This window comes from Candidatus Acidulodesulfobacterium acidiphilum (assembly GCA_008534395.1).
Taxonomy (GTDB): domain Bacteria; phylum SZUA-79; class SZUA-79; order Acidulodesulfobacterales; family Acidulodesulfobacteraceae; genus Acidulodesulfobacterium_A; species Acidulodesulfobacterium_A acidiphilum.
Genome location: SHMQ01000010.1, coordinates 1 through 57,671, shown reverse-complemented (window position 1 = coordinate 57,671; position 57,671 = coordinate 1). Strand labels below are relative to the sequence as shown.

Annotated in this window: 48 protein-coding genes, 1 tRNA gene and 1 CRISPR repeat array (1 of these 50 running past the window's edge); of the genes, 7 read left to right on the top strand and 42 right to left on the bottom strand. The window is 32.3% G+C overall.

Annotation, left to right across the window (positions count from 1 at the left end; genetic code table 11):
- The 5 genes from EVJ48_04765 to EVJ48_04745 form a co-directional block, all read right to left on the bottom strand.
- Positions 1-206 carry the beginning of a hypothetical protein gene (locus EVJ48_04765; GenBank protein ID RZV39508.1) on the bottom strand. The gene continues 937 nt to the left of window position 1, outside the view, so 206 of the gene's 1,143 nt are visible here — the first part of the coding sequence; the start codon lies at positions 204-206; the stop codon falls past the left edge of the window.
- A 171-nt stretch (positions 207-377) separates the two neighbouring features.
- Positions 378-1,442, bottom strand: a complete 1,065-nt coding sequence (locus EVJ48_04760; GenBank protein RZV39507.1) for a hypothetical protein — start codon at positions 1,440-1,442, stop codon at positions 378-380.
- A 22-nt stretch (positions 1,443-1,464) separates the two neighbouring features.
- Complete coding sequence (locus EVJ48_04755; protein ID RZV39506.1) at positions 1,465-1,824, bottom strand: hypothetical protein; 360 nt, start codon at positions 1,822-1,824, stop codon at positions 1,465-1,467.
- 31 nt (positions 1,825-1,855) lie between these two features.
- Positions 1,856-2,353, bottom strand: coding sequence for a hypothetical protein (locus tag EVJ48_04750; protein RZV39505.1), 498 nt, complete (start codon positions 2,351-2,353; stop codon positions 1,856-1,858).
- Positions 2,353-2,655 (bottom strand): nucleotidyltransferase domain-containing protein, encoded by a 303-nt coding sequence (locus EVJ48_04745; GenBank protein RZV39504.1) that lies wholly within the window; start codon positions 2,653-2,655, stop codon positions 2,353-2,355. Before EVJ48_04745 ends, EVJ48_04750 begins: the two co-directional genes overlap by 1 nt.
- Before the next feature lie 251 nt (positions 2,656-2,906).
- Here EVJ48_04745 and EVJ48_04740 point away from each other — a divergent pair, with 251 nt between their 5' ends.
- From EVJ48_04740 to lexA, 4 genes are all read left to right on the top strand, one after another.
- A complete protein-coding gene (locus EVJ48_04740) occupies positions 2,907-3,941 on the top strand; it encodes a CRISPR system precrRNA processing endoribonuclease RAMP protein Cas6 (GenBank protein ID RZV39503.1) in 1,035 nt (344 codons plus the stop codon).
- 133 nt (positions 3,942-4,074) lie between these two features.
- Entirely contained in the window at positions 4,075-4,902 is an 828-nt protein-coding gene (locus tag EVJ48_04735) for a hypothetical protein (protein ID RZV39502.1), read from the top strand.
- On the top strand, positions 4,892-5,749 hold the full coding sequence (locus EVJ48_04730; GenBank protein ID RZV39501.1) for a site-specific DNA-methyltransferase: 858 nt from the start codon (positions 4,892-4,894) through the stop codon (positions 5,747-5,749). Before EVJ48_04735 ends, EVJ48_04730 begins: the two co-directional genes overlap by 11 nt.
- 58 nt (positions 5,750-5,807) lie before the next feature.
- Positions 5,808-6,530, top strand: coding sequence for a transcriptional repressor LexA (gene lexA / locus EVJ48_04725; GenBank protein RZV39500.1), 723 nt, complete (start codon positions 5,808-5,810; stop codon positions 6,528-6,530).
- Positions 6,531-6,540: 10 nt separating this feature from the next.
- Here lexA and EVJ48_04720 read toward each other — a convergent pair whose 3' ends face one another.
- The 30 genes from EVJ48_04720 to EVJ48_04575 form a co-directional block, all read right to left on the bottom strand.
- On the bottom strand, positions 6,541-7,287 hold the full coding sequence (locus EVJ48_04720) for a Bax inhibitor-1/YccA family protein (GenBank protein RZV39499.1): 747 nt from the start codon (positions 7,285-7,287) through the stop codon (positions 6,541-6,543).
- Positions 7,288-7,460: 173 nt separating this feature from the next.
- Positions 7,461-8,768: a hypothetical protein gene (locus EVJ48_04715; protein RZV39498.1), complete on the bottom strand. Its 1,308-nt coding sequence runs from the start codon at positions 8,766-8,768 to the stop codon at positions 7,461-7,463.
- Between the two features lie 9 nt (positions 8,769-8,777).
- Positions 8,778-11,876 (bottom strand): hypothetical protein, encoded by a 3,099-nt coding sequence (locus EVJ48_04710; GenBank protein RZV39497.1) that lies wholly within the window; start codon positions 11,874-11,876, stop codon positions 8,778-8,780.
- A gap of 21 nt (positions 11,877-11,897) precedes the next feature.
- Complete coding sequence (locus tag EVJ48_04705) at positions 11,898-12,842, bottom strand: hypothetical protein (GenBank protein RZV39496.1); 945 nt, start codon at positions 12,840-12,842, stop codon at positions 11,898-11,900.
- 36 nt (positions 12,843-12,878) lie between these two features.
- Positions 12,879-15,089: a hypothetical protein gene (locus tag EVJ48_04700; GenBank protein RZV39495.1), complete on the bottom strand. Its 2,211-nt coding sequence runs from the start codon at positions 15,087-15,089 to the stop codon at positions 12,879-12,881.
- 101 nt (positions 15,090-15,190) lie between these two features.
- On the bottom strand, positions 15,191-16,645 hold the full coding sequence (locus EVJ48_04695; protein ID RZV39494.1) for an ATP-binding protein: 1,455 nt from the start codon (positions 16,643-16,645) through the stop codon (positions 15,191-15,193).
- A gap of 37 nt (positions 16,646-16,682) precedes the next feature.
- Positions 16,683-19,739 (bottom strand): hypothetical protein, encoded by a 3,057-nt coding sequence (locus EVJ48_04690; protein RZV39493.1) that lies wholly within the window; start codon positions 19,737-19,739, stop codon positions 16,683-16,685.
- Positions 19,740-19,773: 34 nt separating this feature from the next.
- Complete coding sequence (cas2, locus tag EVJ48_04685; GenBank protein ID RZV39492.1) at positions 19,774-20,052, bottom strand: CRISPR-associated endonuclease Cas2; 279 nt, start codon at positions 20,050-20,052, stop codon at positions 19,774-19,776.
- Between the two features lie 40 nt (positions 20,053-20,092).
- Positions 20,093-20,320 carry a hypothetical protein gene (locus EVJ48_04680; protein RZV39491.1) on the bottom strand — a complete coding sequence of 76 codons (228 nt, stop codon included), beginning with the start codon at positions 20,318-20,320 and terminating at the stop codon, positions 20,093-20,095.
- Positions 20,321-20,331: 11 nt separating this feature from the next.
- A complete protein-coding gene (gene cas1 / locus EVJ48_04675) occupies positions 20,332-21,147 on the bottom strand; it encodes a CRISPR-associated endonuclease Cas1 (GenBank protein RZV39490.1) in 816 nt (271 codons plus the stop codon).
- Between the two features lie 57 nt (positions 21,148-21,204).
- The gene (locus tag EVJ48_04670; protein RZV39489.1) at positions 21,205-21,537 is read right to left on the bottom strand and encodes a YbjQ family protein; all 333 of its coding nucleotides are present in this window, start codon (positions 21,535-21,537) and stop codon (positions 21,205-21,207) included.
- 21 nt (positions 21,538-21,558) lie between these two features.
- Positions 21,559-21,873, bottom strand: coding sequence for a hypothetical protein (locus EVJ48_04665; GenBank protein RZV39488.1), 315 nt, complete (start codon positions 21,871-21,873; stop codon positions 21,559-21,561).
- A gap of 163 nt (positions 21,874-22,036) precedes the next feature.
- The gene (locus EVJ48_04660; GenBank protein RZV39487.1) at positions 22,037-23,182 is read right to left on the bottom strand and encodes a TIGR02584 family CRISPR-associated protein; all 1,146 of its coding nucleotides are present in this window, start codon (positions 23,180-23,182) and stop codon (positions 22,037-22,039) included.
- A gap of 188 nt (positions 23,183-23,370) precedes the next feature.
- Positions 23,371-23,772: a hypothetical protein gene (locus EVJ48_04655; GenBank protein ID RZV39486.1), complete on the bottom strand. Its 402-nt coding sequence runs from the start codon at positions 23,770-23,772 to the stop codon at positions 23,371-23,373.
- A 17-nt stretch (positions 23,773-23,789) separates the two neighbouring features.
- Positions 23,790-24,437, bottom strand: a complete 648-nt coding sequence (locus tag EVJ48_04650) for a hypothetical protein (GenBank protein RZV39485.1) — start codon at positions 24,435-24,437, stop codon at positions 23,790-23,792.
- 373 nt (positions 24,438-24,810) lie between these two features.
- Complete coding sequence (locus EVJ48_04645) at positions 24,811-25,482, bottom strand: hypothetical protein (GenBank protein RZV39484.1); 672 nt, start codon at positions 25,480-25,482, stop codon at positions 24,811-24,813.
- Entirely contained in the window at positions 25,479-25,790 is a 312-nt protein-coding gene (locus EVJ48_04640) for a hypothetical protein (protein RZV39483.1), read from the bottom strand. The genes EVJ48_04645 and EVJ48_04640 overlap by 4 nt, the downstream gene beginning before the upstream one ends.
- A gap of 172 nt (positions 25,791-25,962) precedes the next feature.
- Positions 25,963-31,711: a CRISPR direct-repeat array (repeat unit 36 nt; unit sequence GTCGCAATCCCTTATAAATCAGGGAAATATTCTTAC).
- A gap of 264 nt (positions 31,712-31,975) precedes the next feature.
- Entirely contained in the window at positions 31,976-33,385 is a 1,410-nt protein-coding gene (locus EVJ48_04635) for a DUF1887 family protein (GenBank protein RZV39482.1), read from the bottom strand.
- Between the two features lie 6 nt (positions 33,386-33,391).
- Positions 33,392-34,480, bottom strand: coding sequence for a type III-A CRISPR-associated RAMP protein Csm5 (gene csm5, locus EVJ48_04630; protein RZV39481.1), 1,089 nt, complete (start codon positions 34,478-34,480; stop codon positions 33,392-33,394).
- A 30-nt stretch (positions 34,481-34,510) separates the two neighbouring features.
- Complete coding sequence (locus EVJ48_04625; protein ID RZV39480.1) at positions 34,511-35,485, bottom strand: hypothetical protein; 975 nt, start codon at positions 35,483-35,485, stop codon at positions 34,511-34,513.
- Positions 35,486-35,493: 8 nt separating this feature from the next.
- On the bottom strand, positions 35,494-36,195 hold the full coding sequence (csm3, locus tag EVJ48_04620; GenBank protein RZV39479.1) for a type III-A CRISPR-associated RAMP protein Csm3: 702 nt from the start codon (positions 36,193-36,195) through the stop codon (positions 35,494-35,496).
- 43 nt (positions 36,196-36,238) lie between these two features.
- Complete coding sequence (gene csm2, locus EVJ48_04615) at positions 36,239-36,739, bottom strand: type III-A CRISPR-associated protein Csm2 (GenBank protein ID RZV39478.1); 501 nt, start codon at positions 36,737-36,739, stop codon at positions 36,239-36,241.
- A gap of 2 nt (positions 36,740-36,741) precedes the next feature.
- Positions 36,742-39,426: a type III-A CRISPR-associated protein Cas10/Csm1 gene (cas10, locus tag EVJ48_04610; protein ID RZV39477.1), complete on the bottom strand. Its 2,685-nt coding sequence runs from the start codon at positions 39,424-39,426 to the stop codon at positions 36,742-36,744.
- 257 nt (positions 39,427-39,683) lie between these two features.
- Positions 39,684-40,094, bottom strand: a complete 411-nt coding sequence (locus EVJ48_04605; GenBank protein ID RZV39476.1) for a hypothetical protein — start codon at positions 40,092-40,094, stop codon at positions 39,684-39,686.
- A gap of 97 nt (positions 40,095-40,191) precedes the next feature.
- A complete protein-coding gene (locus EVJ48_04600) occupies positions 40,192-41,112 on the bottom strand; it encodes a DUF3137 domain-containing protein (protein ID RZV39475.1) in 921 nt (306 codons plus the stop codon).
- A gap of 67 nt (positions 41,113-41,179) precedes the next feature.
- A complete protein-coding gene (locus EVJ48_04595) occupies positions 41,180-41,749 on the bottom strand; it encodes a LemA family protein (GenBank protein RZV39474.1) in 570 nt (189 codons plus the stop codon).
- Positions 41,750-41,909: 160 nt separating this feature from the next.
- A complete protein-coding gene (coaBC, locus tag EVJ48_04590) occupies positions 41,910-43,187 on the bottom strand; it encodes a bifunctional phosphopantothenoylcysteine decarboxylase/phosphopantothenate--cysteine ligase CoaBC (protein RZV39473.1) in 1,278 nt (425 codons plus the stop codon).
- Positions 43,188-43,274: 87 nt separating this feature from the next.
- Positions 43,275-43,919 (bottom strand): MBL fold metallo-hydrolase, encoded by a 645-nt coding sequence (locus tag EVJ48_04585; GenBank protein ID RZV39472.1) that lies wholly within the window; start codon positions 43,917-43,919, stop codon positions 43,275-43,277.
- A gap of 76 nt (positions 43,920-43,995) precedes the next feature.
- Positions 43,996-45,471: a phosphoglucomutase/phosphomannomutase family protein gene (locus EVJ48_04580; GenBank protein ID RZV39471.1), complete on the bottom strand. Its 1,476-nt coding sequence runs from the start codon at positions 45,469-45,471 to the stop codon at positions 43,996-43,998.
- 269 nt (positions 45,472-45,740) lie between these two features.
- Positions 45,741-48,260: a nucleotidyltransferase gene (locus EVJ48_04575; protein RZV39470.1), complete on the bottom strand. Its 2,520-nt coding sequence runs from the start codon at positions 48,258-48,260 to the stop codon at positions 45,741-45,743.
- Between the two features lie 131 nt (positions 48,261-48,391).
- Between EVJ48_04575 and EVJ48_04570 the strand changes: the two genes are divergently transcribed.
- Entirely contained in the window at positions 48,392-48,973 is a 582-nt protein-coding gene (locus EVJ48_04570) for a phosphatase PAP2 family protein (protein RZV39469.1), read from the top strand.
- Positions 48,974-48,992: 19 nt separating this feature from the next.
- Here the strand turns inward: EVJ48_04570 and EVJ48_04565 are convergent, their stop codons facing one another.
- The 5 genes from EVJ48_04565 to gap form a co-directional block, all read right to left on the bottom strand.
- Positions 48,993-49,577: a hypothetical protein gene (locus EVJ48_04565; protein ID RZV39468.1), complete on the bottom strand. Its 585-nt coding sequence runs from the start codon at positions 49,575-49,577 to the stop codon at positions 48,993-48,995.
- Between the two features lie 94 nt (positions 49,578-49,671).
- Positions 49,672-52,242, bottom strand: a complete 2,571-nt coding sequence (locus EVJ48_04560) for a leucine--tRNA ligase (GenBank protein RZV39467.1) — start codon at positions 52,240-52,242, stop codon at positions 49,672-49,674.
- A 44-nt stretch (positions 52,243-52,286) separates the two neighbouring features.
- Positions 52,287-52,748 (bottom strand): signal peptidase II, encoded by a 462-nt coding sequence (lspA, locus tag EVJ48_04555; protein ID RZV39466.1) that lies wholly within the window; start codon positions 52,746-52,748, stop codon positions 52,287-52,289.
- Positions 52,749-52,766: 18 nt separating this feature from the next.
- A complete protein-coding gene (locus EVJ48_04550; GenBank protein RZV39465.1) occupies positions 52,767-53,987 on the bottom strand; it encodes a phosphoglycerate kinase in 1,221 nt (406 codons plus the stop codon).
- A 55-nt stretch (positions 53,988-54,042) separates the two neighbouring features.
- On the bottom strand, positions 54,043-55,056 hold the full coding sequence (gap, locus tag EVJ48_04545) for a type I glyceraldehyde-3-phosphate dehydrogenase (protein ID RZV39464.1): 1,014 nt from the start codon (positions 55,054-55,056) through the stop codon (positions 54,043-54,045).
- 270 nt (positions 55,057-55,326) lie between these two features.
- Here gap and EVJ48_04540 point away from each other — a divergent pair, with 270 nt between their 5' ends.
- Both EVJ48_04540 and EVJ48_04535 read left to right on the top strand, forming a co-directional pair.
- The gene (locus tag EVJ48_04540; GenBank protein RZV39463.1) at positions 55,327-55,992 is read left to right on the top strand and encodes an MBL fold metallo-hydrolase; all 666 of its coding nucleotides are present in this window, start codon (positions 55,327-55,329) and stop codon (positions 55,990-55,992) included.
- Positions 55,993-56,010: 18 nt separating this feature from the next.
- Positions 56,011-56,979 carry an HD domain-containing protein gene (locus EVJ48_04535; GenBank protein ID RZV39462.1) on the top strand — a complete coding sequence of 323 codons (969 nt, stop codon included), beginning with the start codon at positions 56,011-56,013 and terminating at the stop codon, positions 56,977-56,979.
- A gap of 70 nt (positions 56,980-57,049) precedes the next feature.
- Here EVJ48_04535 and EVJ48_04530 read toward each other — a convergent pair.
- Both EVJ48_04530 and secG read right to left on the bottom strand, forming a co-directional pair.
- A tRNA-Leu gene (locus EVJ48_04530) sits at positions 57,050-57,135 on the bottom strand.
- A gap of 29 nt (positions 57,136-57,164) precedes the next feature.
- Positions 57,165-57,491: a preprotein translocase subunit SecG gene (secG, locus tag EVJ48_04525; protein ID RZV39461.1), complete on the bottom strand. Its 327-nt coding sequence runs from the start codon at positions 57,489-57,491 to the stop codon at positions 57,165-57,167.
- Between the last annotated feature and the right edge of the window lie 180 nt (positions 57,492-57,671).

Genomic DNA, 57,671 nt, shown 5'->3' with positions numbered 1-57,671 from the left:
ACGCAGGGATTAAATTTTATATTGTTGTTTCCGCCGTCCGCGGAAACAAAAGATACAGCGGTAGCAGTATAAGGCCTTAAAATCTTTACCTCGTCTTTAATTTTTACCGCAAAACTCCTCAGCTGTTTTACTACCGGTTCTTCGGTAGCTTTATAAGCCGTTTCTATCTGAGACCTTATTAAATCCAAATTGTCGTCGGAAAGCATGTGGATATAAGATATTTTATATAAGTATATTTTTTATTAATTTATAATTTTAATGCATTATTGTACATATTAATTTCTTTTAGACTATATTTCTTTTCGATATAAAATATAACAATATAATTTTATCATAAATCGAAAATATTTTAATAAGTAATTTTTAGATAAATACTTTTAAAAATCGGGCTCGTTTTCTATAGTCGCGTCTATTTCTTTAATATTCGGTATATTATTTGTATCTATGTAGATTATTTTGGTTTTATATTCCAGCGTAGATACCGCCCCCGCTACGCTTATAGGTTTTTGTCCGCCGGTAATATCTATAGCTATTTCATGTTCCTTGATCCTTTTCTGCGACGAACAAGTCTCATTCTCTTCCTTAGCAGTTTCTATAATTTTCGAAATTATTCTTTTAAACGTTTCATGAACTTTTTCAAAATCATTGAAATCTACCGCAATATTATCGATAATTTTTTCATCAGATAGAATATTTAAATTTTTTTCGTCTATTTTTATTTTTTCTTTATTCTTATAGTCAAAAACATATATATCGAATTTATCTTTGAAAAAAAATAATAGAATTTGAACAAAAAATTTTAATTCGCGTGCCGACCCTTTTGCTATATTGGGTTTTTCATCTGATTTATCGTTATTGCCGCTTTCATTTTGCTTTTTTTTAGGATTTACCGCCGTATCGGCGGAGCCTAACAGCCATAATTGTTCGATCCCGCCCTTCTCGTTATCTATTTTTAAATTCCTTAAAATAGAAACTAAAGGCGGCTGCCAATTTTTAAAATTTGCGTAATTTTCATGTTTAGCTTCGTTATCTTCTGAATTTAAAATTTTATTGATTGTATTTTTATTTATAGATATTTTTTTATCTTCATACTTAATGTTAATTACATCGTTATTTGTATCTACAGATAATATTTCTACCCTTGCCTTAGAAACAGGCAGTATTAAAGCTTTAAAACTGCGCTCAACGAGATCTCTTTCCGTGGGAATAGATATTTTTGAAAATCTTTTTCTGGCAATATTCGTTAAAATAAGAAAGATGAATAATAAACCGACACTAAGCAAAAATTTAAATACAATATTGTTCCATATTAAATTTAAAAAATCATCGTAGTATATAGATATTGCGCCTATTAATACAAGGGAAGCAGAAATATAAAGCGCCAAACTAAACCAAGCTTGCAAATTATTTTTAATTTTTTTAAAAATATTATTTTTTTTCATAGGTTAAAAATTTATTAATATATTAATGTTTAGCTACTACTACTTCATACATTTCGTTTTTATACTTTACTTCGTGAAAACTATGAACTACTATATGAAATGCTACTAAATACACAGGAATAGCGGTAGCACCGGTTAAAACAACGCAATCGTTAAAACCTCCGGCTGCAGTAATATCTCCATTTTTCTCGTTTTCGGAATTTCGCCTTTCGTCTTTGTTTTTATATTCTTCTTTCCGCCTTTTTATATATTCGGTAATATTTTTACCTATAATATCTAAATTTTCCTGATTAACCGTGAAAGATTTGCGTCCACCAAAACTATCAATTTCCACTCCTTTATATATTTCTTCGCTATTTAAAGACAAGTCTAATTCAAGCATATATAAAAACTCCTTATTTACAAACTCTATATTAATCCAGTTTTATATTATTCTCAATATAAAATATAATTTTATCATAAATAGAAAATATTTTAGGAACTAATTTTTCGTAAACCGTATTAATATTCATAACTAATTCATTTTCTTCCGAAGAATATTCATGCGATAAAATGTTCCGTGATTTTCTAAGTTCATCCCAATCATTTGCGCTTTCTATAATCTCTAACTTTTCCAACCTGTCGATTAAATCGCGAAACGGTTTGTTATCAAAATTTTCTTTTAAATTTTTTAATATTGAAGTAAATAGTCTTTCTCCCATTACATCTTGTAATTTCGAATATCTGAATATAAGTTGATCTATGTGTTCCTTGTCATCCTCCGATAAAGACCGATAATCAGCTAACGTCAGAGGCATAAAATTTTCCATTTTCGATAAAGCATGTTTTATTTTAACTATATGCCTGTCGCATTCTTCTATGTAATTTAAAAGTTTTAAGCGGTTTACGTCTAATTCATGTCCATCGTCCATTATTTAAGCAGCACCCCCTGCGTTCTAGCTATTTTATATATAGGCAAATTTTCGTCGGAATCAATATTTTTTATTATCACGTCAATTTTTCGCTCGCCTATTTTTTTTTCAAGCTCGACTAAAAATTTTATTTTATTTTCAAAAATATCTTTATTTTTATCAGTTTCTATAAATATATCGATATCTCCGCCTTTTTTAGCGTCGTCAACCCTTGAGCCGAATATATATGCATTTGAGCTTGCGCCGAAAAATTTTACGGCTGTTTCCTTAATCGCTTTAATTTCATATTCCGTCAATCTCATAATTTATGTTCCGTATAAGAATAATTTACTTTCTTGTTATCTTAAATCTTAATCAAAACAAATAAACTTTATCGTTTTTCAAAATATTTTACTTTATTTACTGATTAATTTTTAGATTATATATTTTAGATTATATATTAATGAAAATAGCTATTGCAATAAATAAATTATATAAAATTTAAAATATTTTTCATCTTTAAACAATGTTGTTTTAAGTTTTAAAAAATCTTTTAATATGCTATATTACTTTTATGGTTAAAGTTAGTAATAATTTATCGGATATAAAAAAAATCTTTAAAGATTTCAAGGCCGCAAAAATTAACTTTGAAATCAAAGCCGAAAACGACGTTTTTCTCCCCGAATATAAAGGTTCTACTTTCAGAAGCGTATTCGGACATATTTTCAAAGACGTTATGTGCATATCGCATACGGGCGAATGCAACAGCTGCAGTTTTGATAAAGTTTGCATGTTTAAAAAAGTATTCGATTCTCCTCCGCCGTCTAATTCGCTGAAATTACGCAATTATTCAGCCGTTCCCCATCCGTATGTAATAGAACCGCCTCTGGACCAAAAAAATTTTTACAAAAAAAACGAAATAATAAAATTTTCGTTAATACTGATAGGACAGGCAATTTCCTTATTCCCATATTTTGCGTATTCTTTCGGACTTGCGGGGAAAAAAGGCATAGGCAAACAGAAAAAAGGCAAGTTTGTAATCACTAAAATAATAAACGATAAAGACGGCGAATTGTTATATTATTATAAAAACGACGAGCTTAAACCTTTGAACGATTTTTATGCAATCGATGATTTCATTCAAGAAAATAATAACGAAAATTTTTCCGTTAATTTAAAATTTATAACGCCGACCAGAATTATTTTCAACGAAAAGCTTGTTTCGGAACCGGAATTTCATATGTATATCAGAAACACTTTAAGAAGAATAACTAATTTAAATTTTTTCCACTGCATTAACCGTAACATCGACGATACGGATAAATCTATCCTAAATAACGAACCACAACCGGAATTAGAATTAGATTTCAATTATTATATAGAAAAATCAATGCCTATAAATTGCAAAAAATCATTAAAATGGTATTCTCTTGACAGATATTCCAATAGGCAGAAAACTCACATGAAATTAAGCGGTTTCATAGGCGATTTATCTTTCGAAAAAGTCCCGTTTGAATATTTATGGATTATAAGGCTGGGCGAATTGACGCATATCGGAAAAAACACGACTTTCGGACACGGTAAATACTCCATAACGTCTATCTTATAAATTCTTATATTATACATTATATTATTTAGAGCATTTATATGTAATAAACTTATATTTTATTATCTTAGTTGACATGTTCGCCTAATGTTCGATATAATTATTCTATAATCTAAAAATAAAGTTGCTTTTTTATATGAATAATAAAAAATCCAAGAAAGATATTGTAGCTGAAATATTTAATATTTGTAAAAAGAAAAATAATTTCATTTTCGATAACGATTTAATAAAAAAAATCCTAAAAAAATATAATTTAAATACAAATCCTTATGATATCACTAAACTTGATAATACTTCAAAATATCCGGAGATTTTATTAAAGGAGGATTATTTTATAGCGCATATAGGACAAGGAAAACATTGTTTCATTAAAGGTTTAAATAAAGTATTCCATGAGTTCGAACCTATAAAAGAAGATGAAGTTATCAAGTGGCCTTATCGTCCCAGTATTTTAAACGATTTCTCAATTTCAGAAAGCAGCGCATTATCGCTTTGTTTCAATCACAGGATAATTCATGATTTTCTATATCAGGATATAGCAGCTAATCCTAAAATATATACGAGCGAAAGAAAAAGAGGCGTATCATTTAATTATTTCATTGGTAAAAATTTAAAAATGAATTTTGAAAATCTTCAGATAGAAATAGATTTAACGATGGAAAATTATGGATTCGTTACAATATTTGAAGGCAAAAATACTGTAGATTCAATTAATTGGATTAAAAATTTTAATATTTTTCAATTATATAATCCTTATAGATATTATCATAATTTAAAATTAACAAACAAACTTGATATAAAGAAACTTACCGCATGTTATTTACTGAGGCTTAAAACTTCAAATGGTTCAAAAGTAAGGCTATACAACTATGTATTTGAAGATCCCGAAGATATAAATTCAATTATGCTTATTCAAAAAAATGAATATGTACTTGAAAAGAGGAGGATAATTTATGATTATTGATTTTTTAGATAATATTTTTAATGAAGATGTCATTAATATGATGAAAAAAATACCCGATAATTCTATAGATATGATTTATAGCGATCCAGATTATAATGTAGGAATTAAATATAATAATAATATATATACTAAAAAATTTGAAAATTATATCGAATGGTATATAGAACTTGCAAAAGAATCTTATAGGATATTAAAAGATACCGGCAATATGTTTTTTATAAACTATCCAAAACAAAACTCTTTTTTATGGATTAAATATTTAGATAAAGCCTGCTACGACGTTCATGAATATGTATGGATTTACAATACAAACATTGGGCATTCGCCAAAAAGATTTACCACGGCACACAGAACTATATTGCATTGCACAAAAACTAAAAATAATCAATGGTTTAAAAATTCGGTAGCCGAAGAATATTTAAATCCAAACGATAAAAGGATTAAACAAAATATATTAAACGGCTCAAAGGGCAGAATGCCTTATTCGTGGTTATATTATGATTTAGTAAAAAACGTATCTAAATATAAAACAATGCATTCATGCCAGATACCTATCGGATTAACGGAAAAAATTTTAAAAGCTTCTACTAAAGAAAACGATATAGTTTTAATTCATTTTGGTGGTTCCGGCAACGAAATACTGTTAACCAAACAACTGAACAGGCATTATATCTCGGCAGAAATTGATAAAATTTATTACGATATGATATTGGAAAGAATAAAAAATAACGGCTATATACCTCAAGAATATAGGCTTAAATATAAAAAAGAAAAAATTAATAAAAATTGCTCGGATAACGTTTCTTCAAAATATTATGACGACATATTTAATATTAATTTATCTTAATGCTTAATTAAAATTTATTTTATAAATTCATTAACTATAAACTATAAACAATATTTTTATGATGATAAGCAAAAGACAAAAAAATATTATCGACTTTATAATAGATTACGAAAGTAAAAAGGGTTATGCCCCATCTTATGATGAGATATGCCAGGGAATCGGCATATCTTCTAAATCCACAGTTTCTAAACATATAAAAGCTTTAAAAGGCCGTGGTTTAATAGATACAATTCAGGGTAAAAAGCGATCTCTATTTCTAACGGAAAAATATATTAAAGCTAAAACTAATTTAAATAATCATTGCACAAACGATATAAAAAATAAACGATATGAATTGTTATCTATGCCTATAGAGGTTTCTTTTGAAGAAGATACTTTATATAAAAAGGATAATACTAATTTTATACAGCTATACGGATATATTCAGGCAGGTTATCCGGTAGAAGCCGTTCAAATGAAAGAAACTATTACCATACCGAATTGGCTTGTCTCTAAACATTCTGGAGAGTTATTCGCTCTTAGGGTCAAAGGCGATTCAATGATTGAAGATATGATTGCAGACAAAGATATTATTATTTTAAAAAAAACCGAAGAAGTTCCCAACGGCAAGATAGTGGCGGCCATAGTTGAAGGATATGAAGCTACTCTAAAAAGATATTACAAGCTAAATGACGGCACTGTTAAACTTATACCTGCAAACCCTGCATTCAAACCTATCGTCCTAAAAGAAAATAGCGTTAAAATAATAGGAGAACTCATAGGCCTTGTTAGAAAATATTAATGCCTAATTTTTACCTTCTTCTGCCTCCGCCGCCGAATAATGTAAGCAGCATAAGGAATAAGTTTATGAAATCTAGATAAAGGGTAAGAGCACCCATAACGGTTTCTTTTCTTGTATCAAACGAACCGCTTAAGTATATCTGTTTAAGTTTCTGCATGTCGTAAGCAGTAAGACCTAAGAAAATTACCACTCCAAGAATAGATACGACATACATAAGGGTTGAACTGTGAAGGAAAAAATTTACCACCATAGCTATTATTATCGCAAAAAGCCCTATCATCATAAAGTTACCCATTTCCGTAAGGTCCCTTTTAGTCGTGTAGCCTAAAAACGCAAGAAGCCCAAACGACACTGCGGTAAGAAAAAATACTACCTCTATAGACTGATTCGTATATACTAAAAAAATGAAAGAAAAAGTTACTCCGGTAAGAGCGGAATAAAATAAAAATATAGCCTCGCTAATATCCGCCGGCAATTTATTGATTCCGAAAGACAAGCCTAAAACCGCCGCCAATTGAATTCCCATTAAGACATAAAACAACATAACGTGCGTATAAAGATAGCCCACCAAAGGTTTATCCATCGCCACGAAATAAGATATAAAACCCGTAAGCATAAGACCTATCGTCATCCATGTAAAAACTCCCCTGAAAAAATCCGACAGACCCTCCTGCGTAGCAGCCCTTCCGCGCGTAATATCGTAATCGTAACTTCTTGGCCCCTGTCCAATGCCAAAATTATTATTTCCAAACGGCATAACTTTTATCTCCTTTTTATTATAAATATTTTAATTTAAAACATTTTAAGCAAAATTATATTGTAATATTATAAATCAATTTTTAACCTGAAGTCAAATTGCGGAAATCGGTAATGCTGAAATCGGTAAATTAAATCTGATTGCAACTTTAAAAAAATAAATATCCTATGTTCCTATATTGCATCCTCTAAAATTTTTAAACCACGTGTATAATTTATTTTTTTAAAAATAGAGCTTAATTCTTTAATATCCATATTTTTCTCTTCAAATTTTTGTTTAATTAAATTCTTAATATTTAAGTGTTGACCTTTTAAGCTTCTATCTTTATTTTTATAAAAAAAAATTTCTATATTTGCATATTCCCTTATAATGCTAACTTCGTTATACAATGCTCCTTTTTCTACATTGAAATTCAAAGGATAACCGTTTAAAATTTCTTGGTTTAATCCTTTGTCGTTTAAATTGTTTCCGCTTTTATTTACGAAAAAATTTCCAATGGTAACGGGAGGATATTTATCGTTACCGAATAAAAAAATATAAGGCTTATTATATGTCCTATAATATTCTCTATAAAACTTATCGTCTAATTGACTTATGCCTACATTTACAGGCTCTCCAATATTTCCGCTATATTTAATATTATTTACGACGCAGCCCATTAAACGTAATTTTTCTTTTATTAAGTTTATCGATATCTCATGGCTATATCCAGTATCGTAGCCGAATGGCAATATATTTTTAGAAATAAAGGTATCGTAAATTTTATCATTCATCATTAGAATTTCGTAATTTTTTATGCCGAGCGTAAAAATAGAAAATTTATTTTTTGTATTTTTATCGATATAAATTATTAAAAAACCTGGGAAAAATACAGGTGCTGAATTTTCGGTTAATTTAATATCTATCGCCTCGTCCGGTATATTAAATTTTTTTTTATTTCCTATGACTGATTTAAAATTAGCGTTAATAGACAATTGCTCCGAATTATCAATTAAAAGCTTCTGTTTTATATTTACAGGGAGTAAATCAATATCTACAGGTTGTATTTTATAAAAATCGGCCGGCATTAATTGTCCGGTAATACCGCAAAAATAAAAAGATCTAGTCGTTTTTGCAAGCATTGCGCCTTCGTTTATTGCCATTTTTCCTAAATCCGTCAACAATAAACATTCTTTTTTATTTAAAGCATTAATGTTTTCCGTTATTAATCCTGTGCCTAAAAAATTTTCAATTACTTTTTTAAGTTTTACGGAGGATATGCCTACAAGCTTTGAAATATCAGAGATACAACCGACATTTTTTTCGACCAATTTTAAAATAACCAATTCAAGACCGCCTAATTCCTCTCTGTTACGTTCTATCAATTCAGCTTCTATTTCTAATACAGGATAATAAGATTCTTTGGCAAAAATTATTTTATGCCCTTCGTTTATCAAGTTTAACGTATCGTTATAATAACTTACAAATGTTTTGTTAATCATATGTATGACCTATTTTATGTTATTTAATATATCGTTTACATCGATAAGCATATTCTGTTTTTTACAAAACTCTTTTAAAAAATTCATCGATTCCCTAAATTTTACTTCCATAGGATCAATTTTGTATTTATTTTGCTTTACTGAAGAAAGCATATTAATATCTCCTACCATAAATAATTGCTGCTTTACTCTTGTCATAGCCACGTTTAACCTGCGCCAATCTTTTAAAAAACCTATTGCATTTCGCTCATTAGACCTTACGAAAGAAAAAATTATAATATCTCTTTCCTGACCTTGAAAACTATCTACCGTAGCAACGATATCGTCCAGTTCCTTTATTTGTTTTATATTGTTTTTATTTATTTCCGCCTTAATAGCTTTTTTGATTTCATTAACATGATTTTTATAAGGCGATATTATGCCTAAATCAAATTCGTCGTCATCGGCGTTTGCATCCTGAATCATTTTTATAATATAAAGAATTATTTTAGTTTCCAATTTATTTCCGGTTACGCTTAACATATCGTCCTCTCCTTTAGAGGACGACTCGTATTTTATATTGCCCGGAACATTTGAAGTATCGAAAAAAATTAACGACGACTTATATAAATCCTTAAACGGTTTTCTTTTTGAAGTAGATTCGTGGGAAAAATATTTATTTTCATAAAATGCTTCCGAGATAAAATCCGCCACAATTTTTGGACACCTAAATTGCGTATCCAACATTACTTTCCTGCTTTCTGGAGAATTATTCCACAATACTTCAAAAAAGCTTTTTTCTAGCAAGTCTATCGTGTATTTATCGTCATCGCCTATACGCGATACAACTTCGTCTTTTAATGCATTATCTATTACCGGAGGCAATTGTTTATGGTCTCCTACTAAAATTGCTTTTGGAGCTCTTGAAAGCGGAACTATGACGTTTTGTATCTGTATTTGCCCGGATTCGTCGACAATCGTTACGTCGAAATTTACGTTACTGAAGCTTTTTGTAGTGTTTATTCCTATACATGTAGCGCCGACTACGTCGACCAAAGACAATAACATATTGTACATCGATTGCTGTCTTATATTTTGCAATTCATTTTTCCAGCCTTTAATTATTTCATAAACCATTAAATAATTGTCTATTTGTCCTTTAATAAGCAAAATATCTTCTTCGATGTTTCCTGATATATCTGAAGGAAATTTATATAGATTTAACGATTCTAAGTGTATAGGATATTTTATTTCATTATAATTATGTAATTTATTAGTTATATCTTGGATTCTTTTTTCTAAATCAAATTTAATTTTATTTTGATCTTCTAAATATTTTTCATTAAAAGATTTTGCTTTATCATATTTTTCAAGTTTTTTAACATAGTTTTTTTCATTAAATTGATAATAAGTTTTTTTTGCGCTTAAAAATGCTTTATTAAAAAAACCAAAAGTTTTTTTAAATAAATTTTCTTCAATGTTTTTTTCTTTTAAGTTCGATATTTTATCGTTATTTTCAATAATTTTTTTATTATTTTCTAATTTTTTAGATGAAAAATTTTTTATTTCTACATAATAATTTTCAAGTTTATTTTTTATTTTATCTATTTTAATTTTTAAATTGCTTATGCTGTTATTTAATTCTGAAAATTCTTTTTGACATTTTAAATAATCAGGTAATACTTCGCTTATTTTTTTTAAATAATTTATTACATTGGTTATTTCGTCTATTGAAATTTGAACTTGATTTGATATCTTTTCTTGTATGTTTACTGCGTAATTGTCTATTAATAAATCTTTTACATCTTCGCTAATTTTAGCTTCATTTCCTATTCTGACGCATTCTATCGATTTATCTTTTTTTAATCTGGCAAGTACGTTATCGACGGCTTTATTATTTTGAGAAGACACTAAGACTCTCATGCCGTAATCGCTGAAAAATTTAACCCATTGAGCTATAACGGTCGTTTTTCCCGTGCCTGGAGGACCTAACACCAAAGAATAATCGGGAGTGTTAATTCCGTTTATAACAGCTTTTGCCTGCGACGGGTTAAGCCCCATTTTTATTAAGACATTATCGTTTTTATAATCCATTATATTTTTTAACGGAATATAAGAATATTGATTGCTAATTACCTTAGATATCCATTTATTTGCCGAAAGATTCTTTTTCAAACTATCCAAAACCGACAGCCTGACATTTTTCAACGTCGGCAAGGCAGATAAATACAGATTACCGTTAGGCGGAATCTCTTCTAAGCTTATCTGTCTGTCAATTATGCCGATAAGTTCAAAAATATTATTTTTATTTGTAATTTCGTAAACTTCTATGGATATATCTTCATTATTGTCCTTAACGCCTTTTAATTCTATTCTTAAAAAAGAGGGCTTAATTTCTTTTATGCGTTTAAAATCGCTTTCTCCTAATTCGAAAGAGAAATATTGTTTTAAAGACGTGATATGGGGCGTAGGTTTAACCTTTACATAGGAAAATGGAGGTATTGAGGAAGCGGCATTTTTTTCTACCTCATATTCTGCTTCTACGAATTGACTAACATTTTCTAAATAATGAGTCTCGCTTTCGCTTATCTCTTCTGCTTCGTCTGTTTCTTCACCAACATTATCGCTTTCATTAATATTTCCCTTTCGCGCATTATGAGATTCGGCTAATTTGATTAAAGATAAGCAATAATCCGAACTATTCCAAAAATTTTTATTTTCAAATCGCGTTCTATAATTATCGCCGGTAACCAATAAAATGCCTTTATGCCTTAATCTAAAACCATATTTGATTATATTGGCTTTTTTCTTAGGTGAGGCAAACTTTATACCATTATTAGATAAATATAATCTTAAAGGCTTACCTTCGTTATTATTTATTACGCCTTGAATAAGATATAAACCATAAATTATTTTTACGGAAAAATTCTCTTTTATGCTATTTTCGAATTTACTAATACTTATAAAACACGAACCGCTTTTTTGCAAATCATTTAAAGCTTCATAAAATTCAGGTTGGCGAGTCGGCCATTCACTTATTTTTGCGTGTTTGGTGTTATAAATAAAAACTATAGGGTTATTAAAATCGTCAATTTTATTACCCCAAAAATCATAATCGATGTTATTCATAGTTTAAACTAAAAATAAAAATTAATAATCTTTTAAATATTTGTTGATTTTATTTTTTACATTAAAAATAAAAAAATAATAAAGTTCTTTGCCTGAAGGTCTTTCTGACGGATTAAACGACAAGCATTTTCTTATTGCATTATTCAAATCGATATTAATATTTTCAATATCTTTTATTTTTTCTTCGGAAAATTTTTTCTTTTTTTTATGGTATTCCAAAAATAAGCCAAGTAAATTTATCTCGGGCATTGATTTCCAATTTGTCAAAGCGTCGTTTGGATACAATCTTATTCCTTTAATATCAAAAAAAATACAAATAATTTTTGCTAAAGAAAAAATATCGGTCTTATCGGTTAAATTAAAATCTCTTTTACAAAACTGCTCCGGAGATTGGAATTCAGGCGTACCTTCTTCTTCACTGTTTCTTTTTTGATTTGCCAGACCGAAATCTATTATCATAATCTTTCGGAACTCTTTTTTATCATTAAACTGAATTATTATATTTTCCGGCTTCATGTCCCTATGGATTATTTTTGAATTATACATAAGCATTATCGCTTCAAAAATTTTTTCCGTAATAATCAATCTTCTTTTAAATTCATTTAAATCTAATTCTTCATTTTTATTAAATAAAGGAAATTTATCTAAATATTTTTTAAGCGTAATACCTTCGCACCAGTCTATTAACAAATAAGCAAATTCTTGATTTTCAAAAATAAATCTTGCCTTGGGAAAAATTTCGGGTATATCGAGAGACATATTTAATGCAACAATTTCTTTTTTAATTGCAATTAAAGTATTTAAAGAAAGGTCAAAAACCTTAAGGGAATAAAAAAGATGCGTATTTAAATCTTTAACCTTATATAAACTTCTCCCTGTACATGCGTTCATAGGATATATTTCATCTAAAATCAAAAACTTTATACTTTTATCAAATTTAATTTCGTTTTTTACTTTTAAAAGCATTTTAATTATTAAATTATGAAATTATAATTAAAAATTTTATTTAATTTTGGATACTAAGTCAACAAGTTCTTCTCCTAACGGTCTTTCGGCAGGATCCATAGACAACATTCTTTTTATGTTATCTAACCAACTTTCATCGAGACCCATTTTTTTTATGTAATCGGGCCACGCATTTTTCTTTTTTAAAAATTTATTGAGGTCTATATATGAATCGAAAGGAATGGAATTATCTTCGCTTAAAATATAACAGACTATCTTTCCAAAACTATAGACATCGGCGGAAGTCGTTACAATATCGCCTGGCGTATTAACTTCCCTTGCCTGAAATTTAATATCTATAGACCTTCTATTTTCAGGAGCTATAGTAGGCAAATATTCAAGATGGCACAATTCAAAATTAGTAAGATATGGCAATATTTCACCTTTAGCCCCTGCTTCTTTAATAATTATATTTTGAGGCGTGATAGCTCTATGGATAATATTTTCTCTGTGAAGCTCTAATAAAATTTGGGATAATTTTTTTAAAACTGCAATCTTTTGAATCCTTTCCGGCTTTGTTTGTAGCCAGTCGACAAGAGTTATGCCGCCTATATCTTCCAAAATAACATAAAAATAACTTTCTTCATAAAATTTATCTATATAATTTTGTAAACCGTCTACATTTCTTAAGTCCTGAAGCGCAGAAAGTTCTCTTTCTAATCTTTTTCTTTCTTCTTCTTCATTCCCTTTAGCCATTGTAGTCAATTTATATTCTTTAACTAATATTTTTTTATTTTTATTTTCTACGTAATGGCCTTTGTAAATTTTTAAATATTGATAAATGTCTTCCCCTGACATCAAATCAAATTTAAACCTGCCGATTGTTTTAAAATCAGTTTCATTATTAACCGTTTTTTCTTCAAATATCGCATTATTTAAAGTTTCGCTCAATAAATTTATTTCTTCTTTGGTTAATTTATTTTTATCTTTAATTTTAGAATCATTAAAATTTTTCTTCAACATTTCAGGAATATCTATAATTTTTGTTATAATTACCTCTCCATACTTTATCGGTATAGGACGCGATACTTGATCAATTATACACTCGACGTTTAAATCGCTATTCGTAAAAATAAATAAACCATTTTTTATGAAATTGTTGGCAACATTATTTAAGCAAATTTTTCCGGCAGTTTTTTTTATGTTATCGGCAAATATGTTAATTATCTCGATTATATTTTTAGCTTTATTATTTCCTTTATTTTTATGTAATTCACCGTTATTATCCATATATTCGGAAAACTCCAGATATTTATCCATATCCATTGTTATTTTTCCTGTATAATTTTTTAATTCTAATAAATATATACCTAATGGACTTATTAAAATTCCGTCAAACCTTCTGATTTTACCATTTTTGTTTATCATAGGATTTGACCCGACTATTTTAAAGCCGTCAAAATTTTTATCTTTAAATAAAACGTCGGCTATGTCGGACAAACCTTTCTTTTCATGTTCATATTCTTCTTGTTTTCCCACAAATGGATTATAAGGCCATTCCTGTTTTATATAACCCAGTCTATTTTCGTAAGGAAACACTATAAAAGCCCAGTCTTTTTCAGATGCAATATCTCTCCCTAAATCTTTCCAGTCTTTTTCGGTTTTTTTTGAATTTAAAATTTTAACGTCTATTTTCTTTAACTTTTCATAATCTATTCCGTCCGTCGATAATATAAAAAATGAATCGCTATTTTGCTCTAAATTAATTACTTGACTGTTTGGCGATATACTTTCATTAAATCCTATAACTTCTATAGGTTGGCTTTCTATCGGTATAACATTTTTTATTTGATCATCTTTATAAGAATTTGGATTTATCTGGTACAAACGAGGATTACCTACCCAGGCAAATTCGACTACATTTTCGATTTTCCTTATTATAACTACTACGGCATATAATTTAAGGTTTTCATATTTAGCTTTATCTATTAAATGTTTGTTTAATTTTAATATTATTTCATTAAGCGAAGTATTTAAAAAATCTATTTTTTCAGTATTATTTTCTTCATAACTAAAATTTTTTAATATTTCTACTATATAATCTGCGGATTTAACCGGATCGGAAGAACCCGATACTCCGTCTGCAAGCACTGCTACATTGCCTGAATCGTGAATCCATACTTTATCGGCGCTGTTCGTATAATAATGTGCAGTACTATCAGGAACAAAAGCTTTAAAAAAAAGATATTTTAAATTATCATTATTCATATCTCACCCAATTTTTAGATTTTTTTTAACGAAAAAAAATATAAGATGCTTGAAATGGACTTATCGCTGGTCAAAAGAGATTTTAAGCTTCATATAGATTTTCATAATAAATTTCTCAAACTATAAACTTTTATTTTTTCTTTTTCCAATTTTATTTTTATTTCCTCATTTACGTCGACCAAAGAAAACAAGGCGAAATATTCCGCTCTTATATTCCGTTCCCATTTGACGAAAGAGGCTTTTTCCTTAAATTTTTTAACGTCAATACTGTTAAAACCGTTGCCGTTAAGTTTACACTCTCCAAAAATAATTTTTTTCTCTTCTTCGTTATAAGCTACAATGTCAATTTCGATATTTTCTTTTTTTGTCCAGAATCCTCCTATTTTCGTAAACTGAAAAGGCAGAGGATTATTTCCGACATCGCTATTTTTTTCTATCAATATGCTTTTTATTAATTCTTCAAATTTAAATCCCATAAAAGTATTTAAATCGGCATATATTTTATCCAGAAGGATTTTTTCTTCTCCTATTTCTATAAGGCTTTGATTTTTATATATATACCTGAACCAAAAACTTACGGCATTATCTATAATACGGTACCTGCCTATTTTGGCTTCAACTTTATATTCCGTTACCGGTAATTTTCTTTCTATAATTTTATATAAAGAGGTAAGTTCCTCAAGATATTTTCCTATACTGTTTATATTAATTCCGCAATAGTCTGCGATACGAACCATTTGCGTGTTGCCGGAAGCAATGGACTGTAATATTGAAAAATAAACTCCGTAATTTTTCCCAAATTCTTCAATAAAAATCTCCCTGCCTTCATTTTGCAACGGCGCATTGCGTTCGCAGAATAATTTTTTAATAACTTCCGCCTTGGATTTTGGAAATAATTTATACCTATCGAGTAAAAAATAATATTTTGGCACGCCCCCGAATAAAGAATAATAAAACAAAAGATTTGAAGGGGTTTTAACGTTATAATCTTCAAGCATTTCTACAAGCGCCGACGGTTTTAAAGGTTCTATATATAATTTGGCAGTAGTTCTTCCCGCCAGCGGTTCGTTTTCTCCTGCAAAAATTCTTTGCATTGACGAAAAAACAGAACCTATAAAAATAAATGCTCCTTTTATATCGTTTTTTTTAGAATCCCAGTAATTTTGCAATACAGAAAAAACCGACGGTTCCACGCTTTCGAAATTTTGAAACTCATCGAAAATTATTATTAAACGATTTTCTTTCATATAACTAAAAAGAAAATTAAAAAAGTCTTCAAACGTTATAAATGCTGTATTTTTTAGAAAAGGAATTTTTAAAGACAAAATATCTCTATATTCCTGCAACAATACGACGGGCTTCTTTTTAGAAACAAAAAAATATACTATGTCGTCTTTTTTTTGCGCAAATTTTACTATAAGTTCCGTTTTGCCGATTCGTCTTCGTCCGGTAATAACGACCATATGGGAAAATTCCGCCGACAGGTCGTAAATTTCTTTAAGTTTATCTAATTCATATTTTCTATCGTAAAATTTCATAGTACAAAATTGTATCATACTATTTTGTACGATTCAATAAAAAATTACTACTAACTTACATTTCTATAATAAATTTTATATCGCTTCCTTCGTATTCTTTTCTTAACGTTCCATATCTTGTGTTTATACTGTCGGATTTTGCAAGCGAAAACAATTCCTCCAATTTTTCCTTGGATTTATTATAACCTTCGGTAACGACGCAAAGCTCTTTTTTTTGCTTTAAAAACTCCATAATAGCTTCTTCTATATCATTCTTGTCGCCTATGAAATCCATTATTTCTCTTTTGTCTTCTATTGCGATATTTTCTTTATCAACGATATTTTCTAATTCCGAATTCACATTTTTATTTTGCTTCTCGCCGTCTATTAAAAATAAACTGCTGTTTATAATACGGTTTACCGATTCTTCTATATCAATATCTTTAGATTTTTCAACGTCGTTTACATTTTTTAAATGCAATAAAATGTTTGGGTATTCCCCTTTCGCGAGTTCAAATTTACAGTTGCATCCTACCTGAGACGTTATATAAGAAAGCCATTCCCTAATTTTATAACAAGAAATAGCATATTTGCTGCCCTTTACTTTATTTATATATTTTAAAGTTATTTTTTGGTCGTAATTTGCGCAAAGACTCATGAAATAATTTACCATATCTTTGCCGTCCGGGGTATGCCCTATGGAGTATAAAATGCTTAATCTTTCCGTATGAGTCAAATATTTCGTAATTCTGGCTTTATCGTAAAGATATTTTAAAACCTGACATTTGTCTAATAAAATTTTAAAATCGTTTTTTTCGTTTTCGTTTAAGTTTACTGCGGTTTGATTAGAATTTTGGTTTCCGGAATTTATAATATTATTTACGGCGGCTTGAGGTATTCTTATTATTTCTTCGATTAAGAATTTAAACTGATTAAAAATTTTATTGCCGTCGTCGTCAACGAAATAAGTTTCTTTGCCCGTATATAAATTTATACCGAGTGGCAGTTTTATTAAACTTCCCATAGTATTAGAATTTAATTTGTTTTCTTTGGGAAATATTTCTACATTGATATGCGGCCTGAATTTATGTTCGTTTACCAAAAAATTAACGAATTTTCTACCGCTTTTTGCCTGCAGCGGCTTTTCGAAGAAAAACCAAACGTGATAACCCTTGTAACCACTGAATTCAATATAGGACTCGGCTCCTGTCTTTTCTTTTAAGGTATTTTTTATAAACAGGGCATAATTAAAAGCCTCATTTAGATAATCATGGTATATATCGGAATCAACCTGAATATTTTTAATATATTCAGCCGATATATCTATATCTAAAAGCGCAAAATTTATACAGTTATCGTTTCTTATTATATATTCCCCGATAGTCGATATGCCGTTGATATGAGATTCGACCGCTTCTTTATCAAGAGGTTTTTCGACCTTAGAATAAGATATTTTGCCTTCCTGAGTAACTGATCCAATTGCGTAATAATTATCGGAACCTATAAAAAGGGATAAAAATTTTGGAATAATTAATTTAAAAACATCCGGTTGTACGATTTCGTTCTTCAATCCAGAATCAATAATCTTTAATTCTTCTTCAATATTTGAATCTCTTAAATCTTCATTACCGGCATTTTCAATTTTATCGCCGGAAAAATATTCTTTCATCTTTCCAGCCAAGCCTTTTAATCCCATTTTACCGTAAATATATGACAACTTATCGTAAGCCGCATCATAATCGGGATTCTTTTCCGTAAATCTGTTTAACAGCCTTATAGCTTTTTCGTAATCGCCTTTTTCTAAAAAATAATCAGAAATTTTAAGAATTCTTTCTCCGTCGTCGACGCTCTTGGATATGAAATCAAAAGAATCTTTTTCAAGGTCGAGTTCGTTTGAAAGAATTGCAGCGTCTAACTTTATGTCCCTAGTATATTCATAAGGAGTATGACTTGACGAACTTGTGATATCTTCCCCGCTTATTCCCGCCGTTTCGCCCGATAATATTTTATCTTTTATGGATTTTATAATAAAAGACGATATGTCTTTTTGATAACTTTTTGCAAGCAAAGCGCTTTTTAAAAGCGACAATCCTATATTTAATTCGGGTTTTTCTTTTAAAAGCTTATCGACGGCGTCCAAAAGTTCCCTCGTATTTTCTTTATCGACCGTTTTAATATCGAAATAATTAAGCCAGCCTTCTATTATACTGTCTATATAAATATTTTTTATTCCGTCTGCGGAAATCCCGTTTATTTTTTCAGAAAAATTACATAAAGATTTTTCGGAAGGATATTTACCGCTTTTATTAAAATGATAACCCAGAAAATCAAATCCTTCTTTTTCGTTTAACCTTACCAATGAACTTTTTTCTTTCGATAAAGTAAGCATAATTTCGTTTTCTAAATAATTAACCGCAATATCCCGAAGTTTTTCGCAGTTTTCAAACGTATCGGCAAACATAACGAAATCATCTGCATAACGCAAATATTTAGAACCTGATTCTTTAAACATAAGTTTATCGAAATCGTTAAGATAAATATTCCCAAACAAAGGAGAAGTAGGCGCGCCCAAAGTTATCCCCTTAGGCGAAGATTCTGAAGAGCTGTTTATTATAAGCGAAAGTAGATTTATAAGAGGTTTTTCTTTTATAACGTTTTTTATTTTTTCTATTAAAAGCTGCGTATCTATAGTATCGAAAAAAGAATGTATGTCTGCATTAAAAGCAAAATTTATTTCAGGCTCTTTGCATAATTTTTCTGTTTTGATAACCGCCTGCAGAGCCGATTTTCTGGGGCGGTAACCGTAAGAACACCTAAGAAAAAGCTTTTCGAATACAGGTTCTAAAACATTCAATATTGCTGTTTGAACAACCCTGTCCCTAACGCACGGAACGCCGAGAGTCCTAACTTTTTCCGAAAATTGCGCTTTATGCCGAAATTTTGCAATAGGTCCCGGAGCATAAACAGATGTTTTTATTTCATCTATTAAAAGATGAATATTTTTATCTAATTCCAAAGCAAATTTATCGGCCGTAATATGATCTGCGCCCGGCGCTCCTCCACCCGACGAAACCTTATTAAAGGCGGAAATAAAATTAGAATATTCCGTAATGCTCTGTATTAATTCGCCCATACTATGCCTTAAAGTGCATTAAAGCGCATTAAATTTAAACTACAAAACAGTTTTTCTCCGGGTCTTTCATTAATCTGCCTATATTTATTTTATTTTTTACGCAAGTTTTATTCAAGGAATAAATCATAATACTGTCGCAAGTTTTGTCGATTTTGATTTTGTAAATTTCAGAAAGCATTTTATCAAACTGTTTTTGCTTAAGCGTTGCTTCAAATACACTGAATTGTACGTGCGTTCCGTAATCTTTAAGAAGTTTTAAAAGCTTAAGCCTCGTTTTATCGTCTTTTATATCGTATGAAATAATATAAAACATTACTTAATAAGCTATAAGTTATAATTTTATATATTATATTTTAATTATTATACTCGGTTTTATAAATTATAGAATTTCTTAAAATATTGACTCTTTCTTTAATATACAACCTTTTTGATTTAACTTTTGAATTTTTGTTCGAATTTACTTTTAAAAGTGTTTGCGAATTTATATTTTTTGAATAATCATTTGCGTTAACGGCGGTTTTATTATCGCCGGAACCAGTCTTCGACATAAGCTTATCGTAATGAAGAAAATATTTTTTCATTGCATCCGGTTTCAAAAATGTTCCGTCAGGCGTCGAATAAAATCGTCTTTCTTCAAAATAGATTTATTTAAAAGCTTAAGAGTAAAACCGTCTATATCGCTTCTAAATTCCTCTACTACGTCGAGGGCAAGCGAAGGCCTGCCGTAATTTATACCGTGCAAAAAACCTATATAAGGATCAAATCCCTGCCCGATCAATACGCTTAATATCTCATTAGTAACAAGCGTATATCCGAAACTTAATAAGGAATTTATAGGGTCTATCGACGGATTTTTTTGCCGGACGTTAAAAATGAGATTTTCATCTCTTATCATCATTTTAAAAGCTTTAAAAAAATAAGAAGCGGCTATTCCTTCTATACCCATAACGGAATTTATAGTCGTTTTATTTTTTACAAGTTCTTTGCATTTTTGAATTGCAATCAAAATGTCTTTAAATTTAGATACGCCGTAATTTCTTGCAAACGAATAAATTAAGTCTATTTCATTGCTTAATTTGATTTCTACTATTTTTTTTGCCAAATTTATTTGAAATTCTTTATCCAAATACCTTTCATACTGCGCAAGCCTTAAAAATATATTCTTTGAATCTATTGCCGCCAATCTTCCGTGACATTTTCCTTTCATAGTAAAAAACGATACGTCTATATTATTTTCAAGCAAAAAATTCATAGCCTGAGTCGTCAACTGAACGTTGCCGAATATAAAAATCCTTTCGACTTTAAAAATAGGAATTTCCAGAATAACCGCCGAATCTTTAGATATTATTATCCTTTTAGATGTTTTAGATATAACGGCTCCCTGTTCCGAAACGTAAATTGTCGACATAAAATTAAATTGAATAAAATCTTAAAATCTATTTTTAACGTTTTTTTATATAAATTACTATATCTTTTCGATTGTTACCGCAGTACCGTAAGCGACTACTTCGCTCATTGACTGACCCTGTCCCGAGTCGAACTCGTTACTGTCAAAACGCATCATAATAATAGCGTTAGCATTCAAACCTTGAGCTTCGTTAATCATGGCCTGAATCGCCTCGTCCCTTGTCTGAATTACAAGTTTAATATATCCGTCTTGATTTCCGCCAAACATAGCCTTTAAGTTTCCAAACATATTTCCGAAAACCGACCTAGATTTTATACATGCTCCCTGCACGAGACCTTTTATTTCGATAATTTTGTAACCGGGTATATTTTCAGTAGTTACAACTAACATTTTTGCCTCCTTAGTTTTTATTTAAAAATCATCGCCGAAACCTGAACTACCGCTACCAAAGCCGTCGTCGTCTCCGAAACTGCCGCTACTTCCAAAATCGCCATTATTGCTAAACATATCGTTATTCATAATATCGTCGTCAGAATTCATAAAACTATCGTTGCTATTGTTAAAATCATCTGAATTATCCATGCCATAAGGATTGCCGCCTACATCAACTCCGCTCGTATCTCCGTTAACCATCGGAAGCCCCGAAGCGGGGTTAATAGTCGTACCGATATCCATACTTCCGTTATCATCGTTAAACAATCCGCCCAACCAACTAAATAAGCCCATATCGATAACCTCCTATTAAGTTAAATTATTTTTACGTTCTTAATTGCCTATTTTTTCTTTTATTTATACCTCCGTCTAACAACTGTTGCCTGATGCATCATAACAGTAATACTTCAAATAATCCCTTATAAATCAGAGAAATATTTTTACCTTTTTAATGTAACTATAATTTTTTATCTATCTTAATATTTCTTTTATCAGTAAATACGCCGTATCTTTTGCCGTAATTTCCCGTCTTGGATATTTTATAAACCGCATATTCAAATGGATTTAAATGTTTTTTAATTTTTTTGTTGATATTTGTAATATTTTGTATAAAAAATTCGTCGCCTTTGTTTTGCTTTTTAAAAGACTCGGCAAGTCTTTCATATTGTCCGCTGTTTTTTGAATAAATCTTTTCATAAACGTTTAAAACTATTTTTATATTATCGTCAGACGAAAGGTCGTTTATGGATAAATAACAATCGGTGCAATCTCCGCAAAAATCGTTTTTACATTTAATTTTTAAATAGTGAAACATATAATATATTGATAATTCTATTGGACGAAGCGTAATTTTTTTACTTCCCAAAAGAACGGAATTATTTTTAATATCGAAAGCTACTATTTTGTCTCCGCAATAATCAATTTTTTTCTGAGCAATTCCGACTAAATCGTCATAAAACAGGTCGTCTTTTATATTTAAAAGTTTGCGTAATTTTAAAAAAACTATTTCCGAAGAATAAATTTTTGCATCTTTCGTTTCCAAAATTTTTAACGTATTTCCGGATGCATCTTTAACCTCTATTTTTTTGTTATTAGGCGGTATATAGTAAAAATCCTTATTCGACTCAAAATCGGGACTTACTAAGATATGACACAGTATATCGTCGTCTTTTGCATATAACTGTGCGGCGAGGGCAAGATAAGCCGTCATAGTTTTTCTGCCTCCGGCGGCGGAAAATATACACTTAGAATCAGGAATGAGGGTAATTTCTTTAATAAATTGAACTATTTCATTTCCGACTATTGCGCTGTCTTTATCGGAAATTATATCTTCTACGGGAGCATCAGAACCTAACACGGTTATAGAACTTTCGTCAAATTTAATGCTTTTTGGGTCTATATTATAGTCTTTGCAAAAAGAATAAAACTTGCCGTTGTTTTTGTCTAAAAGCATATTAATTATTTTTTGTTTTCCGGGACTTGTCGTTAAAACTTTTATTTCGTCTATCCAAAAAGGCGGTTTTCTTTCTATTAAGTAGTAATATAAAGTCTCGGTAATGATTTGCGGACTTAAACCTGCTATGCTTACCAATATTGTTTTCATATTTTATATTTAAAATTATATATTAATAATTATATATTGTCGATAATTTTAACATTCGCCGTTTAACTTTTACATAGTTACGTAATAAAAAAACGGGCAGATTATAATTATAAAAGTAAATATATAATATAATCAACCCGTTTTATTTTATCATGATGCAGTTTTATTTAGCGTCGAAGTAATGCAAATCACATTCCAAAAGAGATGCTGTTGACCGAATTGGTGAATGCATAATTTTTTACTATGCCTTTTTTATTGAATAGAATAACCAACATTTTTTTATGTCCCTTAACGTCTTTAGCAAACAAATTTACAACGGGAATATAGGCTGCCACAGTATCATGTTCATGCTGATATTCGTATGTCCACATAGAATCCCCTTTGCTATTAAAAGAAATCTTTTCGGGATCTCCGAACATCTGTTTTATTTGCGATTTAGTAGTTTTACCTTTTATAATCTTTCTTGAAATCGTATTATTTGATTCATTTGCAATCCTGCCGTTTCCAATACCGGCGGCACAGCCTGAAAGAGTTGCGGCAGATATCGTTAACGCTAAAATCAACAATAATAAAATTTTTGATTTTTTCATTTTTTATTCTTATCCTCCTAGAAATTATAATCAATTCCTATTGTAAAATTGTTAACTTTATCGCTATCGGATAATGCGCCTCCGAAATACTGCGCCGTTACTCCCCAACTTGGATTAAATAAATATTCCACCCCTGCGCCGTATAACAAACCGCCTTCGGAACTCATACTCGATACATACTGGGCATTATCGCATTCCGTATCCCCTTCTATATCGAAACATTGAGTACCGGTGTTTGACGTACCGACAAAAGCGTAATCTACATAACCCAATTTAATAAACGGCATTAAATTATGGTAATCGTATCCGCCCTTTAAAAATATTCCATAATACATGGAATGAAGGCTTGCGCTTACACCGGAATAAGAATAAGAACCGTTGTCCGCGTAACCCAATAATAAACCCCCACCTACAATTATCTTATTCATGTTAAAATTTTTACCGATTGCGATATTGTAAGTTCCGCCAGACTTTGAAGATATTCCGCTTATACTTGTTTCAGCCAATCCTCCGTTAAGGCTCACGTAATAATCGTTATAATTTGAATAAGAACTTGCATAAACCCTGCCCGCAGACAAACCCAACAACAGCATAACTGCGATTAAAACTGCAAAAGCCGATAGTCTGGCATGCTTTAATTTTGTTTTGAATTTCGTTTTTTCCATTTTACCCTCCTAAAAATTAATTTAAATTAATTAAATTTAATAAACTATAATTTAATCGTCCGACCAGCCGAACGTTTAATTAAATTATAAATTATTAAAAATAAATTGTATTTCAAAACAATGTTGTTTTAATGTTAATTGGAGGGTATTGAAAGGCTTATTTGCAGGAAAATAATTTATTATTTATTTAGTAGAAAATTACCGCCTTTTTTATAATTATATCACACATAAGTCGCAATCTTTTTTATAAATCAGGGAAATATTCTTACTCCATAATTGCTACCTCTCCCAGTCTCTGCCATTACCATTACCCAACCTGTTCTGCAAGTCTTTAGAAAAGATGTTAGGGCTCTTGCGATACGGATAGATTCTGTTAACAAAAAAGAGAATTTTTTAAATATTCTTTGACCTTTATTTTGAAAAACGCGCTCATTTCTTCCGTTGAAATTTTTATTGAAGGGGAAAGCTTCTCTTCAATATAATTTTCTTTAAAAATTTTGTCTCCGGTTATAAGCGCGGATAAAAAAGCCTTCTCGCTGAATTGACCGCCGTAAAGATTTTTAGCTTGTTTAATAAGAAAGTCTAAACCGAATTTTTCCGATAAAATATAATTGTCGTAATAATCTCTTATTTCTTTTCTCTGCGTTACCGTAAAAGCTTTCATTCCTGCAACCGTATTAAGATTTGCAATGTTTAGATTATTTCTTAAATTAGTATGTTCATTATTTAAAAAATCACTTCCCGACGCTACAAATTCTACTTTAATCCCTATTATATGAAATTTTCTGTGAGTTTCACTGAAAGGAACTCCGATATCTTCTATTATATAATAACCTCTTTTAGACATATTATTAATTATATTATTAACTTCTTCGTTATTTAAAGCAGATAATGGACTGAATAAATCTATGTCTTCGGATAATCTATGCTTAATATGATAGCTTAAAGCACTTCCGCTTACAAAGACGTAATTTTTAATTAGGGGTTCTTTAGATAATGAATCCAGTACTCTCTCCGTGCCTTCAGTCCATATTAACGACTTCATATTTGACCATCTTTTTTAATATCTATAATGATTTCCAATAGTTCAATTAAAGCAATATATCCAATTTCCCTTTTTTTATAAAATTCAGGCTTTATCTTCTTATACGCAGTTTCAAGTTCATCGAAATTAAACATGGAAACTAATTTTAAAATACTGTTCAAATCGCTATTCTCCAAAACTTGATATAATATTTTAGACAGCGGAAAATAAGATTTATCGATATCGCAATACCAGAAAGTTCCTCTGCTTACGGGTAAATCTTTTAACCTGTACAATACTTCTTTGTTTTTATCTATTATCTTTTCCATAATATTATATCATATCATATCATACCCCACGTTAAGTTCTTTAATCTTTTTAAGTTATTCCGGATTTGTCAACACCGATTTAAAATTAATTAAAACACCGAACAAAAAGTGCATACATAAAAAGCCGAGTTTTTTGCCATATCTTTAGCGGCGAAAGTTTTTACAGAGCCTTTGTCGCAATCCAGTATAAATCAAAGAAATATTCTTACATGTTAATAATTTTATTTTCTACGGACACCGAAAAAAGGAGCTCACAATCCCTTATAAATCAGGGAAATATTCTTACACTTTGCAGGGCTTGCGCTTGTAGTGTTAGATTTAGCGTTAGCCTAGTCGCAATCCCAAATAAATCTGGAAATATTCTACGAGATAAACAGTTTTGCCGCTCAATTTAGCGGTAGAAATAAGGTCGTAATCCATTATAAATCGGGAAATATTCATACTAAAAGTAAGGGTTGCGCTCGTTGCGGGACTTAACCCAGTCGTAATCCATTATAAATCAGGGAAATATTCAAACAGCGGCGAAAGCCGCAAAGGAGATTAAAATGAAAAAAAATAAGTCGCAATCCATTATAAATCAGGGAAATATTCTTACGTAACATATAACCCAAAAAGCAACAGAACATACCTTGTTTTGTCGCAATCCCTTATAAATCAGGGAAATATTCTTACCATAATGCTACTCTTATCTATAGATTTTCTATGGATAAGAAGTCGCAATCCCTTATAAATCAGGGAAATATTCTTACAGGAAAATGAAAATGAAAAAAGCTGCCCATATGGGCAGTCGTCGCAATCCCTTATAAATCAGGGAAATATTCTTACAGGAAGCACCCTGCGAAGGGTGCCAGCAGTATTATGTGTCGCAATCCCTTATAAATCAGGGAAATATTCTTACGATGTATTTGAAAATTATAATAAGGCTTTAGAAGTAAAGTCGCAATCCCTTATAAATCAGGGAAATATTCTTACCAATTAAATCATCTTAAATTTCATTTTAAAATATTTCATTTTCGTCGCAATCCCTTATAAATCAGGGAAATATTCTTACGGATAAAAGTGGCCCCCAACTCCGAAAAAGTAAAAAAAAGTCGCAATCCCTTATAAATCAGGGAAATATTCTTACCCGAAAATATTCTGGATAGGTATTTCGATACCGAATATTTAGGTCGCAATCCCTTATAAATCAGGGAAATATTCTTACACGTAAAAAAAACGGGTATTCATTATATCCGTTTGCAAGATGACAGTCGCAATCCCTTATAAATCAGGGAAATATTCTTACGGATCCAAAGCGATCAGGTTTTTACAATGTTTAATGATTGTCGCAATCCCTTATAAATCAGGGAAATATTCTTACAGCACTATGGCAAATTATCTTAGTAAGGGCAAGCAGGTTTGTCGCAATCCCTTATAAATCAGGGAAATATTCTTACCAAAGGAGAAGAAAAAATGGAAATGACAGAAGAAAAATTAAGTCGCAATCCCTTATAAATCAGGGAAATATTCTTACAAAAATTAAAAATGTTTATCACTATGAAAAATCATATATTGTCGCAATCCCTTATAAATCAGGGAAATATTCTTACCTAATCATAAAAAAGCAGATCCTAATGTTAGTGTATTATATGTCGCAATCCCTTATAAATCAGGGAAATATTCTTACTCGATAACAATGCAAAAATATATGACTCATTGTGGAGTCGTCGCAATCCCTTATAAATCAGGGAAATATTCTTACAAAAATATCAAGGGAGGCTTTAAAATGACTTCTCAAGAGATTTGTCGCAATCCCTTATAAATCAGGGAAATATTCTTACAGGAGTAAAAATGGAAAAGGAAAAAAAGGAAACAAAGGTCGCAATCCCTTATAAATCAGGGAAATATTCTTACTAAAAAGATTGAAGAAAAATTAAGTTTAACTGTCAAAACCTCGTCGCAATCCCTTATAAATCAGGGAAATATTCTTACCCATTATGCAATTATTAAATAATGCGGATGTTAAGGCGATCCGTCGCAATCCCTTATAAATCAGGGAAATATTCTTACATTCTCACTGTGAAAGTGAAGGTGAAATGTTTTTGAAACTGTCGCAATCCCTTATAAATCAGGGAAATATTCTTACAGAATAGAGAATTTTAAGGAAGCATATAACGAGTTTTTAGGTCGCAATCCCTTATAAATCAGGGAAATATTCTTACAAGACAAAAAGAAAAAAGACTGCCCATACGGGCAGTTAAGCTGTCGCAATCCCTTATAAATCAGGGAAATATTCTTACGGTAAAGGGGCTTCCGGAGATAAGAGGGTGTGTTTTTAAGTCGCAATCCCTTATAAATCAGGGAAATATTCTTACCCAAATCTGGAATGGTAACCCCCAAATCTGGAATGGTAACCGTCGCAATCCCTTATAAATCAGGGAAATATTCTTACCAATGCGGACAAAAAAGAAAAATAAATAACTTCGCTATAAGTCGCAATCCCTTATAAATCAGGGAAATATTCTTACCCTATATATAACTTAAGTTAACCCTCGGACGCGAGGATAGGGTCGCAATCCCTTATAAATCAGGGAAATATTCTTACCCTATATATAACTTAAATTAATCCCGGACGCGGGACATAGGAGGTCGCAATCCCTTATAAATCAGGGAAATATTCTTACCCGTTCTGATGTCGTCGCACCGAATACCGGTGCAACGGCAATGTCGCAATCCCTTATAAATCAGGGAAATATTCTTACTTGTTAGTAGAACCGACTTTATCGGAGGAGTTAGCAAACAAGTCGCAATCCCTTATAAATCAGGGAAATATTCTTACATCCGCATTAAAAAGACAGTTAGCAGAGTTAGAATCATTTGTCGCAATCCCTTATAAATCAGGGAAATATTCTTACGTAATATATATGACGAACGTAATTTTTAACTTTACAGGAGGGTCGCAATCCCTTATAAATCAGGGAAATATTCTTACCATCCTTCACCAGAAGGATGGTAAAAAAACTCCAGAGAACTGTCGCAATCCCTTATAAATCAGGGAAATATTCTTACAGGAGCAAAGATGTTAAGAAAAATTTATTACTATGTCCAAGTCGCAATCCCTTATAAATCAGGGAAATATTCTTACACTTCGGTAAAACTTTTTTCTGTAGAAAAAATTTGTTCGTGTGTCGCAATCCCTTATAAATCAGGGAAATATTCTTACTGTCCCTGATAGGGACAATAAAGGAAATAAGGTTAAAAACATGTCGCAATCCCTTATAAATCAGGGAAATATTCTTACTACAAATTTGGAAAAAACCAAATTTGTAAATCTGACACCTGTCGCAATCCCTTATAAATCAGGGAAATATTCTTACATTTTTAAAGGACGGATTTTGTGTTTTGATCTGTTATATATGTCGCAATCCCTTATAAATCAGGGAAATATTCTTACTAATTAATTTAAAATTCAAGGAGGGTTTGAAATGAAAGACTTGGTCGCAATCCCTTATAAATCAGGGAAATATTCTTACTTGATAAAGGTTGATTTGTAGTTATCATTTCTTTTTCCCGTCGCAATCCCTTATAAATCAGGGAAATATTCTTACCTGGCCGAAATAAATTTAACGGGGGGTATATAGATTTTAACCTGTCGCAATCCCTTATAAATCAGGGAAATATTCTTACAAAATAGAATAAAAAGAGGAAAAATATGATAGTAGTTAGTCGCAATCCCTTATAAATCAGGGAAATATTCTTACAATCATATAAACATCTTTTCTACTATGAAAGAAAAGATGCGTCGCAATCCCTTATAAATCAGGGAAATATTCTTACGGGGAGGTGAAAAAAAATGAATAAAGAAGATAGATTTATGGTATGAAAGAAAAGATGCGTCGCAATCCCTTATAAATCAGGGAAATATTCTTACTTAATAAAGGAGGTAAAATGATAATGTTGATATTTGCCTGCGTCGCAATCCCTTATAAATCAGGGAAATATTCTTACAAAAAGGTTAGCAGGCTTTTTTTAATAAATATAAATAGGAGAAAGTCGCAATCCCTTATAAATCAGGGAAATATTCTTACTATCCGTATAGCAGCCTTAAAAAAACAGCTTGCCGAACTTGGTCGCAATCCCTTATAAATCAGGGAAATATTCTTACGGGGGTACAAAATGGAAAATGAAAAAAAAGGCATTCACTAGTCGCAATCCCTTATAAATCAGGGAAATATTCTTACCATACGTTAAGAATGTGCCTTCAAAATTCAAATCAAATCCGTCGCAATCCCTTATAAATCAGGGAAATATTCTTACATGGGCAGTTAAGCTGTCCGTATGGACAGAAATGTGAAATGTCGCAATCCCTTATAAATCAGGGAAATATTCTTACTCTTTAATATCTGCAGCACTATCTGTTGATAAAAGAATAGCAAAGTCGCAATCCCTTATAAATCAGGGAAATATTCTTACATTAATATAGACTATCTGGCATCAGAAGTATTACATATAAGGTCGCAATCCCTTATAAATCAGGGAAATATTCTTACCCGCAATATTAAATTAACATTTAAAAAGGAGTCAAAAATGGAGTCGCAATCCCTTATAAATCAGGGAAATATTCTTACCCTGATAATCTTTCTGTGAATCCATTTTTAACATATAATATGGTCGCAATCCCTTATAAATCAGGGAAATATTCTTACGTATTCATTATATCCGCATCAATTCGGATCAAGTTTTTTGTCGCAATCCCTTATAAATCAGGGAAATATTCTTACATAAGGAGGTGATCTTATGTCGTGGAAATATTATACTATTTTGTCGCAATCCCTTATAAATCAGGGAAATATTCTTACAACCATATGGTTAATTAACACGACAATAAGGAGGTGATCTTAGTCGCAATCCCTTATAAATCAGGGAAATATTCTTACTTGTGAATATTTCAATGACGAACTATGTTCGTTCGTCAGTCGCAATCCCTTATAAATCAGGGAAATATTCTTACGGTACGTTTAATAAAAGATATCTCCATTTCTACCTATGGTGTCGCAATCCCTTATAAATCAGGGAAATATTCTTACATAGCATGAATCTGATAGATGAAAACATATATCAGATTCAAAGTCGCAATCCCTTATAAATCAGGGAAATATTCTTACCTTACAATATAGGTATTGAGTGGAGTGGTAAGCAAGGGTTAAAGTCGCAATCCCTTATAAATCAGGGAAATATTCTTACGCAGGTTAACTGTCCATATAATGGGCAACCCTGCGAAGGTTGGTCGCAATCCCTTATAAATCAGGGAAATATTCTTACTTAATCAATTACTGAAAATTTATAAGGCTTGCCTTATAAATTTGTCGCAATCCCTTATAAATCAGGGAAATATTCTTACCAAATGTGGTTAATGTATTCCGAACAATGTGATTATTGTATATTGTCGCAATCCCTTATAAATCAGGGAAATATTCTTACTTAGATTATATTATGCAATCCATTTTAAGGGTTGATAATATAACGTCGCAATCCCTTATAAATCAGGGAAATATTCTTACGCTCTTACCAGATGATGAACTCATATTCTTATACGAATGGTCGCAATCCCTTATAAATCAGGGAAATATTCTTACATTAATCCCGGACGCGGGACATAGGAGTTTTTTTCTATGTTTGTCGCAATCCCTTATAAATCAGGGAAATATTCTTACCCCAGATGAAGAAACACTTCCCCTAGGGGAAGTGTTTGAGTCGCAATCCCTTATAAATCAGGGAAATATTCTTACGAAACTTAACATTAGTTTAACCGAAGACGACCTGAAGACGTCGCAATCCCTTATAAATCAGGGAAATATTCTTACAGTTATCGAGAATTTAGACGAAACTTTAATGACAGAGCCATCGTCGCAATCCCTTATAAATCAGGGAAATATTCTTACATTACCCTTTGTAAGTTGTTGAAATAATTAATCTATTTGAATCGTTTTTCGTAATGTCCGAGTTATCCACAGGTTATCAACAGTTTTCATATGTCAAATAACGATATTTTTTAACTTTAAAGTTAGTATATATAATCGTTTCCGTAATGTCAAGGGTTTTTGTTACAAAAACAGATAACGGAAAGCGTTGATAATGCTGTATCTTTTGTAATGTGTTGAAATTATTAATATTTTTAGCCGTTCTAATTATAGTTAAAACTATTGTCAAATAATTTTAAGTTCTTTTTTTATTTCTTCTTTAATGTTAATTAAGTTGTCAGGTTTTATAATACTGCAGTTTAACAATCTTGCTCGTTTTGATAGAGATTCTTTTATTTCGCCTGGATGGTCTTTTTTGTCTATTATGTTATCAGAGGCGGTGCTTGCAAGAAAACTTCTGGTGGTTAAACGTCCAAGGTCTGCTTGCAGGGCGGAAATTTTATAGAGAATATCGGTTTCGGAGTCGTGTGCTTGATTGAGCGATTTACATTCTACCATATAAAGATTATTGTTATATGTGAAAAGGACGTCGAACTCGTTTTCCGCTTCCATGCCCGTAGATAGATTTCTTACTCTTACGTTTATTCCTAAATCGTTAAATATCCCCTGCTCCTTTAATTCGTTTAATTCGTTAAAACAAAAACGTTCGAGCCAGCCGCCGGTTAAAAACTCGAAATGGTGTTTTTTGATTTCACCTTTTATTTGAACTTCTATGCTTTTATTATCGTCTATTGTATGATGAACGGAAATCGGCTCGGTTAATTCGACGGAAATATTAACTCTCGGATTCTTATAATCTTTCAATATATGGGTTACGGAAAAATGTTTAAGATAATGGAAATTGAATAATTCTTTGATAAGTTTTAAGACGGATTCGACGTTGTCGGCTTTAAAAATGCATTTAATATCTATGATATGCTGTTTATTTTTATTAAATGGAATCTGCAAAATTTTTAATTCATGAAATAAAGAAGATAAAAAATTATTTAAACTATCATAATTTTGCATTATGAATTTAGATATTTCTTTAGTATCTATTGCAAGTTTAAACGGTGGATAAGATTCGTTAAATCCGTCATTAAAAATACTATCGTCTTTTGAGACTATACCTATACCGTTTGAAGCAAAATATTGGGATATGTTTAATCTTCTGTCTATACTTACGGACGGTTCGCATTTATCCGTGCCGTAACAGTTTTCGGTTAAATCGACTATTTTGTTGGTACCTATAGGAATATAGTCAATTTTATATTTTTTGGCGGGAAGATTTTTGGTTAATTTAACGGCGTTATATAAACCCAAGGCCATAATTTTGGTACCGCCGGTAATGTTTGCGATAACTTCGTCAAACTTTTCGCCAGATCTGTTTTTTAAATCTTTAAACCATTCTTCTATTTTCCCCTCTACGTCGGCTGGGGATTCGGGATTAACGCTTATTATCCATAAATTGCCTTTTTCTTCGGAATATATAGAATTCGGCGATTTGGATATTTTCTTTAAACCGCTAAGAATGAATTCTATCTTAGGTTTCATTCTCTCGGTAGCAACCATAAGTAATGCATCTGGCTTATAATAATCTATGCATAATACATTTGGAATCGTTTGGTCGCTGATTAAGGAGATTAGAAGGTTCATAATATTTTAAATTATATTACATTTTACCCAGCCTAAAGGGTATTTGTTTGATTTAAGAATCCATAGCGTAGTTTGCCTATCGGATAAGCTATAACTAGATTTATTTTTAATTTTAATTTTTCTATAACCCTCCATGGTTACTTCGAATGCCCCTGAATGGTTGCCTATCTTCATTAAAAATGCGTTTTTATTAATTTTAATTTCGTCTTTATTTTTTTCAAATAAGCTAATAATATCATTATTAAAAACATTAGGAAATGTCTGAGATTCAAAATTATAACAACTTTCGCCGTAATGATAGTTCATAGCTTCTCTGATTGTATTGATATTTATATTATCTGGATTTGAGCCGTCGTTAATTACAGTAATAGTACCTATAAATTTCCTCTCTCTTAAAGCTAACTCCATTAACACCGGAACGCCTTTTCCTTCAGATAAATCTTTTCCTGATTTCACGTTGACGACCCTGTCGACGAAAGAATCCCTTTTTTCGTCAGATTCAGGCATAAAATCGGATATTTTAATTAATCTGAACGGATCGTCGGAACTATTTTTTTCTTTAATATTTAATATGCTTTTTTCAACTTCTTTAGAATTTGATTTATCGACAAAATTATCGACTTTCTTTCCGTTTCTAATTTTATAATTTAAAACGGCGGTTCTAATCGAACCTTTTATGGAACTTCCCGGTATATATATATTTTTTTTGAAACTATCCTGAATAAACGACCTTATTTCTAAACGATTGATTTCGTTTTTTTTAACGCCCATCTCAATATTTTTTTTGTATATTTCAAAAACATTTTTTGAAACCTGCATCTTCCAATCAATCATTTCATCGTTAAAATTATTATAAATATATTCGTTGATTTTAAGAAAATCATTTAAATTGCTAATTTTTAAAAGCTCGTCGTATTTACCGGAATTAATTATATAATCAATAAACTTATCTCTGTTAATAAAATAAAAAAAATATTTTTTATCTCCGCTATCTTTTATGACGTAATCTACCGGCACGTAATCTTCTCCGGTACCTATATGTATAGGCGTTATTGTAGTCAATTCTACTTTGTATATTTCTATAGTTTTTTTCATACTTGCTTTAAAATTTATTTAAATTTTAAGTTAAATTTTTATGAAAAACGGCATTAAAAAAGTTCCCTGAATATGATTTTTGCCATGCCTCGATATATTGCTCAATGCTTTTCCATATATATCTTTTACATTTTCGGTATTTTTTATTAAAAAAGTAGAGCCAGGCCTGTAAGCTACAAAAGGATTTTTAAAATAATCCCCGTTCGACAAAAAACCTCCATGCTTAGGAAATTTGGTAATTATTTTGCCGTAATTTACATAACAATCCGATTCCGTTTCATTATAATCGTACGGTACTCCATGCGAAAGAGTCATAAAAGCGTTAGCGCCGTCGAAATATTTCAATTCTTCCGGTTCTTCAATTATAGATGAATCTCCATCCTCTAATTTGTATCGACCTTTGCCTGTCGATGCATCTTTTCCGAAACCAAGTTCGCCTATTAAATTTATGATGTTCTTAAGCTCTTCAATATTTATTATCGTTTCGTTATATTTTACGTAATAAGTTATAGAAGTATTTACTGTATTAAAATACGTCTCTTCGGAATTGTACAACTGTCCGTCGAAAGTCGTTCCCGTTATTCTATTTATTGAATTTTTTAAAACATTTTCGGTTATCGTAACAGATTTATCAGTATTTTTTTCAACGGAGTTAATTTTACATTTTAACCAATTATCAAAAATATTTTTATCTCTCAAATCCAAGCGATTTTTCATTAAAAAATCGGATTTAATAAATTCCGTTTTTTTATATTCTTTAGCATTCTTTAATTCGTCGCCTTCAAATTTATATGGTTCTATTATCGGTTTCGGAAGCAAATCGTTGATAAAACCGTCGGAAAAAGCTATAAAGCGATTTTCGTTAACATTTTCAAGTATTTCTTCAAGCTTTTTAAATCCGTTTAAATATCCGTAAATCCAACAGAATTGTCCGAACAACGTATCGCTCTGAAATTTGGTGCCGAATGAAGACAACGGTTTTACTTTAATTTTAAGAGATTTCATAATTTATGTTAATCTATATTGATTTTTTTTAAATCTATTTCTTCGTTGTTATCTTTTTTTAAATTAATAAATTCTATCTTGCCGTAACCTCTTGAACCGCTCCCCCCTAAAGAGTCCAATTCAAGCATTCTCATGCCTTTAAGTAAAGTTTTAAAATTTTCTTCGTCTATTTTCCCGCTATCATCGTTATTTTCCATGTCAAATACTTTATAAGATAAAGAAAAATCAAATAAAGCGCCGCTTACTATTCTTTCCATTCTCCTTGGTCCGGCGCCGCTTGCGGTTCCTTTAACCCTGTCTATTGAGACTTCGGTTTTTATTTCAAATAATTTATCCATATTTTCATTTATTTTCCAATCTTCTATATATTTGGAATTTAAATAGCTATCGTTAAAAGTTACCCTCGTCGGACCTCCTTTGTATGATTCTTTATTTTTGCCGTTCCCAAAAATTCTTGCTATGCTATCGTTAGAATTATCCGTAGAATAAGGGCCTCCGTCTGAACCTATCTTCCCCTCTTTCCATTCTATTAACGACCTGATTTTACCTTTTAACGAAGAACCCGGAATATAAGGCATTCCGTCTATAGGATTTTTTATAACCGGCTGATCAGTTCCGCCGATTTTAATTTCATCGCTTCCGCTTCCTATATGCAAACCTGATTTCAATATTATATTGCCTTCAAGTTTTATTATTTTAATAAGTTTCATTTTTTACTCCTCATTTCAAATATTTATATATTAAATATCATAATTACTGCGCATGATTATTTTCTTTGTCATAATAAGTCGCATATCCTACTACTGTTTCAAAAAAACTGCATATAATTTTAAAATCTTCTAACGTATTGACCTTATCTACGCATTTTAATAGAAAATTTTCAAAATAATCGCCGATATTTTTTCTGCCTTTTGAATATTTGACTCTGGCTTTAATCATTTTTATATAAGGAAGCTGTCTGCGAAAGTTTTCTTCGGAATTGTTTATTTTTTCATTTAAAACTATAAACTGATTATAAAATATTCTAATCTGATTTATTTTATTTTTGCGTTCGTCTATTATGCCTTTTGCATGTTTTTCAGCCTGCGTATCAAAGAGGTCGAGCCTGATTTTGCTTTTATCGTTACCTTCGTAAAGTTCAATATTTATATTAATGGGAGGAGCGGGGGCATTAGCATGAAAGTTGTTATTACTACCTCTGTTACCCCCTTCTTTATTATAATGACTGCCGCTATTTCCTTGAGAATATACCATAATCAAACCCTCCTTTCATAAATTGCATAACTAATTGGTATTATTAATTTGTCTCCAAATTTTTCAATATTTTCGGGTATTTCATTTAATTTTTCCGTCAAAAGTTTATTGTCGCCGTAATTTCTATGTGTAATATATCTGAATAACGCCCTCCATTTAGCATTTTCATATAGGCAGTTTAAATTAATGCCGCCGTTTTTCTTGCAATTTTCTATTTTTTCGTTCATTTCTATAAACTTCATAATTCTATAAATATATCCGATTGATACTGCGTTGTGTTTATTTTCTGCTTTATTTCCATTTCCATTTTCATCTTCGAGTAGTTCGCCAAAATACTGTTTTTTTGCAAATACTTTATAAAACTCGTCCCACTTAAGCGTTTTTCCGAAAACAGTTACCGCATTTTTACCATTAAGATTTTTACATTTTTCTAATTCGTCTTCAGCTTTATCAGAAAGTTGATAAACGGGAACACTTGAAGAAGCAAGAGCTATGCCTATAGAAATATGAACTTCTTCATTGAGTCCTGCAAGTTCTTTAATTTTCTTAGAAACCAATTCGGCTAAACATATAATTTGATTCCACGGTCCGACCAAAAACAGGTCGTCGCCTCCGGCAAATATAGTATATATAGAGCTATATTCTTTAGTTAAAAAATTATAAGGCAGCCAGACCCCGAAAAAATAATCGAACATTCTCGACATCATGGAAAATCTTGATATAGTATATATATCTTCTATATCTTTGGCATTATCCAAATTATTGATATTATTTTCCGCATTTATTTTTTTAAATCCATTTATGAAAATTTCTCCGGCGTTGTCTATGTCTCCTTTTAATACTGCAAGGTGAGAAACTCCTACAGATTTTTCGCGTCCGTTTTCATAAATTATTTTTCTGCCGTCCCTTGCTATATAATTAAATAGTTTTAAAGAACCGGGCATTACGTCGTTTTTTATATCGGTTTTAGATAGATCTTCATATCTTAAATTTTTGTCGTCGGTTTCTTTGAATACCGGCACATATGCTTTATAAGGTTTTTTGGCATAACCGGAAAAATCGAAAGATTTACCGTTTTCGTCGTATATGCCTCTTACGTCGTAAACTACATCGTCTTTATCAATTTTTTTGTTTAACGTAGAGCCGTTAAGTTTTGCAAAATCGATAAAATCATATTTATTTTTGCCTTCGTCAATTAAGTTTTCTATGCTTTTGACGAATAATCCGTTTTTCAATATTATAAAATCGTTCTTGACAAGTTCTTCACCGTTTTCTACCGCTATTTTATCGAAAATACATAAACTTATTTTTTCTTTGTCTATATTTTTTGAAGTAGTTATAGGTCTTATTCCGCAAATTTCACATACTCCTTCTGCTTTAGAAACTTCGTCAAGATAATTATTAAAAACAAATTTTTCTTTTTTTATAGCAGGTTTCAATTTTTTCAATTCGAGCGATTCTGCAAGTTCTTTCATTTTTTTAGAAAAATTAGAAACTCCCATTTTAAAATCGTTACCGCAAAAAGGAATAGACGTAATATTAAAAATAGTTTGCGAATAAGTAGCTCCGTACAAAAAATTATCGTTTATGTTAGCTTCAGCTTCGGCAATAATATTTTTAATATTCTGATTATTAGGCAGCAACAGCACGAATTTTCCGCCTGCATTAATTAATATGCATGCATTGTTAACGCCGCTTTTATTGCATATATAAGAAGCCGAAAGTTCCGTAAATGCGGATACGAACAAAGACTTTGCCCTTAATATTTTTGCCGCAAATTTGTTTGATTTGCCGTATCTGTCGAAAATAAATTTTTGAATTCCGGTAAAATCCCCTTGTACCATTAAATATTTATAATCTTCCCTATTTTTAATATTTATTACGTCAAAATTATTACAGCCTTCTTGGAATTTATACAATGCAGTCGCTATGGCCGAAGTTACTTTAGAGTGATCTATAAGCGAGATATCGGCAATAGTATGGTAACTGGAAGAGGGGATAAAAGAAGTATATCTTTCCAAAACATACAGCAGACTTTGATAAAAATTATTAAAATTTTCCGTAGCTTGACTAAAATCTAATAAATTAAAATCGGCTTTAAACTTATCCCATAATTTTAAATATTTTTCGGAGGGTTTGGAGTTTGAGGTATTATTCGAATCTAATTCTTTTAAAGATTTTGGAAATATATTTTCGGGAACTAATTCGTCTATTTCGTAAAAATATTCGTCAAGTTTTGCTTCTTTGACGTTTTTGCCAAGGTAAAGCTTTGAAAAAGGCGACAAAAGCCTTGCTTTATCGTACCTTTCCTGCTGTTTCTGTTCTTGCTCGTTTAAACTGACGTAAGCATTGTATTCGTCATACCCGGTTCTGTCGAAACCGCTTGCTAAACAATCCGCTTCTGTAATTATCTGCTGATGCGGCGATGAAGGTTTATGGTGATACGACGCAAGATTTATAATATTATCGTCTGAATTTTCATTTGCGTCTAAGAAGATTGAAAATTTATTTTCAAAATCATCGAAAAATTGGGCTGTAAATGCTGAATGTATGTGCGAATTTGATTGGTTGTAAGTTGGACAGTATGAATAATTATTTGGATTTTTTAAATTAAGACCGGCTCTTTGGTAAAATTTTCCGATATCGTGAAGTAATGCGGCAATCGATATTTTATTAACAAAATCCATAAATTTATTTTATATTAAATTGTTAATATATAAATTATACTTCTTATAATTTATATTGAAATTATAATAATTTTAACCTTGTATGTCAATAGTAAATAATTATTGTAAATAATTATTATTTTAAGATGAAAGTATTATAATACAAATATTTTAAATAAATTAAAAAACAACGTTGTCGCGATTAAAAAAGATTAAAAAAGAAGAATAAGCCTGTCCAAAACTGCAAAATATAAATAAGATAAAAAACGGTAAAAATTTTAACTATATATATTTCCGTCCGAACCGGCGTAATCCGTTCCTGTAATCGGGTCGTCTTCTCTGCTTTCGTATTCTCCATATTTATGGTCTGACTCAAAGTCTGCTTCGTTCCATTCTGATTCTTTCCATTCTTTATTCCAGCTCGTATTGCCCATAATAATCGGTGGAATTATTAATGCCGGCCATGCGCAAATAAAAGCAAGAAAGCCGAAAATCCCGTCATTTCTTACTGTAAAGTCTATTAAAAGACAAAAAAGACCTGCAATAGCAAATACTAAAAATGCTAATAATGCAGCAAGCTTTCTATTTTCTTTATTATTTTCGACAGGATGTATTTTTTGAAATCCTTTTTCGTTCAATTCAGGCACCTTACCGTTATTGTCTATAACGCCTAATTTTTCTTTATCCATAATATTATATCCCCTATATATACCTATAGTTTATATCGGATTTATTTTATATTTGTAAGTCGCAATCCCTTATAAATCAGGGAAATATTCTTACAAACTATTTGCTCCATATTCTCGTGTTTAAATTTAATTCGTCCACTATACCGCTTGCAAACTTCAACTGCCTTAAGTAACCGTAATATATTTCTTTGTTGTAAACAGTATCGAATATAGGAACTTTGAACGGTTTGTAGCCGCTTATGGCAAGATATAGCGTAGAATCTATCAAGGACATATTAATTTTTGAACCGGTTTTTTGTTTAAAATTCAATAATCTGTCCATTAAACTTGTCGAAATTGCATACATCGACACGACTGGATCGCTTCCGTAAACGTCGAATATATCGTTAAAATTAGGATTTTCCAAAGGAATTTTTTTAGTGCCTTTTCTCGGAGAAAAAAATCTGAATCCGTGCGGAAACAGATATACTTCTCCAGAAAATCTTTTATTAAAATCCGCAATAAAAAATAAACCGTCGAAAATAGTATATCTATGCGTAGTTTTATTCCCGTCTGAATCTTCAGTTTCTTCTTCGTAATAAGTATATAAGTATGAAAATTTTACTTCCGTTTTGTCTAATTTACCCAAAACCAAGTCTCTTCCCGTATATCCGTCGTAGCTTGTAAGGAATAACCTGCTCGCTTTATATTCGTTTGGGGAGATATACGCGTTTCTGTTATACGTTAAGTTTTTATCGATAAATTTTGTTATATTGCCTATGGCATGCGCGGAAAATTCGGCATCGTAGCTTTTAAATAAACCACTGCGAAGAAAACCTATTCCTATTAAAGAAATTATGCCGATAAAAAACAGGGAAAATATGCTTTGGATTAAAACTATTAAAATAATATCTAATACTATTATACATACAGTTATAATCCAGAAAATATTAACTTTCTCCTGCCTCTTTTTTTCAAGAGGCTCAAGTTCGGGATAAATAGTTTCTTCTATAAATTTGTCGAAATTAGCGTCAGTCATAATATTAATAAATATAAAATAATTTTTTAAACGATTTATGATGAATTGCTAAAAAACTGCTAAATATTTAATCCCTAAATAAAGCTTTTATGTCAACGTTCTGTCTTTCGCCCTCTGGTATAGAAAATGAATCGGAGGGTTTAAAATCAAATGCGTTGGCTATTATATTAGACGGAAACTGGTTGACGGCATTATTATACTGCATAACGGCTGCATTATATGCTCTACGTGCGGCGGAAATCTGTTCTTCCACTTCGTTTAACGCCGCTTGAAGCTGCAATACGTTTTGGCTGGCTTTTAAATCGGGATAATTTTCGGCAACGGCAAATATTCCTTTTATTAATGCCTTAGACTGCGTATCTATGCTGTCAAGTTCCTGAGGACTCATAGAACCTGGTTTAAAAGAAGTCCTTAGTTCGGTAAGTTGGTTTAAAAGGTTCTTTTCGTAATTCATGTACTCTTTTGCGGCTGAAACAAGATTGGGTATTAAATCAAAACGCTTTTTAAGAAGCGCGTCTATACTTGAATATGCATATTTAACGCCGTTTCTTCTCGATATAAGAGTATTATACAAAGAAACTACTATTATAAAAATTAGAACCGCCGCTATAATAAAAAACCAAAATATGAAGTTCATATAAGCTCCCGATTTTTTAAAATTATTGAATACTTATTAATTATTAATTTTTAATTATTAATTATTACATCAACAATATTAATTTTAAAATATTTATAATCTTTTATCAAAAAAACAATGTTATTTTTAAAAATAAATTTATTTACCTTGCGAAATGTTTTTACGATATTTCGTCGATTAATTTTTCGGCGAGGCTTTCTTTGCTTTCCCTTTTGAAATTTTTTATTTCGCCCGACTTGTTTATTAAAAAGCCTTCGTTCTCGTCGCTTCCGATAATATCTTTTGATACGTCGTTGACGAAAATGTAGTCTAAGGATTTTTCTGAAAGTTTTTTTCGTCCGTTTTCTATTGCGGAATCGGTTTCGGCGGCAAAACCGAAAACCGTCTGTCCGTCTTTTTTGATTTTTGAAACGGCTTTTAATAAATCTTCGTTTTGGATAAGTTCTATTTTAAGGGTTGGAGGGGTTGAATTACCGGTATCGTAATTTTTTTCGTCCGATGTTTCTATATTATCGCTTATGCGTTTCATATCGCTTTTTTTAATCTTTACGGGGCTTTTTTCTTTAAAGCTATAATCCGAAACCGCCGCCGCCATAAAAAGAATATCCGTATTTTTAAATTCGGCGAGCAATGCCTCTTTAAGCCCTGCAAAGTCTGAGCGGTTTATAACCTTTATGCGGTGATTTATGTATTTAGCGTTACCGTTGACGCTAACGTTAGCAATACCTTCGTTTCCTATATTAAGGGCGATAAGCGTTACTTCCGCTCCCGCTTTAAGCGCGGCATTCGCTAAGCTTATGCCCATTTTTCCGCTTGAACCGTTGGACATAAACCTTACGGGATCCAAATATTCCCTCGTGGCGCCGGCAGTAACCAGCACTTTTTTGCCTTTCAGCTTTTTTTCTTTAAGAACGGATTCGACGTCGAAAATAATATCGTCTATTTCTGGAAACCTGCCTTCGCCGAAATCGCCACAGGCGGCGGAGCCGGTCGCGGGGGAAATTAAATAAAAATTTAATGCGCAGAGTTTTTTAAGGTTTTCTTTTAATATTTTATTGGCGTACATATTAGGATTCATAGCCGGAACGATAAGTTTGGGCTTTTCAGGCGCCGCCGCAACCGTTAAAGTAATGAGCGTATCGGCTATGCCGGCGGCTATTTTGTTTATCGTATTATAAGTCGCTGGAGCTATAAGTATAATATCGGCAAATTTTGACAAATCGATATGCGAAAGAGGGCTTTTAAAAGCATCGTCTTCAAAAACATCTTCGCCGAAAGATTCAAAAATATAAGGCGAGATAAATTTTGCAGCTGCGTCGCTGACGACAATTTTTACTTTTGCGCCGGCTTTTTTAAGTCTCCTGTATAGGTCAATGCTTTTATAACAGGCTATGGAACCGGTAACGCAGAGCAAAATATTTTTGTTATTTAGACTCATCGTTTAAATGGAATAAATTTTTAGGAAAAAGTATCAGATTAATTCACCTTTGCATATGCGGAAAATAAAATCTGACGCCTTTTCCTCCTATAATAAATAAGGATTAAACTTTCTTTCGTATCCTATAGTAGTGGGTTCGCCGTGACCCGGATAAACCTTTAAGGTATCGTCTAAGACCATAAGTTTATTTTTAATCGAACCTATTAACTGTTCCGAAGAGCCGCCCAAAATATCGGTTCTTCCCACGGTATTTCTAAAAAGCGTATCGCCGCTGAAAAGATGCGTATCGTTTATCAAAAACGAGACGCCGCCGGGGGAATGTCCCGGGGTAAAAATAGGAAGGATTTTAATGCCTTCGGTTTCTATAATTTCGCCGTCTTTTAAATACCTGTCTATTACGACGTCTCCCGTATATTCAAAACCAAGATATTCCGCCTGCTCTTCCAAGTTTTGAAGTATATACTCTTCTTCTTTCGCCGCTATTATATCGATTCCGTATTTTTCTTTAAAATAATTATCCATTAAAACATGGTCTATATGGCAGTGGGTATTAAGTATAAATTTTAAATCGATATTTTCGTCTTTGATTATTTTTTCTATTTTCTTTTCCTGTCCGCCCGGGTCTATTATAAATCCTTCTTTTTTTTTGTTTGCGGTTTTTGCCGCATTATCGTCGAATACTATATAAGTATTTACTTCAAAAGGTCCGGCAGGTATCGTATAAAATTTCATTAAATTTAATCCTTTTAAATTTTAATTTTTCGTTTACATTTTGTAATGGCACAGGAATCGAATTCTGGCACCATAGCTATATAAGGTACTCCTGAAAAGCGCTTATCAGGACGTCGAGATTTTGTTCGGTGTCGGCTTCTCCGTATATGCGCATCAGGTCTTCCGTTCCGGAGAGCCTTGCTAAGAGCCATGAATCGTCGTCGAAGAATACTTTATATCCGTCGGTAACGTTTTTTCCGGTAACTTTCCTGCCTTTAAAAACGTTCGGAAATTTTTCCATTTTTTCGTCTATTTCGGCTTTGAACTTTTCTTTATTAACCGGTACGTTAATTCTTTTAGTAAATATCGGCCCAAATTTTTCAAGAAGTTCTTTTACCAATACTTTAAGGGGTTTTTTGTAGTAAGCAAGCATTTCCAAAACCAAAAGGCAGGTATAAATTCCGTCTTTATCCGGCGTATGCCCGATTACCGTAAGTCCCGAAGATTCTTCGCCCGCTATTATTACCTTTTCTTCCGATATAAGTTTGCCGAGATATTTAAAACCGACCGGAGTTTCTATGACTTTAAAACCGTAACGTTTTGCTACCCTGTCCACCAAAGCAGTCGTTGCGACGCTTCTTGCGGCATCCCCTTTTATCCCTTTGCCTTCGATGTAATAATTGTAAAGAAGAGGAAAGATAATATTAGGCTCGATAAACTCGCCGTCTTCGTCAAGTACGCCGTATCTGTCGGCATCGCCGTCCGTTGCAAGCCCTATAGCGATTTTTTTAGATTTGCCCTCGTCTTTGCCTTTATTATATTCCTTAATCATATTTCCCATATCTTTTAAATTCTTCGCGGAGGGGTCCGGGGCAAATCCCGGGGCAAAAAAAGCGTCCCTTCCCTCGTATATTTCTTTAAATTCATAACCCTCATCACCGATAATTTTTCCTATTATGCCCTTGGAAGTTCCGTGCAGTGACGTAATAAAAGGATATAAATTGCCTGCGTTTTCTTTAATAAGTTTTAAATTTAACTTTGATTTTACGAGTTCTATATAATAGCCTATAAAATCCTCTTCTTTTAATTGTCCGCTTTTCTTTGCATCGTTAAAATCCATAAAATTATATCTTGGATTTTTAAGAAGTTCGTTGGATTTTTTAGTTAAAACTTCCGTATCTTCAGGTAGAGCGGGGCCTCCCCAGTCCGGAGAGAATTTTATGCCGTTATAATTGTAAGGATTATGGCTTGCCGTAATGTTTATTGCGCCGAGAGCCTTTTCTTTTAAAATCTTAATCGCTATAACGGGAGTAGGGGTAAAAGTATCGGCGAAAATTACGTTAAAACCGTTGGCGCAAAATACGCAGGCGCTTATTTTAGCAAATTCTTCGGATAAAAAACGCGTATCGTAACCTATTACTATTTGTTTCGACGGAAAAGATCCTCTATATTTTTCGTTTAAAAAATCGCATACTGCCTGCGAAACGAGTTTTACGGATTCATAAGTAAAGTCGTCTGCTATTTTTCCCCTGTAGCCGGAAGTTCCAAATTCGATTTCAAAAGAGTTGCTCATTCGTTCTCCTTTTTTTGAAAATTTTATACTTATTTTATACTTATATGATTATGTGCTTATATCATTATAATATGTAATATGCTAAGGAAAAGGTGAATAGGGGATGGAAAAAGGTGTCAGATTTATTTTCCGCAAAGCCTTGATAGTTAATTGCTACTTTCCGTATGCGGAAAATAAATCTGACACCTTTTTCTCCTTTTCCTGACACCTTTTCCTGTTCCATTTTCCTCGTTTTCCTGCTTTTTGACGCCTTTTTCCTTTTCCTGACTCTACGACAGTGCGCTAATATCCCGTTCCGCTTTCCAAGACTCGATATCCCGGCTGAATTCGTTTATTAAAACTCCGGCGGCATCCTTATCCTTGCTTTCCGAAAAAATTTCAAAATGAGCCCCTTCGGAAGCGGGGTACGCAAGAACCCAGCCTTGAGGTTTTATAAGTTTTATTCCGTCTATCAACAAAACATTTTCGTCCGAATATTTTTCAAAAAACTTCCTCATAATAAAACCTTTCAGCTCCGTAGGACAAGGAACTTTTTTGTATTCAAAATACGTCGGTTCTATAAACCTCATCTCATTTTTTATAGAACTGTCAAGTTTTGCAAGCATTTCCAGCAGTTTTATAGTCGAATACATTCCGTCAAAAGCCGGCATAAAGCCGGGGTAGATATAGCCGCCTTCATTGTCGCCCGCAAAATATATTTTTGAATTTCCGGCTTTTTCCATTAGACAGCTAGACGAATTTTTTGCGTAAATTATCTCGTAGTCGTGTTCTTTAGCCATCTTAGATATATTAAAAGATGAATTAACGGGAACTGAAATAGATTGAAACTTTTTCTCGGTCTTCATAACCAGCATGGCCATTAATGTCAAAGCGGTGTTGCCGTCTATATTATCGCCGTTTTCATCGCATAAATATATCTTTTCCCCGCCGTTGTCTATAAAAATTCCCAAGTCGGCGTTAATAGACCTTACTATGCTCGACAATTCCTTGAGGGATTTTTTGAATTCTCTTTCGGTTTTCGTTATTTTAGTCTGGTCTAAATTAGCGTTTAAGTGAACGGAATCTATGCCGAGTTTTCCTATTACCGCAGGAAAAATTTTACTGGAACTACCGTAAGAATAATCTATTACTATTTTAAATTTTCTTTTTATAATCTTTTCTGTATCTATAGTTTTAAGAAATCCGTCGGTATAATATTCGGTACCGTGAGTAGGATAAAAAATTTCACCGGTTTCTTCCGATCCGACCCTCGTATAATCTTCCCTGAAAAACAGTCTTTCTATTTTCTGCTCACCAAGCGAAGAAAAATCCAAACCGTTAGAATCAAAAAATTTTATATTTAAAAGTTTTTTATCGAAAGGATGTTTTCTTACATGTATTCCGCCCGAACTTTTAAACTGTTTTGCCTGATAGCGGACTATTGAAATTGGGGTATCGCTGAAATCGTTAACGTTAACGCCAACGGAAAGAACGCCCGACATCATAGCCCTCGAAAAAAGACGCGAAGTTTTATGACTGTCCCTTGATACCGATATCGTCCTGTTTTTGCCGACGGTTGCTCCGAACGCCGCTCCGAGCTTAGAAGCAAACTCGGGCGTTATTTCTAAATTAGCAAGACCGGTTATTCCATATTGACCGAATATTTTGGCACTCCATTTGTCAGACCATATAAGGCTTTCGGATAATATTGCCCCGTCTTCCACGTTTTTAAACGGCCAAATCTTAACGTTAGGATTAATCACTGCGCCGTTTCCTATATGGCATACGTCGGAAACTACAGCTCCTGCCCCTATAAATACGTTGTTTCCGGCATAAGTTTTATATCCGAGGATAGATTCCTGTATATCGCAGTTTGCGCCTATCTTTGACGCCTTGCCAATTACCGACCCGCTGATTGATGTGTTTTCCCCAATAGTACAGTTGTCTCCGATAACGCAATTTTTAATTTTGCAGTTTTGAAGAATATGGACGTCTTTACCCAGAATAGAATTTTCTATATCGCAGGTAATATCCACTATGCTTTTTGCGCCTACGGTTATATTTTTATCTCCTAACTTTTCGCCGTCTATATTAAGATTTATTTTACCGGCGATAATGTCTAAATGGCTCTGCCTGTATTCCGAAAGCGTTCCTACGTCTTTCCAGTATCCGTTAGATATATGCCCAAAAAGTTTTTTGCCGTCTTTTAGTAAAAGCGGGAAAAGGTCTTTGGAAAAATCGAATTCGCTTTTTTCCGGAATCATTTTTAATACTGAACGGTTTAATATGTAAATGCCGGTATTTATGGTATCGCTAAAAACTTCGGACCATGTCGGCTTTTCTAAAAATTTAGTTATTTTGCCTTCGGCATCTGTTATGACTATGCCAAACGACAGAGGGTTTTCTACGTGCGTAAGGACTATTGTAGCGTCGCTTTTTTTGCCTATATGAAAATCTATCGGTTTTGAAATATTAATATCGGTAATTATATCGGCGCTTATCACCATAAAATCGTCGTCTTTAATTATTTTTTCGACGTTTTTTACGGCCCCCGCAGTCCCGTAATCTTCTTCGGCAAGAACGTATTCAATTTTTACGCCGAAATCGGAACCGTCTTTAAAATAATTTTTAATAAGGTCCGGCTGAACGTAAAGAAGCACTATAAGGTCGTTTATTCCGTGCGATTTAAGAAGGTTAACGACATGCTCCATCATGGGTTTGTTTGCTATGTGTATCATCGGTTTTGGAGCATTATTCGTTAAAGGTTTAAGTCTTGTTCCAAAACCTCCTGCCATAATAACGGCCTGCATACTTTGTTCTCCGATAGTTTTAAACTTTGAATACGATTTTAAATTTTAACAAAACAACTTTTAATGTTGCAATATAGCAATTATTCTAATAAAATTATATCTTATTAAATAATAAAATCAAAATAAAAATTATGCTTTCTTACATTCTGCATTTAGATACGGCACTTTTTTTACTCATCAATAACAATTTCCACTTTTCTTTACTAAACGACAATATGAGGGCGGTTACCAATCTCGGCAACGGCTGGGTCGTTTACTGGCTCGTACTTTTGTATGTTTATTATTTTAACCGTCAAAAATTCAAAGAATCGTTTTTTTTGCTTTTTTTAACTCAAATAGTTCCGGGTATTATAGACATTATAATAAAAAAAGCCGTCCACAGGCCGAGACCCATCGTAGCGCTTCACTCTCTTATCGAAGAAGGAAAGGTTCACGTAAATATTTTAGGCAGACACTTAACAGAAAATTCTTTTCCTTCCGGACATACGGTAACGGCTTTTTCCCTTGCAGTCGCCCTATCTTATATGTTTCCCAAACATAAAAAAACATTTTATATACTGGCTTATGTAGTGGCGTTTTCAAGGGTTTACGACGGCGAGCATTATCCTTTGGACGTTATCGCGGGCGGTATAATCGGGTATTTATTCGCTAAGATAACGCTCGTCTTATACAAAAGAATAAAAAATTATAAAAATTATAATTTTGAACGATAAAACTATATTAATTAAACCGTCAAGAAGTTAATTTTTTAGATTCTATATATATTACTATTTTTCTTGCAATTCTCCTGGAAACTCTTATTATAGCCCCTTTCTCTTGTTTATGGGCTATAAGGGGGTTTATATAGTTATAGTACGTTGCGCTTGACGAAAAATTTACGTTCCTGAAAATTATCTTTCCGCCGGTATTATACATGCTGACGGTTACGCTGACGGTAATATCGTAATCAACCGCCGCCGCTACGCCCGTATAAGACATTACGTTATTTTGTATAGAAGTTATTTTTCCGGACAGATAATAAAAAGCGCCGCTTTCGTTTGAAGTAAACATATACGTCTGCATATTAAGAAACTTTGCTATATTATTTGAAAAATATACTCCCAACCCGCTTTTATAAGTTTGATTTTTAAAAGGTTTTACGTAAATTTCGGATATGTTATTGTAATTTTTTGATTTTTTACTTATGCTGCTTACCGGCAAGCCCGACGTAACGGAACCCTCGCTGCCGTTTAATACTTTAAAACCGCACCCCGTCGAAAAACCGGCGGCAAGAATAATTATAATCGATAATAATAATGACTTTTTTTTAAAATTCATACGATTTAATATAACCTTTGTATTTTACGCAGTATCCTTTATCGTTAACTATTTCTTTTCGTATGCATAAAATAAATTTTATCTGACACCTTTTTCAAACTATAATGTTTAACAGTTTATTTTTTACATATATAACTTTTTTAATTGCGCTCTTATCTTCTGCGTATTTTTTGATTTTTGGGCTTTCCATAGCAGCTTTTAAGACGGACTCTTCATCCGAATCAATGGCCGCAGTTACGACGTCTCTCATCTTTCCGTTTACCTGCACCGCTATGTTGCAATTTTCTTTCAAATATCCGGCATCTATTTTTTCAGGCCAGTTTTCGCTTTCTATGAAAGAGCCGTTTAAAATTTCAAATATTTCGGAACAGACATGCGGTATGAAAGGATATAATATCAAAATGACTGAATTTAAAAAATGTTTCAGCAGATATTTATCGGATTTATTTAATAATGCAAGTTTTTCCCCGTCTAAAGCTCCGGTAAAATCGTTAAAAGCGTTAATTAATTCCATCGACGAACTGATAACCGTGTTAAAATGATAGCGTCCGTTCATTTCGGTTTCGGTTTTTTCTATTACGCCGTTTAATCTGTAAATTAATTCTTTAATCGACGGATTTACGACGGCTTTATTTATTTCGTACGCCGAAACGCTTAAACTTGCCGTATTGGGCGAAGATTGCGAAATATTTGATTCTTCTATATAAAATTTGCCATTCGTATCTTTTAATATTTCGAAAAAATCGACTACGGTTTTATAGAATTTATTTATAAATCTATATGCCCCCTCAACTCCAGAATCGCTCCATTCCAAATCTTTTTCGGGGGGAGCCGCAAAAAGTACGAATAATCTTACCGTATCGGCGCCGAATTTTTTAATAAGTCTGTCCGGATCGACGACGTTGCCTTTGGATTTAGACATTTTAGCGCCGTTTTTTATGACCATCCCCTGCGTAAGAAGATTTTTGAAGGGTTCGTCTAATTTTATATAATTTAAATCCCTCAGCGCCTTCACGAAAAATCTTGAGTACAGAAGATGCATAACTGCATGTTCTACACCGCCGATATACTGATCGACCGGCAGCCAGTATCTAACGTCTTCGCTTTTAAACGGATTTTTTTCTTTTTCTTCGGAAAGAGTATATCTTAAAAAATACCAGGAAGACTCCACGAAAGTATCCATAGTATCGGTTTCCCGCTCGGCTTTTCCTCCGCATTTAGGGCATTTTGTATTTATAAACGATTTATGCTTTTTAAGAGGAGAGGCTCCTTCTCCCGTAAACACGACGTCGTCGGGCAGTATTAAAGGCAGGTCGTCTTCGTTCAGCGGGACTATTCCGCATTTTTCGCAATACACGACGGGTATAGGACACCCCCAGTATCTCTGCCTCGATATTCCCCAATCTCTCAGCCTGTAGTTGGTAACTTTTTTTCCTATATTTTTATTTTCGGCAAAATCGGCTATTTTTTCTTTTGCCTCTTCGGATTTAAGCCCGTTAAACTCTCCGGAATTTACAAGTATTCCGCCGTCAGTATAAGGCAGTCCCGCTAAGTCTTCCAAAGTATTTTTCGCTCCTTCTTTTGTCGGTTCTATAACTTGCATTATTTCTATTCCGTATTTTTTTGCGAATTCATAATCTCTTGCATCGTGCGCGGGAACCGACATAATAGCGCCTGTTCCGTAATCCATCAATACAAAATTTGCTATAAATACTGGTATCGTTTTATTAGTAAACGGATTAACGGCATAAGAACCGGTAAAAAATCCTTCTTTTTCGGAAACGTCTTTAGATACCAAAGAATTATGCTTCATTGTTTCTAATTTTTCTAAATCTTTTGAATTTTTTATTAAACTTTTAGCGGCGGGATGAAGCGGAGACATAGCAATATAGGTTGCGCCGAATATGGTATCGGGACGCGTAGTAAATATCTCTATGAAATTTTCGCCTGAACCGGCGATTTTAAAAATTACCGTTAAACCTGAACTTTTGCCTATCCAGTTTTTTTGCATAGTTTTTACTTTATCCGGCCAGCCTTCCAAAGTATCTATATCTTTAAGCAGTTCTTCCGCATAGTCCGTAATTTTCAAAAACCACTGGTCCATATTTTTGACCGTTACGTCCTTGCCGCACCTCCAGCACTTTCCGTCTTCGACTTGTTCGTTGGCAAGGGTAGTATTGCATGATTCGCACCAGTTAACTAAGGAATTCTTCTTGTAAGCTAAACCTTTTTTATACATACGCAAAAAAAACAGCTGCTCCCATCCATAATATTCAGGTTCCGAAGTAATTACGAGCCTGCTCCAATCGTAAGAAAAACCCAATTCTTTAAGCTGTTTTATCATATATTCTATATTGCTTTTAGTCCATTCGGCAGGATTAGTCTTATGCTTTATCGCTGCGTTTTCGGCGGGAAGTCCAAAACTGTCGAAACCTATGGGGTGAAGGACGTTATAACCCTTTATACGTTTAAACCTGGCTATCGCGTCGCCTATAGCATAGTTTCTGACATGTCCCATGTGTATTCTTCCGGAAGGATAAGGAAACATTTCTAAACAGTAAAATTTAGGAACGTTTAAAGAATTTTTTTCATTTTTAACAAAAAAAACTTTATCGTTTTCCCATATATTTTGCCATTTTTTTTCTATTTCTTTAAAATTATACATATAAAAACCGTAATTAAATTAAATATAGAAGATATATAAAAGATTTAAATATATTTCATGATAGATATAAAAAACAATATAGTTCCGACTACTACGCAGCTGTCGGCAACATTAAAACTGGGCCAGTGATAGGCATAAATATGAAAGTCGAGAAAATCTACTACATATCCCTGAAATATTCTGCTCAAAAGATTTGAAAAAGCTCCGGAAATAATTAACGAGGAAGATATAAACAGTAAATTGGAATTTATTTTTGTTTTAAATAAAAAATATATTAACGCCGCAATTATTAAAGCAGTAAGAAGTATAATCAGGATATTCGAATATCCGCTCATAAGCCCGAAAGCGACGCCGGTATTATCGACATGCACTATATTAAAATAATGCTTTATTACCGTAATTTTTCCGATTAACGATATTTTATTATTGATTATATATTTTAATAATTGGTCTAAAATTAAGACAGGAAAGAAAACAGATATTAAAATTATTATTTTTTTCTTCATTAAGATTAAATTTAATTTTTAAATTTGCGGTTTTAAGTTATTTTTCTTTGAACATTCGATTAATGCTTCGATACCTGGAAGTTTTTTTCCTTCTAAAAGTTCAAGAAAAGCGCCTCCTCCGGTAGAAACATAAGACATTTTTGCAAATTCTCCGGCTCTGTGAAGCGCAACGTCCGTATCGCCGCCTCCGACTATAGTCATGGCATAAGCGTTTGCAACGCTTGAAACTAAAGCAAACGTACCTCTGCTGAAAGCATCCATTTCAAATACTCCCATGGGACCGTTCCATACTATAGTTTTGGCATTTTGAATAGCTTCCGTGAAAAGCGTTACGGTAGCAGGACCTATATCTAAAGCCAGCCAGCCCTTAGGAATTTCCTGAATAGTCGTAACCTTGGTTTCCGCATCGGGCGCTAATCTGTCGGCAACAACCACATCGACCGGAAGATAAAGTTTAATTTTTTTATCGCTTATTTTTTCTAATGTTTTTTTTGCGTATTCAAGCATTTCGTCTTCGACTAAAGAAGCTCCGACGTCGTGCCCTAAGGCTTTAAGGAAAGTATTGGACATAGCTCCGCCTATGATAAGTTTATCCACCTTATCGGCTAAATTTGAAAGCACTTCTATCTTTCCGGATACTTTGGCTCCTCCGACTATAGCGACGAACGGTTTCATCGGATTTTCAATAGCCCTGTTGAAATAGTTCAGTTCTTTTCTTATAAGAAAACCTGCGGCGCATTTACCTACGAATTTCGTAACCGCTACATTTGAAGCATGGGATCTATGAGCAGTCGCAAATGCGTCGTTAACGTATATATCGCAGAGGGATGCTAATTTTTTGCCGAATTCTTCATCGTTTTTAGTTTCTTCGTCGTAAAATCTTAAATTTTCAAGCAGTACTATATCGCCCAAACCTGCCGATTTAACGGTGCTTTCCGCCAGCTCGCCTACGCATTCGCCGACGAATTTTACATCCTTATCCAACAGCCTGCTTAATCTCTTAGCAACGACTAAAAGGGACAATTCGGGAACTTTTTTGCCTTTCGGCCGTCCCATATGAGACATTAAGATAATTTTTGCGTTTTCGTCGAGACAATAATTAATAGTCGGCAGGACCGCCCTTATGCGCGTATCGTCTGTAATATTGCCGTTTTGGTCAAGAGGGACGTTAAAATCGACTCTTATAAGAAGCGTTTTGTTTTTTATGTCGATTTCGTCTATATAAACTATATTATTCATCATCAAATTCCTTATTGCTTATTATATATAATCATTACTAAATTATAAAATATATTTATTCCATCATGAAGACGGCCATTTCGGCAAGCCGGGTAGAATAACCCCATTCGTTATCGTACCACGCCAGAACTTTAACTAAGTCGTCGCCGATAACTTTAGTGCTAAGAGAATCGACTATTGAAGAATGGGAATCGCCCCTGTAGTCTATAGAAACAAGCGGCTCTTTACTGAACCCTAAAATTCCTTTCAAATATGTATCGGCAGCCTCCTCCAATTTTGAATTAACTTCCAAAACCGTGGTTTTTTTAGAAACTTTACAGACTAGATCGTTAATAGAAACATCGGGCGTTGGCACTCTTAAAGACATTCCGTCAAGCTTGTCTTTAAGTTCGGGAAGAACTTCGCACAGAGCTTTCGCCGCACCGGTAGTCGTGGGGATTATGGAAACGGCGGCGGCTCTTGCCCTTCTTAGATCCTTATGCGGCAAATCTAATATTCTCTGGTCATTGGTATAAGAATGGGCAGTGGTCATATTGCCTTTTTCTATGGTAAAATTTTCATTAAGCACTTTTGCTACCGGAGCAAGACAGTTTGTAGTGCATGATGCCATAGAAACTATAAAATGTTTACTTTTATCGTAATTTTTATCGTTAACGCCGAGAACGATAGTGGCATCAGGATCATGCGCAGGGGCAGAAATTAAAACCTTTTTGGCGCCGGCCTTTAAATGTTTTTCCGCACCGTCTCTTTTAGTAAAAAGTCCTGTAGATTCGATTACCAAATCGACGCCTAGATGTTTCCATAAAAGTTCCGACGGGTCTTTTATAGCGGTTATCAATGTTTCTCTGTCGTCCGCAATTATATGGTCGACGTCGTAACCAACGTAAAAAGGAGCTTTGCCGTGAACGGAATCGTATTTTAAAAGATGGGCAAGCACCTGAGGATTGGTAATATCGTTAATCGCAACTATTTCAATTTGCTCTCCTTTAGCAATCATATCCTGAAAAACCCTAAAAACGTTTCTGCCTATTCTTCCGAACCCGTTAATCGCAATTCTTAAATTTGCCATAATTTTCTCCTTACCTTTATTAATTATTAATTTATGATTTATAGTCTTAATTGTTTAAACGTAAAATTCTTAAATTATTATATATGACAAACGTACATAATTACAATAAATATTTTATTTAACTTTATCTTACTTTACTTTAATCAGTCAAATTTATTAAAATTTTAACAAATCTTTAAAATATATGATAAAATTAAAAAAAATAATTAAATTTGTTTAATTTAATTGCTTTTTTATTATAATATATAACATTCATGTAAGGAGGTTTTTATGTTTAAATATAAAGGATTAGAAATTAAAAGATTCTGCCACGACAGCTTTTTAGTAAGCGACGGTCATAAATATTTATATTTTGACCCTTTCAAACTACACGGAGACGAGCCTAAAGCTGATTTCATTTTTGTATCGCATGAACATTTCGACCATTTTTCACCCGACGATATCCATAAAATACTTAAAGATTCTACCGTACTGTTTATGAACGAGATGACTAACGACGAAATAGACGGATTATACGATAATGAAGTCGTAATTATAAAACCGGGGGATTCTTTAGATTTTAAAGATTTGCATATTAAAGGCGTACCGGCTTATAATATTAATAAATTCAGGGAACCGGGGAAGGTTTATCATCCTAAAGAAGACAAAAAATTAGGTTTTATAGTTACGTTTAAAGGAGTTAAAATATACCACACGGGCGATACCGACCTAATACCCGAAATGAACGATCTGTCAAAAGAAAAAATAGACCTTCTGTTTATTCCGGTAAGCGGAACTTACGTTATGACCCCAAGCGAAGCGGTCGAAGCTGCCGATGTTATAAAAGCAGATACGTCTATACCTATGCATTACGGAACTATAGTAGGCGAAAAAAAGCAGGCCGAGGAATTTGCGGAAAAGGTGCGCAAGAAAGGACTGAAATCCGAAATTATTTAAATACAAATAATATAACAAATGGAAAAAAAACAATATACGCCTATAGTTATAGAAAGTTTGATATTCGGTAAAAATTCCGATTATCCCCTATATCTAAAATCAGGAGATAATTTTATTTTATACAGGTCTAAAGCGCTTATTTTTTCTCAGAGCGACGCTTTAAGGCTTAAAAATAACGGCGTAGAAAACCTGTATATAGAAACAAAAGATAAAGATAAATATGACAACGATATGCTGGATCATATCGAATACATTATAAAATCCCCGGAATATAATTTCGAAGAAAAAGCCGTAAAAATTTATATGTATTCAAAAATTTACGCCGAATACGTTATAACTACGGGAAATCTTAAAGATAATCAGGAAAATATTAAAAAATCGATAGAAACCACCATAGAATATTTATTGATGAGCGAATTCGCTTTTATGAATTTGCTTAATCTTTCCAGCTACGACTACAATGAAGTGGGACACGGCATGAACGTAAGTATATACGCTATGGCTTTGGCCAACAGGCTTGGTTTTTCAAATAAAATTTCTTTATATGAAATAGGTTTTGCAGGACTGACGCACGATATAGGAAAATTAAAAATACCCAGAGAAATATTGTCGAAGAACGGTTTATCCGAAAAAGAGGCCGAAGAAATAAAAATGCACCCTATATATTCCAAAGAAATTCTAACCGTCAACGGCATAGACAATAAAAATATAATAAACGGCGTCCTTGAACATCATGAAGCTTCAAACGGAACGGGTTATCCTTTCGGTAAAACAGAGGAAGATATTTCGACATACGGAAAAATAATTATTATCGCCAACAGGTTCGATTCGCTTACACGAAACAGACCGTATAGAATTAAAATGAGCGTAGCGGACGCTTTAAACTTTTTGGAAAGAAATTCTGAACTTTATAATGTCGCTTTTTTAAGAGAATTTATTATTTTGATGTCAAAAAAGAATTTGACCTGCAATACGGTAATGCAATAAGTTGCGTTAAATTTGAAAAAATAAAATAGAAATAATAAATATGGCAGAGGTGATTAATTAAAATAAAAGGTGGTGCCGAAGGCCGGAATCGAACCGGCACGGATTTTGTCCGCCACCCCCTTAAGATGGTGTGTCTACCAGTTCCACCACTTCGGCATCATGTATGAAATAAATTAATTAATAAATTATTTAGACTTGTTTTTAACCGGCGCTTTTTTGACTGCCATAGACGATTTTACCGTTTTTGTCGCAGTATATTTTGAAGAAATATTAATTCCTTTTTCCTTCTGGGCGGAAATATAAGAAATAAAAAAAGCAGAAGCCATAAAAATTATAGCTATTACTGCCGTAGCTTTAGTTAAAAAATTCCCCGCTCCGGACGCTCCGAAAACAGTCTGCGAACTGCCGCCGAAAACTGCTCCCATCTCCTGCCCTTTACCCTGCTGCATAAGAATAACGATAACTAAAAATACTGCGGATACAATCAATAAAATAGTTAAAAACATAATCATAATAGATTATATTAATAAAATATATTAAAATTGTCAACCTATAAAACGCTAACTGTTAATAACTTTTAAAATGTCTATATATAAATAACTTTTAATTTGTCTATTCCTTAACTAAAAATAATAATAAAATAGCGGATAACACCACTAACGCAAATTAAGGAGGTTATCCGCTTATGAAAA

Excerpts from the sequence above, each read along its gene's own strand:
- EVJ48_04705 (RZV39496.1), bottom strand. The coding sequence starts at position 12,842 with ATGCTTTTAAAAGTAAAAAACGAAATTAAATTTGATAAAAGTATAAAG.
- EVJ48_04700 (RZV39495.1), bottom strand. The coding sequence starts at position 15,089 with ATGAATAATGATAATTTAAAATATCTTTTTTTTAAAGCTTTTGTTCCT.
- EVJ48_04575 (RZV39470.1), bottom strand. The coding sequence starts at position 48,260 with ATGCAGGCCGTTATTATGGCAGGAGGTTTTGGAACAAGACTTAAACCT.
- csm5 (RZV39481.1), bottom strand. The coding sequence starts at position 34,480 with ATGAAAAAAACTATAGAAATATACAAAGTAGAATTGACTACAATAACG.
- EVJ48_04720 (RZV39499.1), bottom strand. The coding sequence starts at position 7,287 with ATGCCGTTTGGAAATAATAATTTTGGCATTGGACAGGGGCCAAGAAGT.
- EVJ48_04750 (RZV39505.1), bottom strand. The coding sequence starts at position 2,353 with ATGGACGATGGACATGAATTAGACGTAAACCGCTTAAAACTTTTAAAT.
- cas1 (RZV39490.1), bottom strand. The coding sequence starts at position 21,147 with ATGTCGACAATTTACGTTTCGGAACAGGGAGCCGTTATATCTAAAACA.
- EVJ48_04625 (RZV39480.1), bottom strand. The coding sequence starts at position 35,485 with ATGAAATCTCTTAAAATTAAAGTAAAACCGTTGTCTTCATTCGGCACC.
- coaBC (RZV39473.1), bottom strand. The coding sequence starts at position 43,187 with ATGAGTCTAAATAACAAAAATATTTTGCTCTGCGTTACCGGTTCCATA.
- EVJ48_04755 (RZV39506.1), bottom strand. The coding sequence starts at position 1,824 with ATGCTTGAATTAGACTTGTCTTTAAATAGCGAAGAAATATATAAAGGA.
- EVJ48_04535 (RZV39462.1), top strand. The coding sequence starts at position 56,011 with ATGGAAAAAAAACAATATACGCCTATAGTTATAGAAAGTTTGATATTC.
- EVJ48_04645 (RZV39484.1), bottom strand. The coding sequence starts at position 25,482 with ATGAAGTCGTTAATATGGACTGAAGGCACGGAGAGAGTACTGGATTCA.
- EVJ48_04670 (RZV39489.1), bottom strand. The coding sequence starts at position 21,537 with ATGTTAGTTGTAACTACTGAAAATATACCCGGTTACAAAATTATCGAA.
- EVJ48_04570 (RZV39469.1), top strand. The coding sequence starts at position 48,392 with ATGCTTTCTTACATTCTGCATTTAGATACGGCACTTTTTTTACTCATC.
- EVJ48_04650 (RZV39485.1), bottom strand. The coding sequence starts at position 24,437 with ATGGAAAAAACGAAATTCAAAACAAAATTAAAGCATGCCAGACTATCG.
- lexA (RZV39500.1), top strand. The coding sequence starts at position 5,808 with ATGATGATAAGCAAAAGACAAAAAAATATTATCGACTTTATAATAGAT.
- EVJ48_04740 (RZV39503.1), top strand. The coding sequence starts at position 2,907 with ATGGTTAAAGTTAGTAATAATTTATCGGATATAAAAAAAATCTTTAAA.
- cas10 (RZV39477.1), bottom strand. The coding sequence starts at position 39,426 with ATGGATTTTGTTAATAAAATATCGATTGCCGCATTACTTCACGATATC.
- EVJ48_04585 (RZV39472.1), bottom strand. The coding sequence starts at position 43,919 with ATGAAATTTTATACGATACCTGCCGGACCTTTTGAAGTAAATACTTAT.
- lspA (RZV39466.1), bottom strand. The coding sequence starts at position 52,748 with ATGAAGAAAAAAATAATAATTTTAATATCTGTTTTCTTTCCTGTCTTA.
- EVJ48_04595 (RZV39474.1), bottom strand. The coding sequence starts at position 41,749 with ATGAACTTCATATTTTGGTTTTTTATTATAGCGGCGGTTCTAATTTTT.
- EVJ48_04665 (RZV39488.1), bottom strand. The coding sequence starts at position 21,873 with ATGGGCTTATTTAGTTGGTTGGGCGGATTGTTTAACGATGATAACGGA.
- EVJ48_04760 (RZV39507.1), bottom strand. The coding sequence starts at position 1,442 with ATGAAAAAAAATAATATTTTTAAAAAAATTAAAAATAATTTGCAAGCT.
- EVJ48_04655 (RZV39486.1), bottom strand. The coding sequence starts at position 23,772 with ATGAAAAAATCAAAAATTTTATTATTGTTGATTTTAGCGTTAACGATA.
- gap (RZV39464.1), bottom strand. The coding sequence starts at position 55,056 with ATGGCAAATTTAAGAATTGCGATTAACGGGTTCGGAAGAATAGGCAGA.
- EVJ48_04745 (RZV39504.1), bottom strand. The coding sequence starts at position 2,655 with ATGAGATTGACGGAATATGAAATTAAAGCGATTAAGGAAACAGCCGTA.
- EVJ48_04560 (RZV39467.1), bottom strand. The coding sequence starts at position 52,242 with ATGTATAATTTTAAAGAAATAGAAAAAAAATGGCAAAATATATGGGAA.
- EVJ48_04550 (RZV39465.1), bottom strand. The coding sequence starts at position 53,987 with ATGAATAATATAGTTTATATAGACGAAATCGACATAAAAAACAAAACG.
- EVJ48_04710 (RZV39497.1), bottom strand. The coding sequence starts at position 11,876 with ATGAATAACATCGATTATGATTTTTGGGGTAATAAAATTGACGATTTT.
- EVJ48_04695 (RZV39494.1), bottom strand. The coding sequence starts at position 16,645 with ATGATACAATTTTGTACTATGAAATTTTACGATAGAAAATATGAATTA.
- EVJ48_04660 (RZV39487.1), bottom strand. The coding sequence starts at position 23,182 with ATGAAAACAATATTGGTAAGCATAGCAGGTTTAAGTCCGCAAATCATT.
- EVJ48_04635 (RZV39482.1), bottom strand. The coding sequence starts at position 33,385 with ATGAACCTTCTAATCTCCTTAATCAGCGACCAAACGATTCCAAATGTA.
- EVJ48_04640 (RZV39483.1), bottom strand. The coding sequence starts at position 25,790 with ATGGAAAAGATAATAGATAAAAACAAAGAAGTATTGTACAGGTTAAAA.
- EVJ48_04730 (RZV39501.1), top strand. The coding sequence starts at position 4,892 with ATGATTATTGATTTTTTAGATAATATTTTTAATGAAGATGTCATTAAT.
- EVJ48_04735 (RZV39502.1), top strand. The coding sequence starts at position 4,075 with ATGAATAATAAAAAATCCAAGAAAGATATTGTAGCTGAAATATTTAAT.
- EVJ48_04690 (RZV39493.1), bottom strand. The coding sequence starts at position 19,739 with ATGGGCGAATTAATACAGAGCATTACGGAATATTCTAATTTTATTTCC.
- cas2 (RZV39492.1), bottom strand. The coding sequence starts at position 20,052 with ATGTTTTATATTATTTCATACGATATAAAAGACGATAAAACGAGGCTT.
- EVJ48_04565 (RZV39468.1), bottom strand. The coding sequence starts at position 49,577 with ATGAATTTTAAAAAAAAGTCATTATTATTATCGATTATAATTATTCTT.
- EVJ48_04605 (RZV39476.1), bottom strand. The coding sequence starts at position 40,094 with ATGGATAAAGAAAAATTAGGCGTTATAGACAATAACGGTAAGGTGCCT.
- csm2 (RZV39478.1), bottom strand. The coding sequence starts at position 36,739 with ATGGTATATTCTCAAGGAAATAGCGGCAGTCATTATAATAAAGAAGGG.
- EVJ48_04540 (RZV39463.1), top strand. The coding sequence starts at position 55,327 with ATGTTTAAATATAAAGGATTAGAAATTAAAAGATTCTGCCACGACAGC.
- secG (RZV39461.1), bottom strand. The coding sequence starts at position 57,491 with ATGATTATGTTTTTAACTATTTTATTGATTGTATCCGCAGTATTTTTA.
- EVJ48_04680 (RZV39491.1), bottom strand. The coding sequence starts at position 20,320 with ATGAAAAAATATTTTCTTCATTACGATAAGCTTATGTCGAAGACTGGT.
- EVJ48_04580 (RZV39471.1), bottom strand. The coding sequence starts at position 45,471 with ATGAGCAACTCTTTTGAAATCGAATTTGGAACTTCCGGCTACAGGGGA.
- csm3 (RZV39479.1), bottom strand. The coding sequence starts at position 36,195 with ATGAAACTTATTAAAATAATAAAACTTGAAGGCAATATAATATTGAAA.
- EVJ48_04715 (RZV39498.1), bottom strand. The coding sequence starts at position 8,768 with ATGATTAACAAAACATTTGTAAGTTATTATAACGATACGTTAAACTTG.
- EVJ48_04600 (RZV39475.1), bottom strand. The coding sequence starts at position 41,112 with ATGACTGACGCTAATTTCGACAAATTTATAGAAGAAACTATTTATCCC.